47 protein-coding genes and 6 pseudogenes (1 of these 53 running past the window's edge) are annotated in these 57671 nt (G+C 68.5%); 30 read left to right on the top strand and 23 right to left on the bottom strand.

Translation table 11 applies throughout. The features are described from left to right. Both ABZ783_RS31680 and ABZ783_RS31675 read left to right on the top strand, forming a co-directional pair. On the top strand, window positions 1-968 hold the 3' portion of the coding sequence (locus tag ABZ783_RS31680) for a histidine kinase (protein WP_357444787.1). The gene continues 208 nt to the left of window position 1, outside the view; the window shows 968 of its 1176 coding nt (coding positions 209-1176); its start codon lies off the left edge, out of view; the stop codon is at window positions 966-968. Next, entirely contained in the window at window positions 959-1603 is a 645-nt protein-coding gene (locus tag ABZ783_RS31675) for a response regulator transcription factor (RefSeq protein WP_357444784.1), read from the top strand. The genes ABZ783_RS31680 and ABZ783_RS31675 overlap by 10 nt, the downstream gene beginning before the upstream one ends. A 174-nt stretch (window positions 1604-1777) precedes the next feature. On the opposite strand, the gene ABZ783_RS31670 is transcribed toward ABZ783_RS31675, so the two are convergent. Beyond that, window positions 1778-2719, bottom strand: coding sequence for an AraC family transcriptional regulator (locus tag ABZ783_RS31670; protein WP_357444781.1), 942 nt, complete (start codon window positions 2717-2719; stop codon window positions 1778-1780). 118 nt (window positions 2720-2837) lie between these two features. Between ABZ783_RS31670 and ABZ783_RS31665 the strand changes: the two genes are divergently transcribed. After that, on the top strand, window positions 2838-3593 hold the full coding sequence (locus ABZ783_RS31665; protein WP_357444778.1) for a class I SAM-dependent methyltransferase: 756 nt from the start codon (window positions 2838-2840) through the stop codon (window positions 3591-3593). A 338-nt stretch (window positions 3594-3931) separates the two neighbouring features. Here ABZ783_RS31665 and ABZ783_RS31660 read toward each other — a convergent pair whose 3' ends face one another. Beyond that, entirely contained in the window at window positions 3932-5047 is a 1116-nt protein-coding gene (locus tag ABZ783_RS31660) for a MerR family transcriptional regulator (RefSeq protein ID WP_357444775.1), read from the bottom strand. Window positions 5048-5134: 87 nt separating this feature from the next. Between ABZ783_RS31660 and ABZ783_RS31655 the strand changes: the two genes are divergently transcribed. The 5 genes and pseudogenes from ABZ783_RS31655 (at window position 5135) to ABZ783_RS31635 (ending at window position 11788) form a co-directional block, all read left to right on the top strand. Continuing rightward, window positions 5135-5722 carry a hypothetical protein gene (locus tag ABZ783_RS31655; RefSeq protein ID WP_357444772.1) on the top strand — a complete coding sequence of 196 codons (588 nt, stop codon included), beginning with the start codon at window positions 5135-5137 and terminating at the stop codon, window positions 5720-5722. 616 nt (window positions 5723-6338) lie between these two features. Further along, window positions 6339-6713 (top strand): YciI family protein, encoded by a 375-nt coding sequence (locus ABZ783_RS31650; protein WP_357444769.1) that lies wholly within the window; start codon window positions 6339-6341, stop codon window positions 6711-6713. Between the two features lie 927 nt (window positions 6714-7640). Next, window positions 7641-8495, top strand: coding sequence for a hypothetical protein (locus ABZ783_RS31645; protein ID WP_357444766.1), 855 nt, complete (start codon window positions 7641-7643; stop codon window positions 8493-8495). Window positions 8496-9534: 1039 nt separating this feature from the next. After that, window positions 9535-9960 (top strand): annotated as a pseudogene (locus ABZ783_RS31640) (Clp protease N-terminal domain-containing protein); the annotation flags it as partial. A 622-nt stretch (window positions 9961-10582) separates the two neighbouring features. Beyond that, window positions 10583-11788: a DUF418 domain-containing protein gene (locus ABZ783_RS31635; RefSeq protein ID WP_357444763.1), complete on the top strand. Its 1206-nt coding sequence runs from the start codon at window positions 10583-10585 to the stop codon at window positions 11786-11788. A gap of 307 nt (window positions 11789-12095) precedes the next feature. On the opposite strand, the gene ABZ783_RS31630 is transcribed toward ABZ783_RS31635, so the two are convergent. Continuing rightward, entirely contained in the window at window positions 12096-12707 is a 612-nt protein-coding gene (locus ABZ783_RS31630; protein WP_357444761.1) for a GNAT family protein, read from the bottom strand. Window positions 12708-12999: 292 nt separating this feature from the next. Here ABZ783_RS31630 and ABZ783_RS31625 point away from each other — a divergent pair, with 292 nt between their 5' ends. Then, window positions 13000-13545, top strand: coding sequence for a DUF4240 domain-containing protein (locus ABZ783_RS31625; protein WP_357444759.1), 546 nt, complete (start codon window positions 13000-13002; stop codon window positions 13543-13545). Between the two features lie 127 nt (window positions 13546-13672). Then, window positions 13673-15148: a tetratricopeptide repeat protein gene (locus ABZ783_RS31620; RefSeq protein ID WP_357444757.1), complete on the top strand. Its 1476-nt coding sequence runs from the start codon at window positions 13673-13675 to the stop codon at window positions 15146-15148. Between the two features lie 148 nt (window positions 15149-15296). On the opposite strand, the gene ABZ783_RS31615 is transcribed toward ABZ783_RS31620, so the two are convergent. From ABZ783_RS31615 to ABZ783_RS31605, 3 genes are all read right to left on the bottom strand, one after another. Further along, complete coding sequence (locus ABZ783_RS31615) at window positions 15297-17075, bottom strand: FtsX-like permease family protein (RefSeq protein ID WP_357444754.1); 1779 nt, start codon at window positions 17073-17075, stop codon at window positions 15297-15299. Between the two features lies 1 nt (window position 17076). Next, window positions 17077-17748, bottom strand: a complete 672-nt coding sequence (locus ABZ783_RS31610) for an ABC transporter ATP-binding protein (RefSeq protein ID WP_357444751.1) — start codon at window positions 17746-17748, stop codon at window positions 17077-17079. 115 nt (window positions 17749-17863) lie between these two features. Further along, a complete protein-coding gene (locus ABZ783_RS31605) occupies window positions 17864-18403 on the bottom strand; it encodes a PadR family transcriptional regulator (protein ID WP_357444748.1) in 540 nt (179 codons plus the stop codon). A 596-nt stretch (window positions 18404-18999) separates the two neighbouring features. Between ABZ783_RS31605 and ABZ783_RS31600 the strand changes: the two genes are divergently transcribed. The 4 genes and pseudogenes from ABZ783_RS31600 to ABZ783_RS31585 form a co-directional block, all read left to right on the top strand. Then, window positions 19000-19134: a hypothetical protein gene (locus ABZ783_RS31600; protein ID WP_357444745.1), complete on the top strand. Its 135-nt coding sequence runs from the start codon at window positions 19000-19002 to the stop codon at window positions 19132-19134. Between the two features lie 141 nt (window positions 19135-19275). Continuing rightward, window positions 19276-21228, top strand: a complete 1953-nt coding sequence (gene ggt, locus ABZ783_RS31595) for a gamma-glutamyltransferase (RefSeq protein WP_357444742.1) — start codon at window positions 19276-19278, stop codon at window positions 21226-21228. 529 nt (window positions 21229-21757) lie between these two features. Next, window positions 21758-22396, top strand: coding sequence for a hypothetical protein (locus ABZ783_RS31590; protein WP_357444739.1), 639 nt, complete (start codon window positions 21758-21760; stop codon window positions 22394-22396). A gap of 24 nt (window positions 22397-22420) precedes the next feature. Then, window positions 22421-22567 (top strand): annotated as a pseudogene (locus ABZ783_RS31585) (IS481 family transposase); the annotation flags it as partial. On the opposite strand, the gene ABZ783_RS31580 reads toward ABZ783_RS31585, so the two are convergent. Further along, on the bottom strand, window positions 22539-22889 hold the full coding sequence (locus ABZ783_RS31580) for a transposase (protein ID WP_357444819.1): 351 nt from the start codon (window positions 22887-22889) through the stop codon (window positions 22539-22541). The pseudogene ABZ783_RS31585 and the gene ABZ783_RS31580 sit on opposite strands and share 29 nt — an antisense overlap. On the opposite strand from ABZ783_RS31580, the gene ABZ783_RS31575 reads away from it, so the two are divergent. From ABZ783_RS31575 to ABZ783_RS31565, 3 genes are read left to right on the top strand one after another with little or no spacing between them, the layout of a single operon-like run. Continuing rightward, complete coding sequence (locus tag ABZ783_RS31575; protein WP_357444736.1) at window positions 22888-23508, top strand: dihydrofolate reductase family protein; 621 nt, start codon at window positions 22888-22890, stop codon at window positions 23506-23508. The genes ABZ783_RS31580 and ABZ783_RS31575 overlap by 2 nt on opposite strands. Window positions 23509-23561: 53 nt before the next feature. Continuing rightward, the gene (locus ABZ783_RS31570; RefSeq protein WP_357444733.1) at window positions 23562-23891 is read left to right on the top strand and encodes a YciI family protein; all 330 of its coding nucleotides are present in this window, start codon (window positions 23562-23564) and stop codon (window positions 23889-23891) included. Beyond that, entirely contained in the window at window positions 23888-25123 is a 1236-nt protein-coding gene (locus tag ABZ783_RS31565; protein WP_357444730.1) for an RNA polymerase sigma factor, read from the top strand. Before ABZ783_RS31570 ends, ABZ783_RS31565 begins: the two co-directional genes overlap by 4 nt. 261 nt (window positions 25124-25384) lie before the next feature. Here ABZ783_RS31565 and ABZ783_RS31560 read toward each other — a convergent pair. Then, window positions 25385-25623 (bottom strand): annotated as a pseudogene (locus tag ABZ783_RS31560) (IS5/IS1182 family transposase); the annotation flags it as partial. A 169-nt stretch (window positions 25624-25792) separates the two neighbouring features. Between ABZ783_RS31560 and ABZ783_RS31555 the strand changes: the two are divergent. Together ABZ783_RS31555 and ABZ783_RS31550 are read left to right on the top strand one after the other, a co-directional pair. Then, window positions 25793-26188, top strand: a complete 396-nt coding sequence (locus ABZ783_RS31555) for a VOC family protein (RefSeq protein ID WP_357444727.1) — start codon at window positions 25793-25795, stop codon at window positions 26186-26188. 105 nt (window positions 26189-26293) lie between these two features. After that, the gene (locus ABZ783_RS31550; protein WP_357444724.1) at window positions 26294-27178 is read left to right on the top strand and encodes an NAD(P)-binding domain-containing protein; all 885 of its coding nucleotides are present in this window, start codon (window positions 26294-26296) and stop codon (window positions 27176-27178) included. A gap of 125 nt (window positions 27179-27303) precedes the next feature. On the opposite strand, the gene ABZ783_RS31545 is transcribed toward ABZ783_RS31550, so the two are convergent. Further along, the gene (locus ABZ783_RS31545; RefSeq protein WP_357444721.1) at window positions 27304-28194 is read right to left on the bottom strand and encodes a hypothetical protein; all 891 of its coding nucleotides are present in this window, start codon (window positions 28192-28194) and stop codon (window positions 27304-27306) included. Window positions 28195-28439: 245 nt separating this feature from the next. Here ABZ783_RS31545 and ABZ783_RS31540 point away from each other — a divergent pair, with 245 nt between their 5' ends. The 3 genes from ABZ783_RS31540 (at window position 28440) to coaD (ending at window position 30644) form a co-directional block, all read left to right on the top strand. Beyond that, entirely contained in the window at window positions 28440-29279 is an 840-nt protein-coding gene (locus ABZ783_RS31540; protein ID WP_357444718.1) for an aldo/keto reductase, read from the top strand. Between the two features lie 36 nt (window positions 29280-29315). After that, window positions 29316-29993, top strand: a complete 678-nt coding sequence (locus ABZ783_RS31535) for a hypothetical protein (RefSeq protein WP_357444715.1) — start codon at window positions 29316-29318, stop codon at window positions 29991-29993. 195 nt (window positions 29994-30188) lie between these two features. Next, on the top strand, window positions 30189-30644 hold the full coding sequence (coaD, locus tag ABZ783_RS31530) for a pantetheine-phosphate adenylyltransferase (RefSeq protein WP_357444712.1): 456 nt from the start codon (window positions 30189-30191) through the stop codon (window positions 30642-30644). Window positions 30645-30816: 172 nt separating this feature from the next. Here coaD and ABZ783_RS31525 read toward each other — a convergent pair whose 3' ends face one another. From ABZ783_RS31525 to ABZ783_RS31505, 5 genes and pseudogenes are all read right to left on the bottom strand, one after another. Further along, a complete protein-coding gene (locus ABZ783_RS31525) occupies window positions 30817-31002 on the bottom strand; it encodes a hypothetical protein (protein ID WP_357444710.1) in 186 nt (61 codons plus the stop codon). Between the two features lie 295 nt (window positions 31003-31297). Next, window positions 31298-32517: pseudogene (locus ABZ783_RS31520) on the bottom strand (winged helix DNA-binding domain-containing protein). Further along, complete coding sequence (locus ABZ783_RS31515; protein WP_357444707.1) at window positions 32514-32798, bottom strand: hypothetical protein; 285 nt, start codon at window positions 32796-32798, stop codon at window positions 32514-32516. Before ABZ783_RS31515 ends, ABZ783_RS31520 begins: the two are co-directional and overlap by 4 nt. 12 nt (window positions 32799-32810) lie before the next feature. Then, window positions 32811-32945: pseudogene (locus tag ABZ783_RS31510) on the bottom strand (NADP-dependent oxidoreductase); the annotation flags it as partial. A 14-nt stretch (window positions 32946-32959) separates the two neighbouring features. Beyond that, a complete protein-coding gene (locus ABZ783_RS31505; protein WP_357444704.1) occupies window positions 32960-33520 on the bottom strand; it encodes a hypothetical protein in 561 nt (186 codons plus the stop codon). A gap of 37 nt (window positions 33521-33557) precedes the next feature. Between ABZ783_RS31505 and ABZ783_RS31500 the strand changes: the two genes are divergently transcribed. Beyond that, on the top strand, window positions 33558-35018 hold the full coding sequence (locus ABZ783_RS31500) for a S8 family serine peptidase (RefSeq protein ID WP_357444701.1): 1461 nt from the start codon (window positions 33558-33560) through the stop codon (window positions 35016-35018). A gap of 555 nt (window positions 35019-35573) precedes the next feature. Here the strand turns inward: ABZ783_RS31500 and ABZ783_RS31495 are convergent. After that, on the bottom strand, window positions 35574-36308 hold the full coding sequence (locus ABZ783_RS31495) for an NAD(P)H-binding protein (protein ID WP_357444698.1): 735 nt from the start codon (window positions 36306-36308) through the stop codon (window positions 35574-35576). A 104-nt stretch (window positions 36309-36412) separates the two neighbouring features. Between ABZ783_RS31495 and ABZ783_RS31490 the strand changes: the two genes are divergently transcribed. Continuing rightward, the gene (locus ABZ783_RS31490) at window positions 36413-37084 is read left to right on the top strand and encodes a TetR/AcrR family transcriptional regulator (RefSeq protein WP_357444816.1); all 672 of its coding nucleotides are present in this window, start codon (window positions 36413-36415) and stop codon (window positions 37082-37084) included. Window positions 37085-37427: 343 nt separating this feature from the next. Here the strand turns inward: ABZ783_RS31490 and ABZ783_RS31485 are convergent, their stop codons facing one another. The 4 genes and pseudogenes from ABZ783_RS31485 to ABZ783_RS31470 form a co-directional block, all read right to left on the bottom strand. Beyond that, on the bottom strand, window positions 37428-38162 hold the full coding sequence (locus tag ABZ783_RS31485; protein ID WP_357444695.1) for a phosphotransferase: 735 nt from the start codon (window positions 38160-38162) through the stop codon (window positions 37428-37430). A 243-nt stretch (window positions 38163-38405) separates the two neighbouring features. Beyond that, complete coding sequence (locus tag ABZ783_RS31480) at window positions 38406-39260, bottom strand: sulfotransferase (protein ID WP_357444692.1); 855 nt, start codon at window positions 39258-39260, stop codon at window positions 38406-38408. Between the two features lie 737 nt (window positions 39261-39997). Beyond that, window positions 39998-40354: an alpha-L-rhamnosidase C-terminal domain-containing protein gene (locus ABZ783_RS31475; RefSeq protein ID WP_357444813.1), complete on the bottom strand. Its 357-nt coding sequence runs from the start codon at window positions 40352-40354 to the stop codon at window positions 39998-40000. Window positions 40355-40378: 24 nt separating this feature from the next. Next, window positions 40379-40648, bottom strand: a pseudogene (locus ABZ783_RS31470) (hypothetical protein); the annotation flags it as partial. A gap of 720 nt (window positions 40649-41368) precedes the next feature. Between ABZ783_RS31470 and ABZ783_RS31465 the strand changes: the two are divergent. Next, window positions 41369-43093, top strand: coding sequence for a TROVE domain-containing protein (locus tag ABZ783_RS31465; RefSeq protein WP_357444689.1), 1725 nt, complete (start codon window positions 41369-41371; stop codon window positions 43091-43093). 230 nt (window positions 43094-43323) lie between these two features. On the opposite strand, the gene ABZ783_RS31460 is transcribed toward ABZ783_RS31465, so the two are convergent. From ABZ783_RS31460 to ABZ783_RS31445, 4 genes are all read right to left on the bottom strand, one after another. Then, complete coding sequence (locus tag ABZ783_RS31460) at window positions 43324-43536, bottom strand: hypothetical protein (protein WP_357444685.1); 213 nt, start codon at window positions 43534-43536, stop codon at window positions 43324-43326. A 556-nt stretch (window positions 43537-44092) separates the two neighbouring features. Further along, window positions 44093-44779: a VanZ family protein gene (locus tag ABZ783_RS31455; protein ID WP_357444682.1), complete on the bottom strand. Its 687-nt coding sequence runs from the start codon at window positions 44777-44779 to the stop codon at window positions 44093-44095. A gap of 853 nt (window positions 44780-45632) precedes the next feature. Continuing rightward, the gene (locus tag ABZ783_RS31450; RefSeq protein ID WP_357444679.1) at window positions 45633-48560 is read right to left on the bottom strand and encodes a tetratricopeptide repeat protein; all 2928 of its coding nucleotides are present in this window, start codon (window positions 48558-48560) and stop codon (window positions 45633-45635) included. A gap of 201 nt (window positions 48561-48761) precedes the next feature. After that, window positions 48762-50645 (bottom strand): ABC transporter ATP-binding protein, encoded by a 1884-nt coding sequence (locus tag ABZ783_RS31445; protein ID WP_357444810.1) that lies wholly within the window; start codon window positions 50643-50645, stop codon window positions 48762-48764. 399 nt (window positions 50646-51044) lie between these two features. Between ABZ783_RS31445 and ABZ783_RS31440 the strand changes: the two genes are divergently transcribed. From ABZ783_RS31440 to ABZ783_RS31420, 5 genes are all read left to right on the top strand, one after another. Next, complete coding sequence (locus ABZ783_RS31440; RefSeq protein WP_073837521.1) at window positions 51045-51236, top strand: hypothetical protein; 192 nt, start codon at window positions 51045-51047, stop codon at window positions 51234-51236. A gap of 41 nt (window positions 51237-51277) precedes the next feature. Then, window positions 51278-53881, top strand: a complete 2604-nt coding sequence (gene lanL, locus ABZ783_RS31435) for a class IV lanthionine synthetase LanL (RefSeq protein ID WP_357444675.1) — start codon at window positions 51278-51280, stop codon at window positions 53879-53881. A gap of 159 nt (window positions 53882-54040) precedes the next feature. Next, entirely contained in the window at window positions 54041-54799 is a 759-nt protein-coding gene (locus ABZ783_RS31430) for an alpha/beta fold hydrolase (RefSeq protein WP_357444673.1), read from the top strand. A gap of 14 nt (window positions 54800-54813) precedes the next feature. Next, entirely contained in the window at window positions 54814-55677 is an 864-nt protein-coding gene (locus tag ABZ783_RS31425; RefSeq protein ID WP_357444670.1) for an AfsR/SARP family transcriptional regulator, read from the top strand. Between the two features lie 133 nt (window positions 55678-55810). Then, window positions 55811-57538 (top strand): fatty acyl-AMP ligase, encoded by a 1728-nt coding sequence (locus ABZ783_RS31420; protein ID WP_357444667.1) that lies wholly within the window; start codon window positions 55811-55813, stop codon window positions 57536-57538. Window positions 57539-57671: the final 133 nt, after the last annotated feature.

The raw sequence follows: 57671 nt of genomic DNA, 5'->3' as shown, positions 1-57671 counted from the left end.
GCTTCGGCGAGTGGGAGCGGCAACGCCTGGCCGTCACCGCCTCGGCACCAACCCCGCCACGGGTTCGGGCGAGCGGACCGCGTGTGCTCGGCTATCTCGCCGCCCGGCTCCTACCGGCGGTGCTCGGCGTGATCACCGCCGGCCTGCTCGTGGTCGGCGCGGTGCTTGCTGCCATCGTGGTGCGCTCCTTCGTGGCGGGCACCATGACCATGGCCGGCTTCCTGCTGCAGGGCCTCATCGGGGCAGCCCTGCTGGTCGTGAATCTGCAGGCGATAGCCAGCGTGGCCACGCTGGACCGGTGGCTGGCCCGCAGCCTGCTCGAATCCAACACGCGCCAGGCGTTGGAGCGGCGGATCAGCGAACTGGCCGTCAGCCGGGCCGGCGTCATCGCCGCGGTCGACGTGGAGCGCCAGCGCATCGAGCGCGACCTCCACGACGGGCTGCAGCAACACCTCGTCGCACTCGGCATGCTGCTCGGGCGGGCGCGACGCAGCCGCGACCCCGACAAGGCGCGCGAACTTCTCGTGCAGGCGCACGAGGACGTCCAGCGCGCCGTCGACGACCTGCGGGACGTTGCCTGGCGGGTTTACCCCTCCGCGCTCGACCACACCAGCCTGGACGAGGTGCTGAGCATGGTGGCGCAACGATCGGCGACGCCCGTCAAAATCAGCTACAACGTACCGGTCCGGCCCGCCCGACCGATCGAGACCGTGCTGTACTTCGTCGCCTGCGAAGCGATCACCAACGCCACCAAACACGCCCGAGCTACCCTGATCACCATCGAGATCGAGGCGCGGGGTACAAGAATCGAGATGCACGTGCGCGACGACGGCGTCGGCGGTGCCGACCCACACGGCAGCGGCCTACAGGGGCTCGCTCGCCGGGTCACCGCCCTCGACGGACAGTTCGACCTGCAGAGCCCAGCGGGCGGCCCCACGACAATCCGGGCGGAGCTGCCGTGCGTGTAGTGCTCGCCGAAGACTCCACCCTGCTGCGCGAAGGGCTGGCCCGCCTCCTCGCCGACGAGGGACACCAGGTGGTGGCCGCGGTCGCGGACGCCGACCAGCTCGTCACCGCCGTCGAACAGCACCACCCCGACGTCGTCATCACCGACGTCCGCATGCCGCCCACCAACACCGACGACGGACTGCGGGCCGCGCTGGAGATCCGCGGCCGCTGGCCCCACATCGCCATACTCGTTCTCTCCCAGTACGTCGAAAAACGCTACGCCGCCAAACTCCTCGCCGACCGGTCCGAAGGCGTCGGCTACGTCCTGAAGGACCGCGTCGCCCAGGTCGAAGACTTCCTCGACGCACTCGACCGCGTCGCCGCCGGTGCAACGGCGCTCGACCCCGAGGTCGTCCGGCAACTCGTGTCCGCCACCAGTCACACCGATCCGCTCAACCGCCTCACCCCTCGCGAGCGCGACGTGCTGCACCACATGGCCCAGGGACACACCAACGCCGCGATCGCCGAACGCCTACATGTGTCGCAGAGCGCGGTCGAGAAACACATCAACACCATCTTCGACAAGCTCGACCTGTCCCACGTGACCGGTTACAGCCGCCGGGTCTTGGCGATCCTGCACTACCTCGGCTCCTAGCCGCTCAGGATCGCCGGCCGATACCGAAAGGCCAGAAGTAGAGAGAGGTCGTGGCTTACCTGTAGCAGCGTAATGGCTTCCGAGCCGGCGTCGGCTTCTCGGCAGTTTCGAACGGCAGCCCAGCGGCATCGAGTCACGCTGCGTGACGTGCGGATCGCGGCATCCGCGGATAGGTCATTGCCATGACCATGCTCGCTGGGTGCGGCGCCATCGCTGGGGGGTGATGCCGTAGCGGTCGCGGAAGCGGCGGACGAGATAGGTGGCGTCGCGCAGGCCGGTTCGGGCGGCCACGGCGTCGAGCGACAGGTCAGTCTCGCGCAGCATTCGCCGGACCTCGGTCATGCGCCGTTCGGTGATCCATTCGAGCAGGGGGCGGCCGGTGCGCCGGCGGAGCACGGTCGTGAGGTGCCCCGGGGTGTAGCCGAGCGTGCGGGCGACATCGGCGGCGGAGACCGGTTCGCGGAACGTTGCCTCGATCTCGGCGAAGACCCGCTCGACGAGTGGGTCCGGCGTGGCTGGAGCGCTGGGTGCCAGTCGCGCGGCCGCGACCAGAAGCCGGGTGAGCAGTGCGGCGACGGCCTCGCGGGCGCCGAGACGGCCTGGGTCGGCGAGTTCCTCGGCCAGGTCCGCCAGCCACGCCGACCAGGTCGCCTGGTCGGGCTCTGCGATCCGACCGTGCCCCGCGCTGAAGGCGAACAGGGCGAGGAGGGGATGGTGTGCCCAGGCCAGTGGGGAGACCGAGGTCAGGGCGGGGACGGCGTCCGGTGTGAACGCGACCGACCACGCGCGGCCGCGGGCGAACTCGGCCGCGGCCGCGACGCCGATGACCTGCCCGGGCGATACAGCGTGGACCTCGCCAGCGCGCATCGGCCGTTCGGCGCCGTCGACGGTGAACGAGCCCATGCCCTTCTCGACATAGACCAGGACGAAGAAGTCGTGGGCGTGCCGGTGCTCCGGCGGGAGGCTGGGGTGGGCGGCTTCGGTGTCGAAGCGGGTCACTGAGACAGGAGGCAGGCCGGGGCGCTGCCGGTAGCGGTAGACCGGCGTCCCGTCGGGTCGTACCGTGCGCAGCCTCGACGGGACTCCCGGCGAGTCACTGACCGAAGAATGTCCCATGGTTCCCACGTTAAATCCTGCTTGGTAACCGCAGAATATCCAAGACTTGGAGGTGACGACACCGGGTCCGTCAGGGGCCAGCGAGGCAGACCCGCGACCGCGTGCACAGGAGGCATCCATGGCAGCTTCGACCCACGTCCGCATCCTCGACCAGCGAACTCCGCAGGAGCGGGACCGCCCGTTCCTGCCGGGCGCGGGAAAGACCTGGCTTCTCCCCTTCTACGACGCCTTCACCCGGGTGGCCGGCGTCCGCGCACTGCACGAACGTGCTGTCGAGCTCGCCGGCATCGAGCCCGGCCAGACGGTGGTCGACGTCGGCTGTGGCACGGGCAACCTGTCGTTCGCCGTGCTCGCGGCCCAGCCGAGCGCGCGGGTGACCGGCCTCGACCCCGACGCAGACGCCCTGCGCAGGGCAGCGCGCAAGGCGTGCCGCCGCAGCGTCGCTCTTACCCTCGTTCAGGGATATGCCGACCGGATCCCCGCCGAGGACGCCTCGCTCGACCATGTGGTCTCGTCGTTGGCCCTGCACCACGTCGATGACGACGGTCGGATCGGGTTCGCGCGCGACGCGCTGCGTGCTCTCCGGCCGGGAGGAAGGGTCACCGTCGTCGACTTCGGCGGCCCAGCATCCAACGTCGAGGACGCCGGGCACCCCACACACCGCCATGGCCACAGCCCTGTCCACGCCCTCTGGCACCTGACCCGGCTCATGCGTTCCCGGGTGGCGCACAGCCCGGTCGTGGCCCGTAACCACGGCGATGGCATCGTCACGCTCCTGGCCGACGCCGGGTTCGGCGACGCCCGGGAGGTCGCGCACGCCGACCACAGGTTCGGCCGGGTCACCTTCGTGCAGGCGACTCACCCCTTGAACTGAACCTGACGGGGTTGTCGACAGACCCCACCACGCCACGCAACGGCAACAGGCCCAACGCCGCAGGCCGGTGGCGCCACCAGCATCCGCTCATCTGCTACGTCCGGGCGCCGATCGCGCAGACGACTGTGACGCTGCGTAGGTCCGCTCTGCCACTATGAGCGTGCACCGGCTCTGCGCGTCGCTCCCTCATGCAGCCCATGAACTGGACCGACAGGTCCAACCTCGACCCGTACAGCAGGGACTGCAGGTCAAGCGCGCCACGGAGGCCAAGCGCCGCCGCGGCAGTATCTAAGGATCCCGCCGGTCAGCTTCCTGGCGGCGTTCTCGCACACGGTGGTTCACGCTACGAGCAGGCGGAGGCCGAGCTCTGCCGTGTCGAGGGCGACGATGTCGCGGTTGCGCTCGGCCCACCGGCCTGAGGAAAGATCTTCGCGGAGTGTGCTGACTGCGCGTTGCTCAGCCTGCGGTCCGACTCTGGTCCATACCGAAACCGCGCGGCGTACATGTTCGTCCAGGTACGCCTCAGGCCGGCGCCAGTATGCCTCGAAGAAGCCGTCAGCGCAGTCCCACGGGACGAGCACCGGCTCCGCGCGTCCTCCGATCGCGCGGGTCAGGTCGGCCAAGGACGGCCAGCCGACGAGGAGGTCTGCGAACTCAGGTAAGTAGTCGCGGGTGAGCCAGAACCGCTGACGCCAGCCGGTGTCAGCGGCGTCGTAGGTGAACACCACCACGCGGCGGGCCACACGCCGCATCTCACGCAGCCCGGCGACCGGGTCCGGCCAGTGATGGACGGTGCTGACCGCCATCGCGGCGTCAAAGGACTGGTCCTCGAACGGCAGACTCTCCGCCGCGGCGGCCACACACGGCGCCGCGCCCACGGGACGCTGCGCCCGCATGACCGCCGACGGCTCTACCGCCGTGACCTCGCGGTCGGGTGGTTCGTAGGAGCCGGTGCCAGCCCCGACGTTCAGCACCGTTCGTGCGTCCCCCAGCGCATCCCAGATGCGCGCGGCGATCCGTGGCTCGGTGCGCCGCGTCGCTGGGTAAGCGGATCCGATGGCGTCGTACAACTGCGCGCCGAACACTTTCAGTTGCTCCTCTGGCGTCGTCCTGATTCCCATTGCTCGTGCCTCCAGTTCCCTGTCTATGGCCGTCACCATGGCAGCAGCGCGGTCGCGCTGGTCCATCAGCAGGCCACGCAGCCGGCACAGGTGCGCGACTGCGTCGGTGGTCGGATCGTCAACCAGATCCGCGATCTCCCGCAATCCGAAGCCGAGCCGCCGGTAGGCGAGCACCTCCCGGAGTCGCTCTACATCGCCTGCGGAGTAGGCCCGGTGCCCAGCCGCAGTCCGCGTGGACGGCTCCAGGAGGCCGATCTCGTCATAGTGATGCAGTGTGCGGACGCTGACGCCAGCCAACTCCGCCACACGCCCCACGGTCAGGTGCTCCTCCACGCCACCGACTATGTGGCATGACGCCGCGTGAGGAGCAAGCGATTGCTGCTGTCTTGATCGAGTTTCCGCTCATGAATTGCCGCCGGCATGATCGGCGACAATGGCGGCATGTCTGTGCACGGCGCCTGGTGGGACGCGCTGAGCCCGCAGGTACGGGACCGGATCGACGAGTTCCTGTGTGCGCGTCGGCTGATCGCGGCTGTCGTCCTCCTGCGTCGGGAAGGCGGACTGGAGCCGCCGCCCGATCTGTGCCAGGCGCAGGATCTGCTGATCGAGCGCCGCGCTGAACTGGACCGGCGGGGCCTCGTCGAGGCGGAGCCAGTGCCACCGACGACGGCGAAGCTGATCGAAAAGGCGGCCGCCATCACCGCACCGGTCGTCGCCGTCGAAGCACTGTGGGACGGTGACACGCATGGCTGGTCCGTCGACCTGGTCGCGATCGTGCGGCGGCCGGGCCGGCACCACGACCGCTTCGACGAGGTGCCGCTGACGGTGCTGCGGCACAGCGGTGACATCCGCCTGTTCAACGACCAGGTGCCGCCCTGGCCGGAGGCGCGGCAGGCGACCGAGCAGGGGCAGGCCGTCGCCCAGCATGTCGGTGTCCCGTTCCACTTCGCTAGCCCGGAAGCGCCGGGCATCGATCTTGCACGCTGGTGGGACACGCAGCCCACCTAGCCGGTGAAGCACCCGTGGCCATCGGCAGGGTTCCGCCACACCGGCGCGACGGTGCGCGCACATCGGCACGATCGCGCACCGATTCCGCAGATCGGGTCGCCAGAGCAACGCACGGAGCGTGACGATCGCGGGCGCGCCGCAGCGCAATCAATGCGTCGGATCAGGAAGACGCTGCCGGGTCAGGCAGGCCCGCGACGAGGAGCGTCACGACTTCCTCCGCTGCGTTGGCCTCCGCCAGCGCCGATCGAGTCGCGACCGCACTTGAAGAGAGCCCTGGTTCGTTCAGTGGCGGAATCCTCGCGATGCTTTCGGCATCGCGGAGTTCCCTGGCTAGAAGATCATGGCGGCGGGATCGCGGCACCACCGATGGTTCGACCACATCGCGCGCCTGTCACGGAGCGCGGCGCCCGGTCGGCGGCCAGATGCGTGTGTGGGACTATTCGTAGCCGGTGCCGGCGGCAATGATCCCCGCGAACAAGGGCGACATGACGCCCGCAGGCGCTGAGCGGCGGGGTCCCGTGAGAAATTCTTTTGGCATAGCGTCGGATCCGGGGCGAGTCGTTCGTAGAACAGGTGAGGCGGCCGGAGAGGGCCGCCGGGACAAGGGAGTCGTGGGATGACCCGGTACTTGATCTCGTTCAATGACGGCGCGATGGACCACATCCCCGACGAGGAGTGGGCTGACGTGGGCAAGGCCTCGCACGCGGTGGTCCAGGAGGCCGTGAACGCCGACGTGTGGGTGTTCGGCGCCGGACTCGAACGCCAGAGGGCGAGCGTCGTGGCCACGGACGGGACGGTCACCGACGGCCCTTACCCAGAGACCAAGGAAGTCATTGGCGGGTTCTCGGTCGTCGACGTGGCCTCACGCGAGGAGGCGCTGGCCTGGGCTGCCAAGATTGCCGCCGGTTGCCGCTGTGCGCAAGAGGTCCGGGAACTCATGCCCGACCCCGAACAAGACGCGATGCTCCGCCAGTCTGAAAGGCGAGGGTGACATCCCGACAACTCGACAAGACCAGCGGGCAGATGGTGATCCGCGCGGCCCTGGACACGCTCGAAGCCGCAGCCGTCGTCACCCCCAGCACCTCCAAGACCAGTCGGAGGGACCGGTCGAAGACCAGCCCCACCCGGCACAAGCCACCACGCCCGCGCCCACGCGACGTAGGGCACCCTCCCCGCCCGGCCCCACAACCAAGCGGGCAAGCGTCCGGAGAGACATGCACCAACGAACCGGAGGCTGCCCCGCGCAGCCCACCGACAGCGTGACCACGACCAGCACACCCACCGCCACCGGCCACCAGCCACGAGGAGCCGCACTGGGCGCAGGATTCCACCTGAACGCCCACGCGAGCCCACCACGATGGGAAACGATCCCGGAAACCGCATCCGACACAGGATCGCAAAGCTGATCAGGGAAGCTGTGCGCCATGGAAGGAATGGCGTGGCTCTTGCTGTGCCCGTGCTCGTTCTTTGTGTTGCTGGTCTTCGCCGCGACCGTGATCCTGTGGTTTCAGACCAAGCCGGGCAGCCGGTAGCTGAGTCGGCCGACGGGAATCGCTGGCGCTCGAACCTGGGCGCCTCCAGCCCGACTCGGAGCCAGTTCTTCGGCAGGTTCAGATGTCGCCGGCACAGTCGCTCCGCAACCGTACGCTCGGATCGCGGCTACTTAGGGTGCACCAGATAGGAACGACCAGTCGTTCGCCAGCTGGTTGGCATGTCAGGGAATTACCGAGCTTCACGGGTCAGGGTCTGGTCAAGAAGGATTCTGCGGGTGGCATCAGGGCGGTAATAGCCATCCGATCACGGCGAGGAACCTCTCGACCAGACCTTGGGGATGCTGCATGCGTTGCTCTCCGGATCCTGATGTGCACCCGGACCACCTCCACGCCGCGTCGCGTCGATGATCGGAGACACTTTCACCGTGCGAAACGACCTCGACCAGATCGAAGCAGCGTTCGTCGGCACGCCACTGGCCGGCCTTCCGATCGGACACGGCCCGTCGGGTACCATCCTCGTCGCCGACATCGACCCCAATCGCCTGCACGAGGCCTGGCAGGCTGCCGACGCATTGGTGCCGGCCATTGGACGGCGGCCCGTCATGGTCACCGACGACTTCGACGACACGCGGAGGATCCGGCCCGAGCCCGAGCCAGGCCCGCCGGAGTCGGAGCTGCGCGCATTCGCCCAGGCCGCCGAGTCTTCCGAACCCTGGCTGACCTACCGCCACTACAGCGAGGACGACGAGGTCGACGAGGACGAGGTCGAGTACTACGCGCGTGGCATTGCCGGCGTCGACCTGGCGGCCTTGGTGTCAGATGTGGCGCTGCCGACTCCGCGCCCGGCGCTGGAGCGGGCGCTGTACGACCGGCTGCTCGCCGACGCTGACCTGCACGCCCGGGTGCTTAGCAGAGTGCGGTTCGTGACGCAGACCGATTACTGGTACACGCCCAACAGCGTCCTACTCATGTTGCTGCCCACCAGCGACGTCCGCAGCTCGGGGTACTGGGTGGACTTCTTCGGTGCGCCCACCCGGGAGTATCAGCGGAGGCTCGCCGAGGTGTTGGCGCAGTGGCGTCACCGGTGGGACGCCCGCCTGGTCGCGTCGTGGGGCACCATGCTGCAGTTCCAGGTGGGTCGTCGCCCGGCACCGGGTGACGAGGCATGGACCGCGGCCGGCCAGCTCAAGGCGCTCGCTTCGAACCTCGACCTGAGCCGGTGGGAGGTCGCCGTTGCCTTGCCCGCCGGTGACGCGTGGTTCGTGCACAACCGGCCCTGAGAAACTCGACCAGACCGTGACCCGCCGAGCTCGGCCGTCGCCTGCGGACTGAGCCGCTCCTTGAGGTTGTGGCCCTAGCTCGACCGAGCGGCCCCTCATCGGCACGGGCGGTCGGCTGACTTGTCAGTCTCGCAGGTGCGGCCCCTGACGCCCGCTCGGCGGCAAGAGCAGATGTTCAACAGATGGAGCGAGCGAGGCAAGCCGGTGGCCGCGTGAGCGACCGGCGCGAAGAGGACGTTCAGTACCCACGTCTGACGAAGCATTCGATCGACGAGCTTCCACGGCGTCGCGCACAGCCTACGGATGGGGGGTGGTCACGCCGCGCGGGGTGGGGGTTGTCGGGCCGTACCATCTGCCCGTGTTCTCCCTCCGACGGCGCGTGGTCGCCGGGTTCTTCGCCGGGGCCTTCGTTGTGGTCGACGCGGTGGTGTGCGCCCTGTTGGTTACGGAGTCGTTGACGCGTGCGTTCATCGTCGTCGGCCTAGCATGCCTGTCGCTGTGGGTTCACATCGTCTTGCACGAGTGCGGGCATCTCATCATCGCGTTGCTGTTGCGTTTGCCGGTTGTCGCGGTTCGTATCGCGCCCTTTACTGGTTGGCGCAGTGCCGTGTTGGTGCGGCCGGTGCCGTCGGCGACTGCGTTGCCGCTGCGGATGGTGTTGTTGCACCTGGGTGGTCCGATGACGAATCTGGTCACCGCGGGGGTGCTCGGTGCCGCAGCGACGAGGACGGGCACCACGTCGGATACGGCGCTGATGCGTGTCGCGCTAGTCGCTGCGGCACTTGTTGCGGCCCTGCTCGGGGTGGTCAACCTCATCCCCGGGTTAGACCCCCACAGCGACGCCAGCAACATTCGTCGCTGGCTGTTGGCCCCGACGGCCGCCCGCGCCGCGCTATGGGCCGGCTACCTCGCGAAGGAGGTGAGCAGGACGGCGCGGACGATTGCAGGCGGGAAGGGTGACGACGATCGTCTCGCAGATCCTCCTCGCGACCAAGACCACCCGCGACGTGCCCCCGCTGCCTTCCGTCAGCGCCGGATCATGGGACCCGCGCAGCCGGCGGCAGATCTTGTCGCCGACGCCGCTCAGGAAGAAGCCAGAATGCTCAACCACAACTACATCGGCACAGAGCACATTCTGCTCGGCCTCATGCACGAGGGCGAGGGTGTGGCCGCCAAGGCGCTACAGGGCCTCGGCATCTCTCTCGAGTGTGTCCGCCAGCAGGTTGATGAGATCAGTGGCCAGGGCCAGCAGGCGCCGAGCGGGCCCATCCCCCTCACCCCACGCGCCAAGAAGGTCCTCGAGCTGTCGCTGCGTGAGGCGCAGCAGCTCGGCCACAACCACATCGGCACCGAGCACATCCTGTTGGGCCTGATCCGCGAGGGCGAAGGCGTCGCGACTCAGTTGCTGGTCAAACTCGGTGCCGACCTCGATCGGGCACGGCAGCAGATCGTCCAGCTCCTGTCTGCCCCGTGATCCTGTGGGATTCGAAGTTGAAGGCGCCGTCGACAGCCGAAGTAGCCGCGATTGTGTCCCTACCTCAACGTGGCCATGAGAGTGCCCGGTGCCGGGCCCTCGACGCAGCGGAGCGGAGCACCCGGATGCCGGGCGACGTCGAGGGAGGAAGGAAGGACTCAGCGGGCGGGTACCGGCTCGGACGACGGCCGCCACCCTCGCCTGATCAGCCCGTAGACCCGTCAGAGACCTCGCCGTTCACGACGCAGTCTTCCCGCAACGTCGCTCGGGGAAAAAGCGTTGATGAGCCTCGACCCGACCGGCGCCGGCCGTCGGCGGCGGACGATGCGCTGGAACGGTCCTCTGAACGCGTTTCAGATCGCCTTCGAAGGCCGGCTCGCCCCGGCCAACCGCTGACCACCTCAACAACCAAGATCAGCCGTTAACTTGACACTCTCGAAACCGGCCTACAGCTACCTTGCGAGAGCCCTGGGGTAGGGCCTGCACCACTGCTGGGGTAGAGCCTGCGCCACCGGCAATCTTCACGCTCACCGGCTGTCATCTGGACAGACCGCTTCATAGGGTCGCAGGAAAGTCATCGAACATGATTCCTGTCCGTTCCGGAGGTAGTCACGTGAATTTCTCCATCGAAGACCCGCCCGTCGGAAAGCGAGCGTCGTCCGGGACGCTCCCCCGGATCGTCGACGTCGACGCGTTGCGCGCCGTGGCGCTGCTCCTCATCCTGATCGTCAACATCGCCTTCTTCGCCTCCGGCTATTCCTTCCAGCTCGTTCCGGATCCCGCGCACGACTCGTGGGGTGACCAGGCGGTCCGATGGCTAGTCGAGCTGCTCCTCACGATGAAGGCGTACCTGCTCTTCTCCTTTCTGTTCGGCTACAGCTTCACGCTCCAGCTCGATTCCGCCGCGCGGCGCGGCATCGACCTCGCCCCACGGTTCCTGCGACGGCTGGCCGGGCTCCTCGTGTTCGGCATCCTGCACGCGGTACTGCTGTTCCAGGGCGACATCCTGACCACGTACGCATTGCTCGGTCTGGTCCTGCTCGCCATGCGGGGAGTCAGCGTCAGGACCGCGGTGCGCGCCGCCGTACTGCTGACCGGCGGGATCGGCTTCGTCCTCGCGCTCGCCGCCACGGGCGGGACCCAGCTGGTCACTGATCCGGCGACCGCACTCGCGGCGGGGCAGCGGTCCACCGAGGCACTACAGGGCGGGATCGGCTCGGTGATCACCGAGCACGTACGCCAGCTGCCGACGATGTTCGGCACGCTCCTCGTGCAGGGGCCGCTCGCCCTCTCGGCCTTCCTCTTCGGTTACGCGGCCGGGCGGCGCCGGCTACTCACCGACGTCGTCGGGAACCGGCAGCTCCTGCGCCGGGTGCAGCAGCTGGGCTATCCGGTCGGCCTGGCCGGTGCGGTGATCTTCGCATCGGGCGGGGGTACCGCCAACCTGACCGGGCTGACGGCGGGCGTGCTCACCGCGCCGCTGCTCGCCGCTGCGTACGCCGCCACCCTGCTCCAGTTCTTCCAGACCGACCGGGGGCGGCGGGTCGTCGCCGTACTCGCGCCGGCCGGACGGATGTCCCTGTCGAACTACCTGGGTCAGTCGGTGCTCTGCGTGCTGGTCTTCACCGGTGTCGGACTGGGCCTCGCCGGTGCCGTCGCACCCCCGGTCGTCGTACTCATCGCGGTCGCGATCTACTGTGTGCAGCTCGCCGCCAGCGCGGCGTGGATGGCCCGGTTCCGGTACGGACCGTTGGAGTGGCTGTTGCGGGCCTGGACCGAGCAGCGGTGGCCACGGCTGCGGGCCTCGGACCCGGCATGACGGGTTCCGGTGGGGCGGATTGCCGCCGGGCCGCACCCAACCGGGCCAGTACCGCATCGGGAAGTCCGCAGCCCACTCGGCAATCTCGGTGGCCGTGCTCTGCCCGGCGGCCACGGCCGCGGCCGCGATCGCCAGCAGGCCCGGTAGCGGATGGATCCGTCCCTGTGGGTCTCGCGGCGCCCGCGCCAACGCCCGCAACAGGCCCGGCGCCTCCCGTTCCACCTGATCCGACACGCCACCCAAGCGTGCGGACAACTCATCGATCAACGGTGATGCTTCCACGAGCGCGGTCCTTCGCCCTGATCATTCAGCCTAGACACCTGGCCGCGCTCTTCCCCGTAACCCCCGGAACCGGCTCGGACGACGGCCGCCACTCTCGCCTGATCAGCCCGTAGACCCACGAGTCAGAGACCTCGCCGTTCACGACGCAGTCTTCGCGCAACGTCCCTTCACGCACGAACCCGAGCTTCTCCAGCACACGGGCAGATGCCACGTTGCGTGTATCGGTTTCAGCCTGAACGCGATTCAGGTCCAGCGTCTCGAATGCCCACCGCAGCAAAGCGCGCGCGGCCTCCGTCGCGTAGCCGTGGCCCCACGCTGCATCGTCGAAGCAGTAGCCCAGCGATGCGCTGCGGTAGTCCGGATTCCACCGGGTCAGACTGCACCAGCCGATGAACGCCCCGTCGGAGACACGATCCACGGCCAGCCGCGCCCCGGTGCCCCCCTCTGCCATCTGCCGGCAAGCCGTGATGAACCGCTCGGCGCGCACACGTTCGCTCCACGGTGGCGCGTCCCAGTAGCGCAGCACGTAGGCGCTGCTGTGCAGCGCGAAGAGGTCGTTCGCATCCGCGTCGTCGAAGGGACGCAGTCGAAGGCGAGGGGTGTGCAGCGTGGGAGTGGGCAGCGACACGGGCGTCATGGTTCCTCCTGTGATTGATGCCCGATCAACCAGACATCTGGTGCCGGCCACACGCAATGGGTTTTCTCGGCGGGGCGGGCGGAACGACGTGCTCGCTCTTCGGCAGTTCAGGGTGCCCGCTCGACCCAGTGGTCAGTTACGGACCGTGACCTCCTTTGATCGATCAGGACGCCGGAGCAGCTCCGGATGCCTGGTCTTGGAGCACGTCGGCTCAGTCCTACCGACAAGTCCCTCGCGAGTCTCGTCGCGGCGACATCCGACCGGCACAGGACCGACTTGGTACGGTCTGGCGGTGCAGTGGGCGGCCTTCTGGCGCATCGTCGAAGGTGCCCGGGCAGATGGGGGCAGTGACACCGAACGCGTCGCCCAGGTGCTCCTCCGTCGCCTTCGCGCCTTGGCGCCGAACGAGATTGAACAGTTTGAGGAGCTCTGGTTCCAGGCACAGGACGAGCTCTACCGCTGGCCAATCCATGACGCCGCGACACTGCTGCTGGGCCCCTTCGACGATGATGACTTCCTCGCCGTCCAGGACTGGATCGTGTCGCACGGGCGGCACACCATGCAGCGTGTCCTGGACGACCCTGACAGCCTTGTCGAGTTGGCGCCCGACCGGCACAACGCTCGGATCGACTGGTTCTGCGGCCTCCCGATCGAGGCGCACATCGCTGCAACCGGGGCGCCCTTCGCAATCGATGGGCCCTCCGGACCCGACGCGCCCGGCGGCACTCCGGCCGACCTCACCGACGAGAGCCGCACGAGGCAGCAGTTCCCCAGACTCACGGCCTACCTCGACAACAATCCGTGGATCGAGCGCCCGTGGGAACACGCAGCCAGCTGATCACCGCACTCCTCTGCGGCAGGTGCGGATGTCTGATTGTGATTGGTTGACCGGGTCGGGCGGGCTTCGCTCGAGGTGTTCTCAGCGGTGCGCGAAGGTCCGTAGGCGGGCCCTAAACTTGCGGGTCGTGACGACACCCCTCAGTCCGGTCGAGGTGGCCTTCGCGCTGTTGCGGGAGGGCCGGATGGGCGACGCGGAGAACCTCATGACGCGCGAGCTGCAGACCGCCACGGACAAACACGGTCACGGCAGCCCGGAATGGGCGTCGGCCCAGTGCGACCTCGGCAATGTGCTGCTCAACGCCGATCAACGCGACCGCGCGATCGAGTGCTACCGCCGCGCCGTTTCCGCGACGCCGCGGGATCACGAGTCCCGCAAGGACCAGTTGACCTACCGACTCAATCTGGGCCTGGCGCTGCGCATGGCCGGACGACTCGACGAGGCCGAGACGGAGTTACGCCAGGGTGTTCAGGAGCGGCTCGCCTTCTACGGTCGCGAGCATGCCGGGTACGCGTTCGGCCTCGAACCGCTGGCGGACCTGCTGCGGCAGCGCGGTGACGTGACGGGTGCCCGGCAGGTCTTCGAGGAGGCGGTGGCCAACCTGTGGCGCAACGGGCACGAGCGGGTGGCCTCCGCGTTGGCGCTGCGAGCAGCGATTGTGCACGCCGGTGGCACCCGCGAGCCGCTGTTCGTGGGCCTGCACCAACTGCCGGACGAGGTCGTCGAGCAGGTCGGGCGAGTCGTCACCCAGATGCTGGACCACGGCGATCCGGCATCCAAGCCCCTGCTCACCTCCCTGGTTACCGCATTGGAGGAGCGGCTCGGCATTGACCACCAGGCGACGCTGAACGCCTTGTCCGCGCTGGCGAACCTCGGCCGTGATCTCGGTGACCAGGCGGGGCGGGTTGATGCGATCGAGCGCGTGCTCGCTTCGTACGACCGCCAGGGCCGGCAGGAGGAGGCGCTGATGGCAGCGCTCGGCTTGGCGATGGCCCAGGACGAAGCCGGCGATGCCGAGGCGGCGCTGCGCACGTACGCGTCGGCGTACGCGAGGGCGGAGCGCATCGGTCGCCCGGAGCTGCGGAGTCAGGTGCTGCGCAACTGGGGTCTCGCGTTGAAGGAGGCCGGCCAGGTGGGCCCGGCGGAGCAACGGCTGACCGAGGCAGTGAACCAGGCGCGCCGGGGCGCAGACCATGACACGGTCGGGCGGGCCTGCATCGCCCTCGGTCTGTTCCTTCAGCATGAGGCACGGCTGTCGGAGGCCCGCACGGTCCTTGAGGAGGGCCTGACCGTCATGGATCCCGTACACCCGGACGCGATCATCGGCCGCAGCCACCTCGGTGCGGTCCTGGATGGCCGCACCTGCGGGTGCGGCGACATGGCGGGCACGATCGCCGACGCGTTCCGCGAGTTCGTCATCACCAGACTTCCCGCTGACCTGCTCGACCGCCTCGATGTGACGATCGTCGAGGGCGACTTCAAGATCGACGTCGGTCTGCGGCGAGAACCGACCGAGTCTGAGCTCGAGCGGCTCAACGACGTCTTCCAGACCGCTCACGCGGAATTCCGCCGCCGGATCAGCGAGCCCCGCTACGCCGGCTGACCGCCGACTTTGTCACTGGCCGTGACGCCCGATCGGCCAGATCCGTGCAACTTCTTGTGTGGTTGCTGCGTCAGCTGCGATTGCTGTCTTGCTCGGCGGTTTCGCTCGTCGTGGTGCCGTATGCGGGCTGCAGGCCGTTGGCGGCCGGTCAGGTCGGCGTGGATCGGAGGGCGTCCGCGACCGGGCGCCGGGTGGCGGCCAGGGCGGGGATGGCGGTGAGTGCGGCGACGGCGAGCAGGACCGTGAGTGCCACGGCGAGCATCCAGGAGGCGGGGGCGTACTGCTGGTCGCCTGGACTGGCGACCAGATACAGCCCGATGCCGGCCGGGAGCCCGAGGGCGACGCCGGGTATCGCGGGAAGAAGCTGCGCTACCGCCATGCCCGCGGTTACCTGTGCGGGTGTGGCGCCGAGCGTGCGGGCGACGGCCAGGGGGTGGCGGGCGTCGAGGACCGCGGTCCAGGTGCTCACGATGGCGTTGATGAGGGCGAGGACGCACAGCACCACGATGACGAGGAACATGGCCTCGAGGGTTCGCGTGCTCTGGGGGTTGGCCAGCTTGGATTCGCCGAGCTTGACCCGCGGGTCCTGCGCCAGGCCCATGAGCAAGGCGGCGAGCCCGGTCGTGGTGATCAGGGTGTTCACCATGACGAGGCGGGCGCGGCGGGGGCGGCGGGCGTTGATGCGTACCCCGATCAGCAGGGCGGTGGGCATTCGGCGGGACAGCCAGACGCGCCACCCGCGGCGGCGCGGTGGTGTGGCGGCGTCGGCCAGCGCGTGGACGGTGTCGGTGGTGGCGGCGCGTAGCACGGGTGCCAGCGTCGCCGCGGCGGCGATGGCGAGGGCGAGGACGGTGGCGGCGAGCACGGTGCGTAGCGCGGGCGGGTGGGTGCTGGTGGAGCCGAGGAGTCCGGCGCCGGGGTTGGTCAGTTCGGGTGCGGCGAGCCAGCCGGCGGTCAGGCCGGCGCCGGCGGCGGCGAGCCCGATGACGAGGTATTCGGCGAGGTGGACGGCGGCGATCATGGCTGGTCCGGCGCCGACGGCCTTGAGTAGTCCTACCCGGCGGCGTTCATCGACGACGCGGCCGGCGACGATGTTGGCGACGCTGGCCACCGCGAGGGCGGTGAGCAGCCAGCTGCCGACCAGCAGGGCCAGGCGTGCCTGTTTGACGAGCTTGCCGTCCGTGTCGGCGATCCCTGTCCAGCTGGTGTATTCGATCCCGCCTTCGCGCTTGTGGGTGAATGAGGTGCTGGCCCGCGGGTCCGCGTATCTCAGGTTCAGGGTGTATGACAGCGGCCGCGTGCCGGCCAGCGCGCCGATCTGGCTACTGTCGGCCCAGACCAGGCCGGCGCTTTCGGTCAGGGGGCTGCCCGCATCGATGCGCCAGTCGGCGCGCGGGTAGACGGCTCTGGCGGCGGTGACCGCGGTCCCGACCACCCGCAGGGGGTGGCCGTTGATGTCGACGGTGTCGCCGATGTGCACGCCGAGGGCGTTGGCGAAGGTGGGCTCGATGACCACGCCGCCGGGGCGTACCCAGGTGCCGGCGGTCACCGCGGGCCGGTCGAGCGCCGCTGGGGAGTTGTCCCGGCCCTGGACGACCGCGGGCACGGTCGTGCCGTGTGCGGTCAGCGTCAGATAGGCGATCGGGTACGGTCCGCTGTGTGCGGTGACACCGGGCGCGGTGGCCAGCGGTGCGAGGGCGGCCAGAGCCTCCGGGCCCGTCGCTCCCGGCATCGCCACCACGTCGGGGCCCGCGGTGGCGGCCCGGGTCCGCTCGTACGGCTGGGCGAGAGCATTGTCCAGGGCGAGGCCGAGGGTCAGCGTGCCGGTCGCGGCGCTGATGGCGAGCAGCAGCAGTACGGTCTCGGTGCGCCGCCGGCGCAGGTCCCGCAGCAGCAGCCGGCACACGAGTAGCAGACGCCCGGCCATGTCAGCGCCGCCCGCCGTAGACCGTGCCCGTGCCGGAGGTGGTGGTGCCGGTGAGGCGGTTGTCGTCGGCGAACGACCCGTCCCGCATGGAGATCACCCGGTCGGCGACTGCGGCGATGCGCGCGTCGTGGGTGACCACCACCAGAGTCTGGCCCGCGAGACGCAGCTCCTCGAACAGCCGCAGCACCTCCACGGTGGCGGCGCTGTCCAGGTTCCCGGTGGGCTCGTCGGCCAACACGACCAGCGGCTCGTTGCTCAACGCGCGGGCGATCGCGACCCGCTGCCGCTGCCCGCCGGACAATGCCGAGGGCAGGTGCCTGGCGCGGTCGGCGAGCCCGACCCGGTCCAACAGATGCAGGGCACGTTGCCGGGCCCGGCGGGGAGACTGCCCGGCCAGCAACGCGGCCAGCTCGACGTTCTCGACGGCGGTGAGCTCGTCCATGAGGTGGAACGACTGGAAGACGTAGCCGATGTGATGCCGCCGCAGCCGGGCCAAGCCGCGCTCGCTCATGGTGTCGATCCGGTGCTCGGCCAGCCAGATCTCGCCGTCTGTAGGGCGTTGCAGCCCGCCGAGCAGGTGCAACAGGGTCGACTTGCCGCAGCCGCTGGGACCCATGATCGCCAGAGTCTGCCCCGCGGGCACCTCCAGGTCGATCTCGTCGACCGCGCGCACCAGGGCGCTCCCCCAGCCGTACCGCCTGCTTACCCCTCGTGCCTTCAGCAGCGCCGATGTCATGCTGCACCACCGGGCATGGCCTCGCGGCCCTCGCTTCGCTCGGTGCGCTCGCTCACGGGTTCGCCGTCCCTGCGGTCCGGTCGCGTTCGGTCCACATGCGTTCGCACGCCTCCAGCCACTCCAGGTCGGCCCGCAGCCGCAGCACGACCCCTTCCAACAACAGCCCGACGACCGGATCCACCGACCGCTCCAACGCAGCCCGCTGGGCATCCCGCAGCCGACGCAGCACCTCACGCCGCTGCGCGTCGACCAGAGCCACCGGATCGGCCAGCCGGGCGGCAGCGGCGGCCACCAGCTTGAGGTGGAACTCGGTGAGGTCGGGCCTCGGCCAGCTCACCTCGGTCAGCCAGGCGGCGACCCGCTGCTGCCCGGCCGGGGTCAACGCGTAGACCCGGCGGTCGGGCCGGTCCGGCAATCCCTCGGCGTGCTGCGAGGTCACCAGCCCCGCCTTGGCCAGCCGGGCCAGCGTCACGTAGATCTGCCCGGCGTTCATCGCCTCGCCGAGCGGGCCGAGCGCGCCACGCAAACGGCTGCGCAGGTCGTACCCGTACGCCGGCTCCTTCGCCAGCATGGCCAGCACCACGTCCTGCACCCAACACACCCTCCGTAGATCGACAATAGATAACCGCTAGCCATAGCAATGTCAAGTCGAAGGGTGCAGCAGACAGAGTCTGCTGCCTACTGGGTGGCGTTCAGCGCGGATGAGGTAGAGCGAGGTCTGGGGTTGGCCGGCTCCATGCCCGCCCCGCGTCGTCCGCCCTGGCCAGGCCTACCGTCCATACGGGTCTGTCACGGCTCCTCAAGAGATGCTCAAGTCCGGTTCGCGTGACCGCTCAACGGCATTGAGCGCGCATACGCTCGCCTCCAGTCCAGCCGGCCCGCGTATCCGACCCAGCCGGCTCGTGCGTCTTGGACCCGGTGGAGGTTGCGGTCACGGATCAGTCCAGTCGGTGGGCGACGTCGAAGCCCGAAAGCCGTCTGGGCGCCGAGCGAGCATGAGTCGTTCTAGCCGGAAGGGACAACGCCAAGATGGCCCGTACAACTGGTGCGCCATCAGCGCCACGACGGTGCAGGGTGGAATCCATCCGGCGTCCACCACTTCAGCCAGGCGGATTGGGGGACGTGGTGGTGTCGAGATCTCCCGGCTCACCTGGTTCGACTGCCGCAGACGCCGTCCGAGTGACTCCCGTGCACCTGGCGCTGTCGGAAGGTGTTGCGGTGCTGGCGGGGCTCGTCGGTGAACTGCCAGTCGCCGCGGCGAACGCGCAATCGCTGAACGCGAAGCTCGATGCCGCGAGCGCGCAGTTATCCGAGACAACGTGATGCGGGACCGAATCAGCTTCGTGCGTTCATCAACCAGTTGACGGCGTTCGAGCGGGCCGGAAGCCTCTCCACCGAGCAGGCGCGGCCCGGTGTCGAATACGCAGAGCCGGTGATCCGCAGCGCTGAACAGCAGGCCGGCCAGTGACACCGAACCAAACGTTCATCAATGAAGGGAAGGACATGACTCACTCTCGAAGAGCCCTCGGCTGCGTCCTGCTGGCAGGTCTGCTGGTGGGCACAAGCCCCGGCTCGATGGCAATCGCCGATACGGGCAGCATGGATCGATCGCTAGGCATCCAATCCACCGTGTCCCTGCCGTCGCAGGCGCAGGGCAACCCGCCGCCGTGGTCGGGTAAGGCGTTCCGTCAGGGCGTCGTGGCGGTGGCCAACCCCTACGCCGCCGAAGCCGGCGCGCAGATCCTCGAAGACGGTGGCAACGCGGTGGACGCCGCGGTGGCGATCGCCTACGCGCTGAACGTGGTGGAGCCGCAATCGGCCGGCATCGGCGGCGGCGGCTTCATGATGATCCACCAGGCGGAGACCGGCGAGACGGTCGCCATCGACTCCCGCGAGCGCGCGCCGGCCGGTGCGACACCCGACATGTTCGTGGGCGTGCCGAACCCTTCGCTGCAGGGCGTGGCCGTCGGCGTGCCGGGAATGGTGCGCGGCACCGAAATGGCGCTGGAGCGCTACGGCAACCTGTCGCTCGCTCGCACCCTGCAGCCGGCCATCAAGCTCGCCGACGGCGGCTTCGCCGCCACCCCGCGCTATTCGGAAGCCAGCTGCAGCAGCCGCGCGCGAAACTCGCCGGAGACCGAAGCGTACTTCTGCCCAGGCGGCGCACCCCCGGCGGTCGGCTCGCTGGTGCAGAACAAGCCCCTTGCCGAAACCTTCCGCCTGATCGCCACCAACGGCGGCGACTGCTTCTACCTGTACATGCCGGAGAAGGGCTGCGACATCGCCAAGGGCATCGTCGAGGGCCAGAAGTTCAACCGGCCGCAAGCGCCCAACGGCAAGGGCGGCAGCATGACCTTCGCCGACCTGGAGAACTACCAGGCGACGCTGCGCACACCCGTGGAGAGCACGTATCGCGGCTACAAGATCCGGGCGATGTCGTCACCGTCGTCAGGCGGCTTGACCGTGACCCAGATGCTGAAGATGCTCGAGCGCCTTCCGATCGGGGATGAAAGCCAGGGCTTCGGCTTCGGCTCCACGAAGACCGTGAACGTGATGGCCGATGCGATGCGGCTCGCGTTCGCCGACCGGTCGGTATGGATGGGCGACAGCGACTTCGTGCCGGAGCCGAACCGGGGGCTGCTGCACCCGAACTACGTCGCGCTCCGCGGGGCCGCGATCGTGCCGGGCGCGCGGATCACGCCGAACCCGTCGCCGGGAGACCCGCGTCCGTTCGAGAACCCGGACGTAGAAGCCGGCACGTTGATCCCGACGGCCGAACCGGTCACCGGGCCCGGCGAGACGACCACGCACTTCTCAGTGATCGACAAGTGGGGCAACCTGGTGTCCTACACCAATACGATCGAGTCGGGGCACGGCATCGGCGTGTTCGCCGGCTACCGGGACACCGGTGCCTCGTTCCGCAACTTCGGATTCCTGCTCAACAACGAGCTGACCGACTTCAACCTGACACCGACAGTCAACCCCTACACTGGTGGGCCCGGGTTCAACGACGTGCAGCCGGGCAAGCGCCCACGCAGCAGCATGACGCCGACCCTGATCCTCACGCCCGACGGCAAGCCGCTGGTTGCCTTCGGCTCGCCCGGGGGCTCCACGATCATCAACTCGGTGTTCAACGTCGCGCTCAATCTCATCGACCACAAGATGACGATCCAGGAAGCAATCGATGCGCCTCGCGTGTCGGTGACCAGCGCGGCAAGTTCGGTCTCGCTCGAGAACGGATTCCCTCAGGACACCGTTGACGGTCTGCGCACACTCGGCTACACGGTCAGCACCGGCGCCGACATCGGTTCGGTGCAGGCAGTAGTAGTCGATCCGAAGACCGGCAAGCAGTACGGCGGCGCCGACTCCCGCCGCGAAGGCACAGTGATCGGCTTGCCAAGACCGCAGTCGTCCTGAACCAAGGCCCGGCGCGGAGCCCAAGTATGACGTGGTCTTCCAACAGATCACCTTCAGAAAGGGGCTCCGCGTCGGGCGGGGCGAAACCGCTCGAGGTCCTTGCAACAGGCCCCACGCCCCCCGGGACACGCACCAACGGACCGGAAGCTGCCCCGCGCAGCCCACCGACACCAGAGCGTGAACACGATCAGCACACCCACCACCGCCGGCCACCGCCGCGCCGACGAACCGTCGCCGCCGGCAGGCGCCACGAGGAGCCGCACTGGGCGCAGGATTCCACCTCCACGCCCACGCAACCCCACCACGGTGGAACACGATCCCGGAAACTCAATCCGACTCAGGATCGCTAAGCTGATCAGGGACGCTGGAGCCGGGAACAAAGAATTGTCGGAGCTGCCGTAGACGTAGCCGAGCAGGAAGCCCTGGTCCGAGCGCTCCAGTGGGATCGGATCATGAGGGCGTCGGCATCGCGTGCGGATGCCCTTTTGGGCTCGCCTGTGAGCGCTACATCGTCGGGCATGATGTCGTCGTGTCAGACGCGGGGACGGTCACAGCCACAGCGGAGCAACCGGTACGGCGATACGGCTGGATCGGCGTACTGGCGGCCTGGCTCGGGGTGGCGTTGGCCGAACTGGTAAACCTGCCGAACGCCTCACTGCTACTGTTCGTCATTCCCCCGTTCGAGCTCTTGGTATGGCTGACCGCCCTCGCGTTGACGGTGCGACTTACGTGCCGCGCGCCCGCTGGCGCTCCGGCGGCGCTCGCCACCGCGGTGCTGCTCGTCGTGATCTGCGCTTGGTTCACCAACTGGGGGCTGTTCCATCCCAGGTCGTACTGGGCGTCGCACCGGTGGGCGTTCAACGCGGTGGCCGACGGTGTCCGGGAGGGGCGGCTCGGAACCTCCGGCGAGTACTACGGCCAACTCCTGCCGCTGCACCTTCGGGACCTGGCCACCAACGGCCGGGCAGCGGTCGTCGGCCGTCAGGACGGCAAGCCGGTGGTGTTTCTGCCCCAGTGGCTCGGTATCCCCGACGACGCTGGCGGATACGTCTACCTCGACGCCCGGCCCCGACCGGACCTGGTCGTCGACCTCTTCGGCGAGCCCGCCCGGGTTACCGGCGGAAAGAACCTCGGCGACGGCTGGTGGTACGTCCTTCCGGGGGACTGACAACACAGCGCCGAGCGCACCGAACTCGGCATCACCCCGAAGAAGACCCGCCCCTATCGGCCCCAAACCAACGCCCCGCCCGCCTGGCTGCATCACTACAATCACCACCGGCCCCACACCGCAACATGCGGCAAACCGCCCATCACCAGGTTGACCAACGTCCCTGGGCAGATCGTGGTGGCGAGGCGGCGGAGCGGGTCAGCCGGTTGCGGAGTCGCCATTCGGGATCGGTGCCTCGGCCGCGACGTCCTCGTTGGGTGAGGGTGGTTCGGTCGCGGACCTCGGTAACGGCCCGGTTGGCCAGTTGCACGACGTGGAAGTGGTCGACCACCAGCACCGCGTGTGGCAGCGTCTGCCGGGATCGCTGACGACCGGCGTCCCGGAAAAGTTCTTTTAGAAACCCGGGAGGCGGTGTCGGATCGGGGCGGTGGTGTTCGTAGCAGGGGTGAGGCCGCCCACGAGGGGCGGCGCCAAGGTAAGGAACCGCGATCATGAAGCTGACGACCATGACCCAGGTCACCATCGATGGAGTGATGCAGGGAAACGGCGGCGCGTCGGATGAGGACCGCAGGAACGGATTCGAGCGCGGCGGATGGGCCCTGGGCAAGGGCGACAACGAGACCCACGCGTTCATCAACCAGACCTACCAGCGCGCCGACGCGTTCCTGCTCGGCCGGCGGACCTACGAGCTGTTCGCCAGCTCGTGGGGGTCCGGGACGGAACAGGATGTCCCTGGCTGGGAGCCCGTCATGCGGGCGCTGAACACCCGGCCCAAGTACGTGGCATCGAGCACACTCGCCGATCCGGCGTGGTCGGGCACCACCGTCCTGTCCGACGACCTGGCGACCGCCATCGCAGACCTGAAGGCCAAGCCGGGAGGTGAGCTGCAGGTGCACGGCAGTGGCACCCTGATCCGGTGGCTGCTGGAGAACAATCTGGTCGACGAGATGACTCTGATTGTCGTACCCGTGGTTCTCGGCCAAGGCGCGCGGTTGTTCCCGGACGCCGGCCCGGATCTTGCGCTCGACCTGGTCGAGTCACGCGTCGACTCAAAGGGCGTAACGATCCAGGTCTACCGGCCTGCCGGGCGCCCGTCGTACGCCACGGCTTGAAGTCCCTGACCGGTACACCACACTGCCTTCACACCACAGGAGATGATCTTCAGATGCAGTACCTGATTTCCGTGATCGACGACGGCACCGGCCCGGCCACCCCGAAGGAGGACGCTGCCATCGACGCGTTCAACGACCGGCTCCAGGCCGAGGGGCACTGGGTCTTCGCCGGCGGCCTCGCCTCGCCCAACACGGCCACCGTCATCGACAACCGCGACGGGCAGGCGCTGTTCACCGACGGGCCCTTCCTGGAGTCCAAGGAGTACCTCGCCGGCTTCTGGATCATCGAGGCACCCGACCTGGACATGGCGCTCAAGCTCGCCGCTGAGGGGTCGAATGCCTGCAACCGGAAGATCGAGGTGCGGCCGTTCCTGTCCGCGTGATCGACGTCCGCGAGGCGATCAGCCGGGCCCACCACGAGGAGTGGGCCCGGGTGGTCGCCGCCCTGACCAAGCGCTTCGGTGACCTCGACATCGCCGAGGAATCGGCCGCCGAGGCGTTCGCTACCGCCGTCGAGCGATGGCCGGCCGACGGCATACCCCCCAATCCCGGCGCCTGGCTGACCACCACCGCCAACCGCAAGGCCATCGACCGGATCCGGCGCGAGAACAAGCGCGACGACAAGCAGAAGGAGGCTCAATTGGTGTACAACGACGACCCGCCCGAGCCTCTCGGCGCCATCGACGACGACCGGCTCCGGCTGATCTTCACCTGCTGTCACCCGGCGCTGGCGATGGAAGCCCGCGTGGCGTTGACGCTGCGCATGGTCGGCGGTCTGACCGTGCCCGAGATCGCCCGCGCCTTCCTGGTGGCCGAGAGTGCCATGGGGCAGCGGATCACCCGCGCGAAGGCCAAGATCAAAGCGGCTCGCATCCCCTATCGTGTGCCGTCCGCCGAGGATCTCCCAGCCCGGGTCTCCGGCGTGCTCGCCGTCCTCTACCTCGTGTTCAACGAGGGCTACCTGGCCAGCGGCCCCGACACCGATCCCCTACGTCACGACCTGACCGCCGAGGCGATCCGGCTCACCCGCCTGATCCGTGTCCTCCTGCCGGACGACGGCGAGGTGGCCGGGCTGCTGGCGCTGATGCTCCTCATCGAGGCCCGCCGCCCCGCCCGGATCTCGGCCAGCGGCGAGCTGGTCGCCCTCGACGAGCAGGACCGCGGGGCCTGGGACAAGGCGCTGATCGCCGAGGGCCACCGGCTGGTCCGCGAGCGCCTCGCCGCTGCCGCCGCCGGGGTCGCTCCGGGCAGCTACCAGATCCTCGCCGCGATCAACGCCGTACACACCTCCGCCCGCGACATGCGCGACACCGACTGGTCGCAGGTCCTCGCCCTCTACGACCAGCTCGTCCGCCTCGACCCCTCCCCGATCATCACCCTCAACCGGGCCATCGCAGTCGCCGAGCTCGACGGCCCGCAGGTGGCACTGGCGGCCGTCGACCGGCTTGAGCACAAGCTGGCCGACTACCACGCCTACCACGCCACCCGCGCCGACCTGCTGCGCCGGCTGGGCCGCAGCCAGGAGTCACGCGCGGCCTACGACAAAGCCATCGACCTGGCCGGCAACACCGCCGAGACCGCCTACCTGACGCGCCGCCGCGACCAGTTGGGGTAGCCGGGATCCCGATCGAAAGCCCGCCCAGCGGCGGCCGAACCCGGGGTGCCCTGCCGACGCATTCCGCAACCTATCGCGCCAGCGACGGGCCTCTCGCTTCGTCCGAGCCTCGAACGCCAGGTCGCGACTACACATTTCGCGACGCCGAGCGCGCGGACGACCGCCCGGGTAACGGCCATCAGATCGGCCCAATACCCGCATCAGGTCGTTCAGCTTCTGACGGTCGGCACCGCACTGTCATCGGCAGTTCAGGTTGCCGGCATGGGTGTAGCCGGCGGCCACCGCTCGTTCCAGCGCGGTAGACAGATCCGGGGCGTGGTCGGCGAGCACGGTCAGCCCGTCGTGCAAGTAGCGGTACGCGGTGGGCACCCGTTGTCCCAGGCGAGTTGGGCCAGCCGGATCCCGTCGACGAACCACCGCAGCACCAGGACACCCTGCTTGAAGACGCCCGGAGCGCGGGTCCCCCTGCGGGTGCCGAGCCGTTCGCGGTGCTCGCGCAAGAGTTGGGCGAGAGTCTCGGCGGTCTCCCGGCCGACGGCGAGTGTTGCGGTGCAGGTGATATTGGTCGACGCGTGAAGCCCCTGGGCTCCGGAACGTGATCTTCGCAGACCTGTCGGACGGGCGGCCTGGCCAATACTCTGAGCCCCGTCCGCACTATCTGGGAGAGTCATGACAAGTAGGTTCACCGAGTTGACCGTTGACTGCCACGATCCGGAGAGACTCGCGGCCTTCTGGTGCGAGGTCCTGGACTTCAAGGTGATCGACCGGAGCGAGGGCAAGGTCGAGATCGGCTCGTGGGTGCCGACCGTCGAGGATGTTCGGGCCCGTCAGATGCCGCCCACCCTGCTGTTCGTCCAGGTACCTGAGGGCAAGACGGTGAAGAACCGGCTTCACCTCGACGTCAGCCCAATCGACGGCAGCACCGAGGACGAGGTGACCAGGTTACTCGGCCTCGGCGCCACCAGGACGGATGTGGGCCAGGGCTCAGACCGAAACTGGGTGGTCATGGCAGACCCCGAGGGCAACGAGTTCGACGTCCTACGCACCCTGGCACCGCAGACTTAGGCCACGAGCGGCACCCGCACCCCGTCACACACCGCAACCGTCACGTTGCCGAGAAGACCTCAGTGCGTCGTGATGGAGCCGTCGGCTTGACCTCAAGCAAGGTTGATGTTTGAGGATCGCGCCATGTGCGATGACAAGAAGTCAGCACCTAGGGTCGCGGTGATTGGCACGGGGGCCATCGGTAGTGCGCTTGTACATCGACTGCTGGGAGGCGGGTACGACGTTACGGTGTGGAACCGTACCGAAAGTCGTGCAACCGATCTGGTGGCCGCGGGAGCGCTACCAGCGCGGTCCGTCCGGGAGGCGGTGTCATCCAGCACCCTCGTCTTCCTGACCCTCAAGGACTACGCAGCGGTAGAGCAGTGCCTCACCCAGCTCGACATGGACCTGTCCGGGCAGACGATTGTCGGAATGTACACGGGTACCGCCAACGAAGCGCGGCTGGCCGCCCAACGGGTCGCCACCCTGGGCGCGCACTACATCGACGCGGGGATTCAGGCCTCGCCCGAGATGATCGGCACCGATGCCGCAACGATCTTGTATAGCGGCTCTCGGCACGCGTTCGAGCAACACAAGACCTCCCTCGGCCTGCTGAGCAGGCCCCGCTTTGTCGGAGAAACGCCGGAGGCAGCTGCGGTCTGGGACCTTGCTCTCTTCGGGGTGTGGTACGACGCCCAACTCGGTCTGCTACGTGCCCTTGATGCAGCGCATGAGGCCGGCATCGACGTGGTGGAGTTCTCCCACACGGCGGGTACCCAGCTCGGCCACGTGGTCACTGGAATGTCCGCCGCCGTCTGGGAAATGCAACAGGCCGCCTACCCCCCAGGCCCCGCAGACCTCACCGAGCACCTTACGGTCGTCCGCCACCTCATCGAACTGCGGTCCGGCCGACGTCTCGGCGATGGCGGACTACCAGAGGTAGCGGCGAGAATCGAAGCGCTCATCGCAGACGGCCGCGGAGACGAGGGCTTAACCGCAACGGTCGGATAGCGTTCGACCAGCCGACACCCGCTCATCGGCACCTCCGCGCGTCGCCACCCGTCGGCCGGCCACACACCACGTGCGCGATCTGCGGCGCGGGTTTCGAGGTGGCCGAGCGCGACCAGGACGAGCGCTCAGTGCGCGGCGAGTTGTTCCAGGGCTTGCCGTACCTCTGTGCCAACGCGGTCCAGGTTCCATCGGGCGATCTCGGGCAGCGGATGATCCTTCCGCAGCCGGCGGACCACCTCGAGTCCGACCAGGTAGCCGCAGCGCTTGGGCAGGTCGCCGGCCAGCGGCGAGTCCCGCATGAGGAAGTATGGCGCATGCCGCGCGGGGTCGATCCCGTCGAGGTCATTCCCGATCCGCTCCAAGATCTCCGACCACCGCCACCGGCACTCGTCAAGCCATGCCCGATAACCCGGACGGCCGAACCAGAGATACTCCTCGTCCGCGCGCCCGGGTGCCGTCTCCACCGAGACCTGAGTGGCCAGCCCCTCGGTGAGCAGACAGCTCGCCAGCCCGTGCGGCGGCCAATCGCGAATCCCGGCGAGCCGGTCGTGCACCACATGCGCCACCTCGTGAAGAACGAGCAGGCGGTCGTCGTCGGCCACGCCCAGCTGCTCTACCGCGAGGAACAAGGCGTACCGACCGTCGAGGGCGTCGGCCCAGCCATTGGCCCGCTGCAACCCCACCAGCACGATGCAGTCAACCGGGCCGCCCTCCCCCGTCCAACCAAGAAGTTCCGCGACCGCCGCGACCCCGATCGGCAGGAGCGCGCGCACCGCTGCGGAGCGGGCCATGAGGTCAGTGGTGTCCTCGTGCAGCCGGCCCAGAATGGCGGCGAGGTCGTCAGGACGTGACCACTCCCCCTCCCGGTCCAGCTCTCTGAAGATCCGCGGGTGACGGTCAAGGTAGCGAGACCGCCAAAGCCCCGGCCAACGCGTACGGTCCAACGTCCCGCAGTCATCGGCGTACGCCTGAAAATCCGGCACCAGATCTCGTATTCGCAGCAGCTCGGACGACATGCGCCGATACTGCCCGCTGCCCTTCCCAACCGCCGCCCCCGCCGAACGCGGCAAGGATAGGCGCGCGGGTAACGCCGCTACGCAGCGAGCGACCCGACGGTAGGTACGGCTGGGTGATGTGCGCGCCGAGGGACGCCGCGCCTTGTCGGCGGCAGATCAGTGCGGCCCCGTCGGATGCGCCCCTTGCTGCGGACAACCATGGCCGTGAGCGCGCTGATAGCGTTGCCTCTCCACGGGGGAGAAGCGTGACATCGACGAGTTTCCGCATCGACGGAGCCCTGCAGGTGCGGCGGCTGGGGTTCGGTGCCATGCATCTGCCGACCGAGGCAGGTGCTGCTCGCGAGTCGTCAATAGCGGTGGTCCGGCGTGCCGTCGAGCTGGGCGTCACGCTGATCGACACTGCCTACCTGTATGGCGGTGGAGCTAATGAGGAACTCCTCGCCGAGGCCCTGTACCCCTATCCGGATGGGCTGCTCATCACAACCAAGGTCGGCGTCGCACGATCAGGTCCTGCGAGCGAGTGGAAACTGGACGGGCGGCCAGATGTCCTACGCGCGCAAGTCGAGCAGGCGTTGCGCCGACTGCGCGTCGAACGGATCGAGCTGCTTCAGCTGCACCGCATCGACCCGGAGACGCCACTCGCTGAGCAGCTCGGCACCCTGAAGGACCTGAGGACTGAAGGCAAGATTGGTCGGATCGGATTGTCAGAGGTCACCGTCACCGAGCTCGACCAGGCACGTCAGATCATTGATGTGGCGAGCGTGCAGAACCGATACAACGTGCTCGACCGCGAGCATGAGGCCGTCCTCAAGGCCTGCGAGTGGGCCGGCATCGCGTTTATGCCGTGGCGGCCTGTCGCGGCAGGTGCATCAGGAACGACGGCGGCAATCGCCGCGGTGGCGTCCGAGCTCGGTGCCACCTCCACCCAGATCGCGCTCGCCTGGCTCCTCAGCCATTCGCCGGTGATGCTTCCGATTCCTGGTACCGCCCGAGTGAGGCATCTCGAGGAGAACCTCGCCGCCGAGGGGCTTCGCCTGACCCCCGCCCAACGCACCGTCTTGGACGGGCTACACCAGCCGGTATAGGGCTCGTCGCACTGGCCGTCTGCTACGGTCGCCGCCATGGCTGCCGTATGGCGGATCGCGAACTATCACCGGGCCGAGGCGCCGGTGACCGAGCCGGTCACCAAGTTCGGCGGTCAGCCCGTCTGGCTTGCCGGACCGCAGTGGCCGGTCAGCCAGGGCTGGGACACCCCGATGCGGTTTGTCTGCCAGATCGCATTGGAGCCCGAGCTCGCCGGAGCCGGCCCTGGGCGGCTGGCCTACGTGTTCCTCACCCATGGCGACCACGGCAGCGAGGTGGAGGACTTCGACCCGGACGTCATCTTCCCCGACGGCGGCGAGAACGCCGTCATCATCCAGCCCGGCGGCGTCTTCGACGGGCCGACCAGCCCACTGACCAACGGCCCAACCCTCTACCACGACGATGGATCGCCAGCGGAGTACACCGTCGAACTGATCCGCGGCGAGGACTCCGAGCACCTACCGTACGACGCCTATACGGCGCTGCCACCACACGAACGGGACCACTACTTCCAGGCACTGGACCAGGACAAGATCGGCGGGACGGCACTGCTGCTCAACGAGCACGACTGGCCCAAGAGCGGGCCGTGGCGGCCCCTGCTGCGCCTCGAGACGAACTGGAAGCCGTTCCACCTCAACCTCGGTGCCGCACCGGTGGCGTTCGCGTTCATCTCCACCGACGGCCGGCACGGGTGCTTCCTCGTCCAAGACTCGTAGCCAATCCTGCCCGCACGCCAGTCGCCAGCGGCGAGCACACGGCGCCCTGCCGGCGCACGTCTCGCGGCAGATCAGGATGTCTGCGGTGGTCGGCGGTGACGGCAAGGCCCAAAGTCGGGTCGGCACCTGCACTGCTGGCATGATCGTGGCCATGTGGTTGGAGACGCGGTGACGGCTACGTCAACTCCTGCAGTGGTGCCGGCACACGGCTCGCTGGCGATCTATCCCGGTACGTTCGATCCGTTCACCCCGGGGCACCGCGACCTCGTGGCCCGCGCCCGGGTGATGTTCGACCAGGTCATCGTGTTGCTGGCCGTGAACGCCGACAAGCAACCAACCGCCGAGGCCACTGTCAGGGCCGCACGCGTGCGCGACGCCATCCCGGCAGCCTGGGGCAACGTCGAGGTGGACACCTGGACCGGCCTGACCACCGCCTACTGCCTGCGCCGCGGCGCCACGGTCATCGTCCGCGGCCTACGTACAGCCGCGGACCTTCGCCACGAGTACCAGCTCGCCGCGATGAACGAGCAACTCGGCATTCAGACCGTCTGGTTGCCGACCCGTCCGCAGCTGGCCGCCACCTCGTCCACGGTCGCACGCGCATACCGCTCCGCACAGTCGGCCCGTCCGTCCCTGAACGCTGGAGAGTGACGCCCAGGGGTACCGGAACGGTGGCAACGCCTCGAGGTGGGATGCACTCTTCTCGACAGTTCAGGATGCCCGCTCGACTCAGTGGCCAGCTATCGACCGTGACCGCTCTTGATTGGTCAGCACACACGGACTGCGGCAGTTGCGGATGACCTGGCTGTGGGAGGTGTGGCAATCAGCCGTGGCTGTCTCCCCGTGATCGGCGGAAGTAGGAGACCGTGGTCACGACGAGCAGCACTGCGCCAACGAAGAAATAGGTGTTGATCCCAAGGCCGGCCCAGAGCTCAGCCGTGGAGATGTCTTCCGCCCCCACAAAGCCGCCTCGGCGGATGCCGGTTGCCATCAGCAGGTTTTCGACCATCCCGGGAACCCCTCGCACGACGAGTAGCGCGCTGCCAAACCACAGCGGCGTGAGGAGCACCCCCCGAGGGACACGTCGTCCCCATGGCCGGACGGTGGCTACAACAACAGCCGCCCCGACGGCCGACATGAGGATGAGAGCCATGTTGAAGATCACGTACGCCCTTCGGCCCCAAGGTCCGTCGCCGGTCGGATCGTCACCGGGGAGGAACATCGCTACCACGTGGGACACGACGAAGAGGATCAGCCACGCGAACGTGCCGTACGCCCAACGAGGGCTGCCGTGAACTCTCACATCACCAAGATCGTCGCCAAGGCGCCGTGACGCCTCCCATCCCGAGGGGATTCATCTCCCTCACTAGAGGGAGGCTCGAATTCTGGGGCACACCCAAAATGGCACGACCGCGACCAGCCCGAACCCCTCCCAGTCGCCAGGGATTACGCTGCGGCGCGGGCGATGACGCTCGTCGGTGCTTGAGGAAGGGCAGCATCTGGTTCGCTTCGTCGTTGACGGCTTGCTGTTCGGAGGCCGTGAGAGGCCGAAATGGGACGAGTCGTATGTCGTCTCCGGTGAACGACCAGGTTCCACGGGCGAAGCCGTCGATGAGGATGGTGGGGTGTACCAGGGCCCGGCCGGGCATGATCTGCTTGCGGTCTTCGTCGCTGATGATGCGGGTGCGGTCGGCGTGGCCCAGCAGGGCGTTGTCGTACGCGGGTAGCAGTCGCACGGGCGCTGGGATGTGCGGGTCAGGTAGGTGCGTGTCGGGCAGGTCGAGCAGGGTCTGGCCGTCGGGCCCGGTGTAGTGGCGTAGTTCGACGCCCATGTTCGCGACGACTTGGTTGAGCCGGTTAGCCCGCTCCATGCCTGGACGTCGGCCACCGTGGCGGGTCCGAAGGCGGCGAGGTAGCGGCGGATCAGTTCGTGGATCGCCGTGGGTTCGATGGTGTCGGCCGCAAGGGCGGTGACGGTGATGGAAGATCGGTTGCCCCAGCTGCCCCAGGATGCGGTGGTGGGATCGTGGATGAGCGGGGTGCGTAGTTCGAATTCGCCGGCGAGGATCCGGCCGTCGCGGCCCGGGTGGCGGGCGGCGACGCGTCGAGCGAGTTCTTTACGGGCGAGCGGTCCGTCGGCCAGCAGCGCACGTCCGTCGGCCACCAGCGTCTCGGTGGGCAGTCGGTTACGGTTGCGCCGGAAGTACGGCGAGTTGGCGGTGCGGTCGAGGACGGGTTGCAGGAGTGGCCGCAGCCGACGGAAATCGCCGGCTGCGGCGATGTGCTGGGTGCTGCGCAGGAGGCTGGAGCGTACGACCTGCCCGTCGGCCAGCAGGGTGGTCAGGTCGGTGTGGGTGAACCCGCGGATCCGGCTCCGCAGCCCGAGGTAGGGCCAGTTCGGTTCCTGTGCCTGCAGGGCGACCAGACGCCGGATCACGCTAAGCGGCGCCTGGTCGGTGCGTTCCAGGAGGAATTGGCGCTGCAGCAGTGCCCGGTTGAGGGCGCGATGCGACAGCGGCGTCATGCCAGCCGCACCGAGACGTTGCCGCGGTAGTCGCCTCGCAACAGCGACAGGAAGGCGTCGGGTACGGCGTCGATGCCGGCCTGGACGATCGTCTGCGGGAAGACGAAGCTGTCCCGGTCGAGCCAGGCCCTGAAGTGGGTGTGCCATGCGGCGATCTGGTCGGGCGTGTGGTAGCAGGAGAATGGCAGCAGCTCGATCCCCTTGGCTGCGGCGGCAGTCTGGTCGGGTTCGGGGAATCGCTGGGCTGCCGCACTCAGTTGGGTGGACAGCGATCCGCACAACGCGAACCGCGCTCCCGGCGAGGCGGCCTCGAGCGCGGCCTTGTAGAGCGTGCCCCCGACGGTGTCGAAGAAGACCGTGATTCCCTCGGGTGCCAGTTCCTTCAGTGCTGCGACCGGGTCCTGGTGGTAGTCGAATGCGGCGTCGATACCGAGCTCGTGGACTAATCCGCCTTGGCTTGGCTGCCCGCGCTGCCGATGACCTTCGAGGCGCCCAGATTGCGGGCGATCTGGGCGGCCAGTGAGCCGACGCCGCCGGCCGCGCCGGACACGAACACGACATCGCCACGGCCGACCTTGGCCACGTCTGCCATGCCGTAGTACGCGGTCGGTCCCTGGCCGAGGTGGTAACTCGGATCCGGATAGGCGTCGTGGTCCAGCTTGACATACGAGGCGGCCGGCCCGGCGGAATGCGTACTCCAGCCGCTCATCGACTGGACCAGGTCGCCCTCCCGCAGATCCGGGCTGGCCGACCGTAGGACAGTGCCGATGGCCATGACTCCGATGCGCTGGCCCGGCTGCCAGGCCGGGATCGGCAGGTGGCAGTCGGAGCGCATGAGCTCGAGGTATGTGGCGGCCAGCCCGAGGTAGTCGGTGCGGACGAGGACCTCGCCGTCGATCTCGGTGTCGACAACGGTGAAGTGCGAGCCGGTGGCTCCGTACGCATTCGCGCCCTTAGGACGTACCCGTGTTGCATAAGTTTGGTGATCGCCGATGTAGGCCATAGATAGGCGTCACATAGGCTCCCAGAGGAGGCCCCTCATGCCTCGAACCACCCCCGTCCTGCTCGCCGGCGTCCTTGCCGCCGCGCTCGTCGCGCCGGTCGCGCCGGCGCAGGCGAGCAACCCGCTCGCCCCGATATCCAGTTCCCTGGCGCGGACGCTGACGACAGCCTCCGGCACGATTCCGGTGTTTGTGCACGGTACGAGCATCGGCGCGGCCCGGCAGGCGGCCGCCGACACCGGCCTCACACTCATCACCACCTGGAACAAGATCGGCGTCGCGGTTGCGCGCGGCACCGCCGAGCAGATCGCGGCCGTTCGCGGTCATGCCGGTGTCACGTACGTCGAAGGTGACCAGCCGCTGCGGCCATACCTGTCGACCTCGAACGTCGCCACCCGAGGCGAGCAGGCGCGCGCTGAGCTGCGCGACGGACAGGGACGGCCGGTCGGCGGCCGTGGCGTGTCGGCGGCGATCATCGACACGGGCGTGGACGGCACGCACCCGTTCTTCCGCAACGCGGACGGTTCCAGCGCAGTGAAGCTCAATCTGAAGAACATCTGCGGCCCGCTCACCGATCTGGGTCTGCCGCTCCCGCTGCCCAACGACTCGTGCTTCCTCGACCTGACCGCGGCCAACGACACCGACACGCTGTCGGCCGGCGGGCACGGCACGCACGTCGCGGGGATCGTCGCCGGGCGGAACACGACGCTCACCGACGGCACCCGGCTGCACGGCGCTGCCCCTGACGCCACGCTGATCAGCCTGTCGGTCGGCGCGGGGCTGAGCATCTTCGGTGCGGACAGCGCGCTGAACTGGGTGCTCGAGCATCACCTGAATCCGTGCGCGGGCTGCCCGCCGATCAAGGTGAGCAACAACTCGTACGGCCCCGGTGGCGGTGGGGCGTTCGATCCGAACTCGGCGACCACCAAGTTGCAACGGGCGTTGGCCGCCGAGGGTGTCGTCACCGTCTGGGCGGCCGGCAACGACGGCCCGGACAACAGTGCCACCAACCCTCCGGGGCAGGACCCCACTCCGGGAATCATCATGGTCGCCTCCTACGACGACCACGGCACCGGCACCCGCGACGGTAGCGTGTCGACGTTCTCCAGCCGCGGGGCGGCGGGGCACCCGGAGACCTACCCGGACGTCTCGGCACCCGGATCGAACATCACCTCGGCCTGCCGGCCGTACCTGGTGATCTGCTCGACCGGTCTGGACCCGCGCAACGGCCCCGGGCTCCTGGATCTCGGCACGTTCAACACGATCAGCGGTACCTCGATGGCAACCCCGCATGTCGTGGGCATCGTCACCCAGCTGTTCCAGGTCGCACCGGACGCGACCCCGGCCCAGGTCGAGGACGCGCTCAAGGCCACGGCGTACAAGTTCACGGACGGCGCGGCGTACCAGGCCGTCGGGCCTTACACCACCGCAGTCGACAAGGGAACCGGTCTCGTCGACGTGTACGCCGCGGCGGTACGGCTGGGCGCGACACCTGCCTGACGGCCGATCAGCTCAATGGCGCAGTAGCAGTTCAGCCGGCACCGTCACCGACAACAAACAGCGCCACGGAGGGCACGATCACCGGCTGGCAACATGCCGCGATGCCCGTGTTTGCTCTGGCACAGCTCACGATCCACGACCAGGACCGCTACGAAACGTACGCCGCGGCGTTCTCGAAGTAGTCCCGGGGACGACTCCTCGCCGCCGACGAGGCGCCGGAGCGCCCTGACAACAGGAAAAGGTCATCCCGATGGCGTTCGAGGACAGGCAACACTTCGAGCGCTGGGCCTGCTCCCCTGGAATAGCGGGGAGCCTTCCGGGGACCGGGCGTCCGCGACGGACAGCCCGGTCCTCCGGGTCAGGGCGGCGGGCTGACCTCTCACCGAACGACGCGTCAGCACCTGCCCACCATCGGCGGGGTGCACGCTTCATCGCCACCGTGGTCCTGGTATCAGGCGCGCCGAGGGGCGCTGCCTTGGTTCAGCCGCGTGGACCGCCTTCACCTCGCTTCGGCGAGGCCCATCCGTGACTGCAGGGCGGACGCGAGCCGGACGCTCACGCCGGGCCGTCGGCGTGGGCGAGGGCCGATGGGGTCAGCCGGCCGACGATGGCCGGGGCCTCGTGGACGAGGCCGTCGTTCTCCACCGCCTCGACCATGAAACGGGCGTAGTCCACGCGACGGGTCAGGTTGCTCGCGAGGACAGGGTCACCCACGTGCCGGCTCCACACCGGCAGGCCCTGGCTCTCGCCCTCCTCCAGGTCGCTGCCACGCACGACCGTCCAACTGGTGTCACTGGCGAAGATTCTGCGGCACGCCTCCACCTGGTCGTCCACGTCCACGACACGGGCAAGCTTCGCCAGCCGCCCGAACACGGCCGCGTACATCTTGAACTTCCGGGTGTACACGTCCTTCCCGTCGCGGGTGATGTGCCAGCCGCAGGAGAAGATCAAACGGGCGCCTGGAGGGCCGTGGTCGAGCACAGCCTGGGCCGTACCGGAGGCATACTGGTTCACCCCCCACGGCACCAGCACCGTGAGTACGGCGTCACATCCGTTCACCGCCCGTGCGATGACCGTATGGTCGTCGGTCGCTCCGGGGATCACCCTGATCCGTCCCTCGAACTCAGCGAGCTTGTTTACGCTCTGCTCCCGGCACACGCCCACGATCTCGTACCCGCGGTCCAACGCGTGCTGCAACATGTAGCGCCCGAGCTTCCCGGACGCGCCGACAATGCACACCCTCTTGCCGGTGCCCGGCTTCCTGACCCCGTCCAAACCGACCGATTCCACGACCCTCTCCTCAGCTCGCCACCGCCGCTATCCTTACGCCGTAAGGTACAACCTTGCGGTGTAAGGTTGTCAAGCCGTTCAATCCGCTTAGACAGGAGGACCTCGTGGCCACGGAGCCAGCCGACACGCCTCGCCGCCCCCCACTCAGCAAGGAGATGGTGCTTCGCGAAGCGGTCGCGCTGGCGGACGAGGCCGGCACCGGTGCGCCGAGCATGCGCAGGCTCGCCGAGCGGCTCGGCGTCGAGGCCATGTCGCTCTACCACCACTTCCGCAACAAGGACATGATCCTCGACGGCATGATCGACCTCGTCTTCGGCGAGATCGAGCTCCCGTCGGACGTCGACTGGCGAACCGCGATGCGACGGCGGGCAGTCTCGATGCGCGGCACACTGATCCGCCACCCGTGGGCGATAAGCCTGATGGACTCGCGGACAAACCCGGGCCACGCGACGCTGCGCCACCACAACGCGGTCATCGGCTGTCTACGGTCAGGAGGCTTCTCGATCGCTGGTGCGGCACACGCGTTCTCCGTGCTGGACAGCTACATCTACGGGTGCACGCTCCAGGAGCTCAGCCTGCCCTTCAAATCATCTGTCGACCTCGAGGACGTGGCGGGCTCGATCCTGAAACAGCTGCCCCGCGACGAGTACCCGCACCTCACCGAGATGATCCTCGACCGCGCCCTGAAACCTGGTTACGCGTACACCGAGGAGTTCGACATCGGACTCGACCTGATCCTCGACGGACTGCAGCGACAGCGCGAAAGCTGGCTGTAACCTGCCAGCAAACGAACCGGGGCGAGGCCGACCACGGCTCCCATGGACCCGGATGACGAGGACCACGACAACGACGGCCCGAAAGCCTGACAGATCGCCGACGGTGCGACGGTCGGCGGACGTCAGCGGCCGGGGGCCCGCTCCCCCGGCCGGACCAGACCCGTCTCGTACGCGAGCTGAACATCGTCAGACCCTGCCGCGCGGCCACACACACTCGGCGTTCAGGATGCCCGATCGACTCAGAGGCCAGCTACGGACCGTGACCGCTCTTGATCGGTCAGCACCATGGACTGCGGCAGATGTGCGCACTCGGCGCCAATAACCCCACTCCTCGAACGGGTTCTCAGACCGCTCGAACTTCGGCGAGCCGCCTGACCGCGTACTCGTCGTCCCAGCAGACGGCGGCTTCCCATGCGGCCGACGCTTGCCCGGCGATGTCGAGCGCGCCGTCGTCGAGCCCGGCGGCGTTGCCGGGCAACACGAGGTCGAGGTCGGGGACGTCAACGTGCGACTCGTCCCAGTCGATCAGCGCGACCTGACTCGCGGTCATGCGGACATTGCCAGGGTTGTTGGGGTTGCCGTGAACGACGCATGTCTGACGTCCGGTGAGCCGCGCCCACGCCGCTCGACATCGAGTAACGCTCTCAGGGGGCATCGCGCCGAGGTCGATCTTCGTCCCGGTCTCGGCGTGCAGAAGGTCGGTCGACGATCGCCAGCCTGGGCGCTGCGGCCAGCCCAGCGTCAGCCGATGCAGTTCGCGGAGCGTGCCGGCCACGCGACGCCAGTCGGCCTGCGTCTCGGGCGGTCCGCCATCCAGGTAGGTCATCACCACCAGACCGTCCGCGAACAGCCGGCCGTCCGTAGTCGGGATCGGGACCGGCACGGTCAGACCTTCACGGTCGAGGTGCAGGAGAAGCTCCGTCTCCCACGCAAGATCAGCGTCGCTCCTCGTGCCGAGACGACCGACCGCGAGGTGCCCGTTGACGCGCACGCTCCACACGTCGTTGGCGACTCCGCCAGCGAGCGGTTCAATGCGAGCGACGTCGTCACCCCATCGCCCGAGTGCCTCCCACCCCACTGGCCATATCTTACGGCGTTCCGAACATCACTGTTCTCGGCACGAGAGTGCGAGGTAAGGCGGCAGTCATCACGCTACGTAGCGCGCGCTCGCGGCAGAAGCGTGCACCCGCCCATAAGCGCGGGTCAAAAGACGGCCGGAAAGTTAGGAACGAGTGGTCTGCGATGCGGTTCGGCTGAAGCAGCGTTTACCGGGCGTTCGAGGGGCGCGACGCGGCGTCGTCAAGGTGGAGAGCCAGATCCGTCACTCATATCCCATGGCCGGGATGACCTTGCCGAGTGCCTCTTCGATGAGCTCGCGGGTTTCGTCGTCGAATTGGTCGTTACGGTTCGTCAGCTTGTGCGACTGAAACGTTGAAGGGGTGGCGAAGTCGTCGACGTCGAGCCGTTCGAACAGGGCGCGGCGCTGCCCGGGCCAGTCGGCTGCGAGATCTTCTGCTTTCACCTCAATGTATCGCCTGCCCGTCAGGTCGACCGTGTTCTTCCAGGTGAGCCATCGGTGGTAGACCGGCTTGAGGTAGGCGAGCGCGCCGTCGACGGTGGGCGGTGCCCATGGTTGGGCCAGGTGGGATGCGAGCACGGAGACCGGGTGACGCTTGATGTGCACGATGGTCGCTTCGGGGACCAGTTCCCAGAGGAACTCCATGCACAGCAGGTTGAACGGTGTCTTCTCGCACCAGGTCGGCTTGCCCGCGTCGGCGGCTGCCCCGCCGAACATGGTGTCGATCAGGCCCCGCAAGATTCCGAGCAGTTCGCCCCGGTCGCTGAAATACCTGGGAAGTACCCGCCGGCGGCTCAGCGGCTCGAACGGCCCGGCAGGCCGGTCGCCGTTCCCGAAGCCCTCCGCGGGCGCAGGTTCGTCGTATGTGTACGCGATCAACTGCGGCCACAGCTGTTGCACCGCGTCCCGGTAGCGCCGCTCGCCGACCAGCTCGGGAACGGTTTTGCCGCGATCGTCGCGCCGGCCGGGCACTCGTACGGTGAGGAAGTCGCTCAGCCGGTGCAGGGCGTCCTCACCGACGGTGGGGTCGTATCGATCGGTGAGCGCGTCGGCCAGGTCCCGCAGGCCACCCGGGTCGATGAGAAACCGGGTCTCCATGGAAATCCGATGGATCAGCGGATGTTCGCCGATGATGTCGGCGATCCGTGACGTTCCCGAACGACCCGTACCCGCAACGAAGATCGGTGAGGGGAAAGGCATGGCGAGCAGTCAAACTCTCAGCCCAGCGCCTGTGCAAGCCATTTATCCCCTTCACCCGCTGCTACGGGCCGGACCCCGCACCCGCCGCGCGGAGTGCGTGCCGGACGGCCGCCTCCAACAAGCGAGCAACGAATTATCGAAGCTTCCCAACGCGCCGCATCCCTCACACACTGACGCACTGATCTTGGTAGTTCAGGGTGCGGGCTCGACCCAGTGGCCAGCCACGGACCGTGACCGCCATTGATCGATCAGCACGCCGGAGCAGCTCCGGATGCCCGATCTTGGATCACGCCGGCTCAGTCCTGAGCGAGGCAGTGAACCAGGCGCGCCACGGCGCCGACCATGACATGGTCGGGCGGGCCTTGCATCGCCCTCGGTCTGTTCCTTCAGCACGAGGCTCGGAGGCCCGCACGGTCCTTGGGGAGGGCCTGACCGTTGGTCGGCCTCCTTTCGGTGGCCCACCCCCTGTGTGCTCGTTTCAGGCTGCTCCGTCAGGTTTGTGGATTTGCCGGTAGACGGGGTATGGCGTGCCATCCGCGTGGCGAGCCGTAGGAACATCGCGGTGTTGGGTGTTGCTACGTAACCGAGGAGTGATGAGGTCCTGGGCACGGGCCCAGGACCTCGTCACTCGTCTTTCAGGCGGCGTTGAAGGTGAACTGGCCGGCCGGGACGGAGAAGACGGTGTACCCGTCTTCGGCCCGCTGGTAGGTCGCCCTCCGTGGCGTACTGACCTTCTGGCCGTCGCCAGTGGGTACCCAAACCTCGGCGGTGGTGTTGGTCGGTACGGTGACCGTAAGGGAGAACTCGCTCGCGGACTTCTTCCAGGAGCTGTGTGCCATGCCCTTGGGGGTCTTGTAGCTGCCCTCGGCGAACGTCAGGTCGCCGACCACCTTGGGCTGGAAGACCAGCTTGTCGTACGCGATCGAGCCGCCGGCGGCGCGGATGCCCGCGATGCCGGACTGGAACCACTCCTCGATCTGGGCGAGGATCATGTGGTTCTTGGAGTCGCCGCGGGTCCAGCGCTCGCCCACTGTCGTCATGCCGCCCGGGTTCGCCGTCGTGGACTGCATGAAGTACCCGTAGCTGGGCTGGGTGTCCTCCTGGAGGACGTCCCAGAGCACGTCGTCGCGGTTACCGTCCAAGAGGGCCCGGACGGTCGGAGCGAGCCCGATGGTGCCGCCGCTGAAGTGCGGCCCGCCGCCGTTGGGCTGGAACGCGTAGGTGTTCTGCACCAGGTAGTCCAGCACACCTTGACGCTTGTCCTCGGGCACCAGTCCGGCGTCGAGGGCGAGCGCCTGCGCCGCCTGGGTGGCACCGGTGGTGCCGGCGTTGCCGTTGGCCGTGTAGTAGCCGAGCGACTCGTTGAAGAACGGTTGAACGCCTCCTTGATGTCCGAGGCCAGCTTCGTGTACTTCTGCGGGCCGACCGCCCCTGCCGGCGGGGAGTGGGTGATCGGCAAGGCGTGGCCGATCAGCTTGCCTCGAACCGTGTCCGTAGGGATTTGGGCTTGCTGATGTGCGTGAGGTCCCTTACCGTGCGTTCGGCACCTCCCGGTGCGCAGGCAACGGCTACTTCCGCTTATAACGGGGAGACGCGGGTTCGAATCCCGCCGCCGCCTTTGGCGGTGTCGACCAGTGGCCAAGGTCACCTTGGCCCGCAAGGGCCAGTCGCCGTCGCCGCTTTGGTCTCGGGAGGCGCGTTCACGCGGCATACCCGGTGCGATGGACACGGCTACTTCTCGGCAAGGGGCCTTCGAAGCCCTGCGGTTCGAACCCGCTGACGCCGTGTCCGACCCTGATCTCGGGTGTGCGGCGTGATAGTCGTCTTCGCCATGATCACGGGATGGCAAACTCTGTTGCCCGGCCACGGTTGCCGCAGCTAGCGTCGTGCACGCACTTCCCGGTGCGAAGGTGACGGTTACATCTTGGAGGGGTCCACGACCCCGGTGAAGAGCCCGTCCGTCACCGGCTTCTGATCTCGGGAGGCGCGACCACACCGCATACCCGGTGCGCAGGCAACGGTTACTTCAGGGATCCGCAGGTTGGGGGTTCGAGTCCCCCGAGGTCTTCGGGCTGATAGCTCAATCGGACAGAGCAGCGGACATAGTCCGTCGCCGACTTCTGATCTCGGGTATACGGTGTGGTGGCGTCTCCCCGTCTTCGACCGGCGTGGGGGGACGTGATGGCCAAGTTCAACTTCAAGCTGCGCCAGAACCGGCACGAGGCCGATTCGAGGCCGACGCGATCGTGACCGCCGAGGGTGCGCCGGGTTTCACCCGCGATCCGCGTGCCGAGCTTTTCCTGCTGGCCGTGTCGAACATGGTCGGCGAGGACACTTTTTACGAGGGTGCCGCTGATCGGGATGCTCGGTTCCGCGAGTTGATCGCCGCCGTCGCGGTCGCCGACCCCGACTGGTTTGCCCGGTTCGTGCCGTGGCTGCGTACTGGCGCGATGCTGCGTTCGGCGACGGTCGTGGCGGCCTTGGAGGGTGCCCGTGCGCAGGTCGCGGCGGGCGTTCCGGGTTCGCGGGCGATCGTGGACGCTGCGTTGCAGCGTGCTGACGAGCCGGGTGAGGCGCTGGCGTACTGGCTGGGGCGGTATGGCCGGGCACTGCCGAAGCCGGTCAAGCGGGGCATCGCGGATGCCGTCGTGCGGCTGTATCACGAGCGCAGTCTGCTCAAGTACGACTCCGAGAGCAGTGCGGTGCGGTTCGGTGATGTCATCGACCTGACCCACCCGACGGCGAAGGACGAGCGGCAGGGTGACCTGTTCCGGCACGCACTGGACCGGCGCCACAAGCGCGACAACCCACTACCGGCGTCGCTGACGGTGCTGGCGGCCCGGGCGCAGCTGATGGCGTTGCCGGTCGAGCAGCGCCGGGCGGTCACCGACCCGGCGGTTCTCGGCACGGCCGGTATGACGTGGGAGGCCCTCGCCGGCTGGCGGCAGACCACCATGGACGCTGCGGCGTGGGAGGCGATCATCCCGACCATGGGCTACCTGGCGTTGCTGCGCAACCTGCGCAACTTCGACCAAGCCGGTGTCAGCGACGCTGTCGCCGAGACGGTGGCGGCGAAGTTGTCCGCCCCGGGCGAGGTCGCGCGCTCGCGCGTACTGCCGATGCGTTTCCTGTCGGCGTACAACGCGGCACCGAGCTTGCGGTGGGCGTACCCGTTGGAGAAGGCGTTGCAGCATGCGCTGGTGAACGTGCCCGCTCTGGACGCGCGGACTCTGATTTTGATCGACACGTCAGGGTCGATGAACAGCGCGTTCAGTAAGGACGGCACGCTGCGCTGCTGGGACGCGGCCACTGTGTTCGGCCTCGCGCTGGCCGCGCGGGCGCAGGACGCGACGGTGGTGTCGTTCTCCAATGCCACCAAGGTGTTCCCGGCCGTGGCAGGTGAGTCGGTGCTGGCGGCGGTGCGCCGGTTCAAGGACGGCGGCTACTTCTATGGCGGCGGGACCGAGACCGAGAAGGCCGTTCGGGCGCACTACGACCAGCACGATCGGGTGGTCATCCTCACCGACGAGCAGGCGCACTGGCACGGCTCGGCGGACGTGGCGGCGGCGGTGCCCGCACGGGTTCCGGTGTACACGTGGAACCTGGCCGGATACCGGGTCGGGCACACGCCGACGGTTGGGAACCGGCACACGTTCGGCGGTCTGTCCGACGCCGCGTTCGCGATGATCCCGCTCATCGAGGCCGGATCCCGCGACCAGTGGCCGTTCTGATGTCCGTTGCGGCGTCGGCCTCCTGAGGCCGACGCCGCAACGCAGGATCCGCTTCAGGCACGACGGCCATCGTCTGTGCGCCTTCACTCACACCGCCTATTGAGTGCCGGTAGGCACCTCGGGCCCGCCCGGAACCGCCTCGCGTACCTGCTCCCACTCCTGCACGCTGCGCTGACGCGGATCGCCCGGCCACGTCGCCAGTACTGCGGCGGTCAGGTCGGCACGCCACTTCACCGAGCGCAGGGCACGCCGGCCTGCTCCTGGGCCATGCGCACGATCCGGTCATTGACCCTCACACCCACCAGCGTGGCGGCCGTCCAGCCCAAGCGCCGCAGCGCCATCCACGCGTTCGACGGAAGCTTCCGGCCGCCGGCGTCCACACCGGAGGCGAGCACCTCCACATCGCCCGCGTTCCAACGCTGCGCCAACAACGCGGAGACCATCCCCGCTACAGATCGGCACACCAGCCGACACGTTGCGCAAGCACCGCCTGCGACAGGACCTCATCGGTCCCCTCGTCCACCCCTGATCGGAGTACGGCGCGGGCGCAAGCGGTACGGGAAGTCTCGCCCTCAGCCAGCGGCAGCTTTCCGGTCACCGGCTCATCGCCGCGACATCGATCCAGGAGAACTCGTGATCACGACCGGCCCATGTCACCGGAATCTCCCCCGAACCAGCCCAAAGACGAAGCACCATGATCCACACGGCCAATTTAGGATCACCGACGATTCCCAATCAAGTTGGTCAGCCTGTGGCCCAACCTCGGGCCAAACTCACGCAGGGACCCGCGGCCCGACCTTGGCCGGCCGCCCGCCACCCGCTGCGCCGATGTCCGGCCGCCGTGGCGACGGCCGCGCCAGCCAAAGTGGCTGGTCAAAACCCATGTCTGCAAAATGTGGAGCGGACAACACAACATTACGCCTGCTCAAATGACACAAACGCCGAGAATCTGGCGACAAGGGTCCTAGCTACCCTATTTGTCAGCACCGGGCACGCGACTCATTCGGCCGACGCCGGTGCGGGGCGCGGCTGGTCCGATGCCACCTCCGCCGTAGTGCGCCACCAGTGGCGTGACGCCAGCGCCGCCAGCACCGCGCCGGCGGCGTTGACCAGTACGTCATCCACGGAGGAAACCCGGTCCAACCGCAGGACGTACTGCGCGGTCTCGACCAGGGCCGAGCAGCCTGCCCCGAGCGCCAGGATCCGCGGCACGGACGCCAGCGCCGCGAACCGTATCGGGGCGAAGAACCCCAGCGCCGCGAAGATCAGCAGGTTGCCGCCGATCCCGATCGGCCCCATCGTGACCAGGTCCCGCAGCGGGACCAGGCTCACCCGGCCCGGGACGATGCCGGCGCCCGGGCCCGGCATCATGGTCAGCCACACCAGCGGCACCGTCCCGTAGACCATGCCCACCTCGGCCAGCGACATCCGCCACGCCGACGGGACGCCGGCAGCACGCCGACTGAGCGCCAGAGCCCACGCCAACAGAGCGGCCAACGGCAGGCCGACCAGCGTCATGAGCAGAACCCCGTTGAACGTATCGAAGCAGCCGTGCCACCGCCCGGCCATGCACCTCGGAGCGGACATCATGAGCGGCCGCCGCACGACGAACGCCGCGCCCGCCAGGCCGAGGATCGCCAGGCTGACGAGCACGATCCTGCCCGTACGGCGCGGCGGCGCTGACACGGATGCACTCTGATTCATGCACCCATTAGAAACGGAGGGCCGTTGCAGTGGCGTATGCACTTTTGGATACGTCCGCGATACACGCAATCCCCGGCGTCGTCGCCCGGCACCTCGGCCCGACCAAGGCCTGCAGCCGGCTGTCGACGTCAACGGGCAACCGGTCCACGAACCGGGCGGCCAGCGCTTGCTCGGCCTGGCGCAGTGCGGACCGCACGATCGGTCGATCTGCCCGGCCACCGGCGGCTCGGTTCGCTCCGTCCGGCAGCGCACCGGCAGCTCCGCTGCGCGAAGCCCTGCACAACTACGCCCATGCCCTTCTCCGATGGGCTCGCGTCGACGAATTTAGCCATTTTCCACCAAATGCGATGCGCCAGACGCGGATCACGTGTCAGTGCCGCACAGGGCCCGTGCCCCGAGAAGGAGCGATCCGGGCAGCGCTGCAACGCCGATCCCAGGGTCTTGACGGAGGCCGGAGGTCTGCCCAATGCACCACCGTACCCGCCCCTGCGTAGTCGTCGCCGATCACTCGACCGACGCCGACGTCATCAATCGCGCCGCCGAGCTGGCCGCCCACAGCTTCGCCGTCGCTGCCCCCGACTTCAGCCCCGCAGTGTGGCGGAGGTATGAGCGGATCGAGCGGCGGTCGCGGCCAACGGCGGGTGGCTTATTCCGCCGGGCTCCGTGCCTTACCCGATCATGCCGGCGTCACCACGACGGCATACAAAGCCATGCGTCGATGCGGTATGGCCCCGTGATTGGTGCCAGCGGGCCCCAGGAGGACAGCCGGCACCATCCAGGCCGGGAGCAGCGAACCCTGACCACTTCGATTTTCGGCTTGTCTGCGAGGTCGTGGTCACCCGGCGGCGAGGATGGTGGCCTTCTCGATTCCGGCTCGGCCCCGGGCCTGCTCATCTGCCTCGTCGATCCGGTCAGCGATGGCCAGGGCTGCCCGGTGGTGGCGCAGGGCCGTCTCGTGGTCGCCAGCGAGAAAGTACGCCTCGCCGAGGGTGTTCAGCACGTTCGACTGGATGTCGGGGCTGAGTCCGCGGGCGAGATCGAGCGCGGCCAGACCAGCCCGGATGGCTGCCTTGTGCCGGCCCAGTCGGGCGTAGCTGAAGGCAAGGTTGGCCAGGGCGTTTGCCTGGCCCGGGCGACTCCCCGTGCGATGTTGCAAGGCGAGCGCCCGTTGGGCGTACCGGACCGCCTCGGGGTGCCGGCCCAGCCGGGCATGGAGCAGGCCGACGTTGTTCTCCAGGCTCGCCACGCCGGGGCCGCCGAGCTTCCGCTGCAGCGCCAGGGCCCGTTTGGCCTGGTCGAGCGCCTCCCGGTCCCGGCCGAGCAGGTGCAGGTCGATGCTGAGGTTGCTCAGTACGGCGGCTTCCCACTGTCTGTCGCCGGTGGATCGGAAGAGCGTGATGGCCCGGTGGTATTCAGCAATCGCCTCGTGGTGTCGGCCGAGCCGGCGGTACACCAGGGCGAGGTTGTTGCGGGTGATCCCTTCGCCGTCGGGCTGTCCGAGCGTGTGATGCAGGGGCAGTGCCTGTCGGAGTTGCGTCAGCGCGGGATCTGTCCGGCCTGCGGTGTTGTATGCCTGGCCCAGTTCGGTCAGGGTGTGCGCTTCGGCGCCGGGGTCGTCGAGCTGGCGGGCTGCGGTCTCGGCACGCAGCAGGATCTCGATCGAGTCATCGGTGTGGCCGCGCCGAATCTGGTAGGGCTGCAGCAGATGGGCGAGCAGCAATACTTGCCGCTGACAGGGGCCGCTGCTAGCGGTCCGGGCGGCGGCGATCAGGTTCGCGTACTCCGCGTCGAGCCAGGTGAGTGCGTGCTGCTCGTCGGCGAACTCGACCGGAGGAGCCTCCGGTGCCGGAGGCTGCCCGACCGGTGGGAGCGGGAACCTGCGGATCAGCCGGGTCGCGGCGTCGGTCGTCGCCACGTACCAGTCGAGCAGCCGTCTTTTGGCGGCCGCGATGCTGTCTTCGGTGTCCTCGGTGAGGCACCGCCGCGCGGCGTATTCGCGCAGCAGGTCGTGCATCTGATACCGGTCCGCTTCCGCCTGCTGCACGAGGTGTTCGTCGAGCAACGATTCGAGCGCGAGCTGCGCGGCCGCCGGTTCGCAGCCGACCAGTGCCGCCATCGACGCCGCGGTCACGTCGTTGCCGGGGTGGACGCCGAGCAGCCGGAACAGCCTTCGGCGGTCCGGAGCCAGCGCCCGATACGACAGGGCCAAGACGCCCTGAACCGCTCGCCCGCCGACGGACAGTTCGTCCAGCCTGCGGTTCTCGTCGGTCAGCCGGGACAGCAGATGGCTGATGGGCCAGGCCGGTCGCGCTCGCAGCCGCCGCGCGGCGACTGCGACGGCCAACGGCAGATGACCGCAGCGCGCCAGCAGCGCGTCGGCCGCGGACGGCTCGGCGGTCACCCGGTCGCGGCCGACGATCATCGTGAGCAGGTCCAACGATTCCTCCCGGTGCAGCACGTCCAACCGGACGGTGTGAGCACCGTCCACGGCGAGGCTGCGTCGGCTCGTCACGATCACCAGGCAGCCCGGGTTGGCCGGCAGTAACGGGTTAACCTGTGACTCTTCGGCTGCGTTGTCCACGACGAGAAGCACTCGCTGCTCGGACAATCGGTCCCGGAACACCGCCGCGCGGGCCTCGATCTTCTCGGGAATTCCGGACGGTGGGACGCCCAGCAGCCGGAGCAGGGACTCCAGCACCTCACCGGGGTCGGCCGGCGCCGAATCCTCGGTGAATCCGTGCAGGTCGACATAGAACTGCCCGTCCGGGTAAATCGCGGAGAGCCGGTGGGCGGCATGTACCGCCAGGCGGGTTTTGCCCACACCGGCCATGCCCTCGACCGTGACGATGGGCACGGCTGTGTCCGGTGGGCTGGTCGCCGCGCCCATCAGCGCCGCCAGTTCGCGTCGCCTGCCGACGAATTCCGCGATGTCGGGTGGCAGGTGCCGGTACGCGCTCTCCAGCGCCTGGCCGGCGTTGTGCGGGGTGGGCGGCTGCGGATCCCCGGTCAGAATCCGCCGGTGCAGCTCTTGCGACTGCGTTGACGGTTCGATGCCCAGCTCCGCGACGGTCCGGCGCTGCAACTCGCGATAGACCGCCAGTGCGTCGGAGCGCCGTCCCAGCCGGCTGTGCACCGTCATCAGGTGCCGGGAGAAGCGCTCGTCCAGGGGGCGCTCAGCGATCAGCCGGACCAGTTCGGGGGTCAGGCCGTCGAGTTGCCCGTCGGTGATTCGCGCATCGGCGTACTCTGCAGCGGCATCGACCCGGGCCTCGTCCATGGCGGCCGCGCTGTGCTCGATCACCCGGCCTGTCAGGCCGCTGAAGGCCGGTCCACGCCAGAGCGCGAGCGCGGTGCGCAGCAGTCGTACCGCGGTCGCGTTGTCACCGGCGGTCCGTGCCTTGCCTGCCGCCCTTGCCCCGGCCTGGAACTGCTCAAGGTCGTACCGGTCGGCAGCCACCTCGAGCAGGTAGGCGGAGGATCGGGTAACGATGGGGGCGGCGGCGCGGCTGCCGCCGGGCGCCAACCGACGCCGCAGGTCGGAGACAAGCCCCTGCAGCTGCACCCGGTACGACCGCGGCGGCGCGTCCCGCCACAGCTCGTCGACGAGGACGTCCATGGAGACGGGCTGGTTGGCGTGGGACAGGAGAAGGGCGAGTACCAGGGTGCGCTGCGGCCCGCCCAGGTCCACCGGTTGGCCGCGCCACTCGACGGTCAGCGGGCCGAGTGCGCGAAAGTAGAGATCCTCATCAGCTTCCAAGGTCAACTGCCACCTCGGTATCGCGGTCACTTCGTATGGGTTTGTCACCCGGGCGCTTTCAGCCCTCGCGTCGCACCGCAGCCTAGTCACGGTGAGTACTCGCAAAACCTACCAGCGGTTCCGCAACCCGACTTGGCATCAAAACCGGCATACTTCCATATGTCGGTGCTCCGAATTGCAGGATGGATGTCAACTTTTTCTGCTGGCTCAGCATGCCGCAGAGTCAGCGAGGCCGACGGCCGATCCTGCCCCGGCAACGTTGCCCTGGTAGCCCGCCGCTTGAAGGGTGAACAACTCGGCATACCGGCCACCGGCGACCATGAGTTCGTCGTGGTTGCCGCTCTCGGCCAGGGCGCCGTCGTGTAGGACGAAGATCCGGTCGGCGTGGCGGACGTTGGCCAGCCGGTGGGTGATGAGGATGGTGGTGGCCCGCCCCTGCCGGTCCCGGATCGCCTGGAACAGCGCGTCCTCAGCCCGCGGATCGAGGGCGGAGGACGGCTCGTCCATGATCAGCAGGTCGGCGTCGCGGAGGAAGCCGCGGGCGGCGGTGATGCGCTGCCACTGCCCGCCGGAGAGGTCCTGGCCGTGGGCGAAGGTGCGGTCGAGCAACGTCTCGTACCCGTACGGAAGATTCTCGATCATCTCGTGCGCGACGGCCCGGGCGGCGGCGGCCTGTATCCGGTCCAGGCTCGCTTCGCTGTGGACGTCCCCGATGGCGATGTTGGTCGCCGCAGTGAACGGCCACTTGTGGTACTCCTGAGTGACCACGGCGATCCGGGCCCGCAACCCGTCGGTGCTCCAGTCGGCCAGCGGCCGGCCATTCCAACGGATGACACCCGAGGTGGGCGCCCGCAGGTTGGCGATCAACGCGGCGAGGCTGCTCTTGCCGGAGCCGTTCTCCCCCACGAAGGCCACGGTCTGACCCCTCTCGATGGTCAGCGTCACGCCGTCCACGGCAGCGGTATCCCGGTCGGGGTAGCGCAGGCTGACCTGATGGACGGTCAGCTCACGCAGCGGCTCCAGCGCTTCCCCGCCCGACTGATCGGGCAGGTAGGCGGCGGCTCGGGTCATGAACCCCGTGTAGTCGCCGAAGTGCAGGCCCTCGGTGTAGACCTTGTCGACCTGAGTGGTGGCGACGGCCAACGAGCGTTGCGCGGCCTGCAGGGCGATCACGCAGGTCGCCGCAGCGGCCAGTGGGATCTGCCCGTCCACAAGCAGCAGCCCGAGCAGCACGTACACCGCCCCGGTCGCCAGTCCGCCGATCATGGACCCGAGCGTGGTGGTGGTGGTGACCCGACGAGCGAGCGCGAGTTGGATGCCGGTCTCCACCGCCATGACCCGGTCGTACTGATCGAGCAGGAACCGGCGCAGCCCGTACGAGCGGAGCTCCGGGGCCGACACTCGCTCGGCCATGAGCCGGTGCAGCAGCCAGATACGGCGTCGGCGTACCGAGCCCGCCGTGTAGGTCCGATACTGCAGGTGTCCCGCCCGCAGCGAGGCCCACGCCCTCGGCAGCGTGGCGACCAGCAGCGCCACCAACAGCAGCGGGTGGATGACCACCACGGCGACCGCGACGGCGACCAGACCGGCCAGGCCGGCGAGGAAGTTCATCGACGCCTGCACCAGCGAGATCGCCGAGTCGGTCCCCCGCGAGGCCCGTTCCATGTCGTCGGCGAAGGCGTCCGCGTCGAACGCCTCCAGCCGCACGGCCGTACTCGTCTCGAACAGGCCGCGCTCGACCTCCCGGCTCACCCGCGGGGTGAGTCCGTTCTGTGCGTACCCGCTGGCGATACCCATGCCGGCGCGCAGCGCCGTCGCCCCCGCCAGCGCGGCGAGGGCGGGCAGTGCCGATTCGACCTTGTCCGCGGTCGGCCCCCCGGCGAACAGCTCGACCAGCACCTGCTGGGTGGCCAGCAGCCCGAAGGCGGCCAGCACCCCGGCACCGACCGTCGTGGCGGCCACCACGCCAGTGCGGATGCGGTCAGCGCGCCAACTGACCCGCAACGCCACCCAGACCAGTCGGGGCAACTCGGCGAAGACGGCGAACAGTCCGGCCTCGGCCCGCGCCCGCAGGCCCGTCTCCCACCACATCTCCCGCAGCTCGGGCAGTACCGGCTCCGCCGAGGGCAGCGGGGCGGCAGAACGGGGGGCGGTGCGCTGGTCACCCGGGATGGCGGTTTCGGTCATGGGCATGCCTCCTCACGCTCCGCCGACCGGGTCGCGACGGCCCCCAGTGAGCGACGGCACCACTGCGAGCGTCGAGCGTAGAACATCGATCCGTTCCTGGCGGACGTCGTGAGCGCCGACGCGGGGCGGTTGCGGGGTCGCTCGATCGCCGCACCAGTCAGCGGAGCTCCGCAGCACCGATCACCGCCCGCAGCCGCGCCCTGATTCTTAGTGATTAGTTAGCGGCCGACGCTAGCGTCCGCGCCAGTCCAGGGCGGACCGGCGACCACGCCGTCGCGCTCAGCTACCTCGACGGAGGCGAACATGACCCAGAGACTGCAGGCGGCCCTGCTCGAACTCGCGCCACGCAACGGCGGACCGGCGGCCGTGGAACCGCGGGTCCACTTCGAAGACGTGCAGCAGTCGCTGCACTCCGCCAACCGCTGCCCGTACACCTGCGGTCCGTGCACCGACCGGATCAGCGACCGCTGCATCGCCACCGGCCGCACCGTCTGACCCATCCCTGACGATCTCCGCTGCCGAGGAGGTAGGTGTCCGTGTCCGACTGGGAATCTGGACCGTTCGTCAAACGGCTCGTCGATGAACGGTACGGCGGCCGGTACACGGTGCGCCTCAGGCCGCAGTGGACCTACGTGGACCGCGACGACGTACAGCTTCCGGACCATGGCTGGAAGCTGCACGTCTCGTCACGGGCGGAAGACTTCGCGGCCACGGCGGCCCGGACGGTCCCGTTCCTGCTCGAGGTGGGGTGCAGCTTCAAGCTCGCCAGCACAAGCGGCGTGCTCACCGCGATGAACTACGGCATCGAGACGCCCGCCGGGGTGGGCAAGGCGATCACCGTCTACCCCCAGCAGGACCACGTACGCGACCTCGGCCTCGCGCTCGTCGACCTGCTGCGCGGGCATCCCGGACCGCGGGTGCTCAGCGACCGCCGGATCGACGGCGACGCGCCGGTCTACTACCGCTACGGCCCGTTCGTTGCTCGCTGGTTCCGGGGCCAGCGCGGTCTCATGTCGATCCAGATCCCCGGCCCGCACGGGGAGACCTTCGACGCGGTCGCCGACCTGGACTACCGCCAGCCGGACTGGGTGACCGATCCGTTCCGGCCCGAGAGCGACGACGAAACACCAGAGCTGCTCGGTGGGCGGTACCGGCCCGAGGACGGGGTGCAGCGCACCGCGCAGGGCAGCGTCTTCCGCGCCCGCGACACCACCACCGACCGGGTGGTCATCGTCAAGCAGGCCAGGGCGCACGTCGGCGACTCGGGCAACGGCCTCGACGCCCGCTCCCGCCTCCGCAACGAGCGACGGGTGCTCACCGCCTGCGAGGGCGTGCCCGGCGTGCCCGCCTTCATCGACCACTTCGCCCACGGCGACGACGAGTTCCTGGTCACCACCGACGTCGGCGACCAGGATCTGGCGTACCGGGTCGGTAACCAGGGCGCCATGCTCCGCGCCGGCACACCCGTGTCGCCGGGGTTCACCCAGCTGGTGGCCCAACTCGCCCGTACGCTGCTGGCGCTGCACACCCGCGGCGTGGTCATGCGCGACATCACCCCGCGCAACGTCGTCCTCGGCGCCGACCGGGCACACCTCGTCGACTTCGGCATCTCCGCCCTCGACGGCCTGCACGTGCCCGGCGGCACGCACGGCTACGCCTCCTGGGACCAGATGCGCAACGGCCCGGCCACCCCGTCGAACGACCACTACTCGCTGGGGATGACCCTCGCCTTCGCAGCCACCAGCCTGTCCCCCGTGGTGGACGAGACGGAGGCCGACGTGCCCGCACAGCGGGCACTGCAGTCGCTGACCAGCATCCTCGGTCCCAGACACGCGCCCTTCACCGACCTGGTGGCCGAGCTGCTGCAGGGCACGCCGGAACAGGCCACGGCGGCGCTGCGGACGCTGGCCAACGAAGACTGGGCGGCCCGCACCCGCGCAACGCCCCGCCGCCAGAGCATGCCGACCGCCGATCCCATCGTCCTCGAACAGCAGGTGCTCGATCAGCTGCTGTGGGAGGTCGAGCACCGACAGCTGCGGCAGCCGGCGTCCGCATTCGCCAACGTGGACGGCAGCATCTACACCGGCAGCGCCGGAGTCGGCCTGGAACTGCTGCACCACCGCCACCAGCCCGGTGTACCGGAGCTGCTGCACCAGCTGGCCGAGCACACCGTCCGAGCCAACACACGGATCGACGTGCCGCCCGGCCTGTTCCTCGGCTCCACCGGCAGCCACCTGTTCCTGGCACAGCTCAGGCAGGCCGGTTTCGACGTGGCGCTCCCCGCGATCCCCGCCGTTCCGTACAACGTCGACGACGAGCACGACGACATCATGACGGGCACCGCCGGCGTCGGACTCGGCCATCTGTACCTCGCCGATGTCCTCGGCGACCCGGCGCACCTCGACGCCGCCCGCGCCTGCGTGGACAACCTGCTGGCCAAGACCGAGATGACCCTGTCGGTGGCCCTCGACGCCGGGCTGCCCGAAGAGATCGACACCGACCCGTCAGCCAGCTACTCCCACGGCCGCGCCGGCGTCATCGACCTGCTCATCGCCTACACCGCCCGCACCGCCGACCCAGACGTACGGGCGGCCGCCCACGAACGGTCCCAAGAGCTACGAAACCGCGCCGAGGTGCTGATCGGGCGGGCCCGCGACCCCCGGGCGATCCCACTGTCTGTGTCCTGGTGCCAGGGACTCGCCGGCATCGGTCGCACCCTGCTGCACGCCGCCGAACTCTTCGACGCCTCCGAGTTCACCACGACCGCCGTGTCAGCGGCTGACGCCTGCACCGCCTGGATCCCCCGCCTTGGCGGCCTGAGCCAGTGCTGCGGCTTGACCGGGGTCGGCGGATTCCTCATTGACTGTGCCCGCCACACCGGCGACGACCAACACCAGCGGGCCGCCCACGCGGTCGTCCCGCAACTCCTCGCCCGCAGCCACGGCCCGGACGGCTCGCCCTTGTTCGTCAACTCGAACCGGCAGGACGCGCCCTGGTCGTGGGCGACCGGGAACGCGGGCATCCTCGCCTTCCTCCGTCGACTCAACCGGCCGGACACGCCGGAGGTCGTGCCCTACAGCCACCTTCCGCTACGCACGGCGGGCCACCCGGCGAACCGCCCGGCTCTCGTCCGCAGTTGATCCCGACGACCAGTCACCGCACCGATGACCCGACCGGGCGCCCGCAGGCGCCGGTACCCGCTCGCCCTCCCGTGTACGTGATGAACCGCCAGATATCTGTACCGCCTCAGTGTGTACGCGCTGTGTTTTCCACGCCCGGCAGAAGGAAGGTGTCATTGGATGCGTGAACGGTCAAGCAACGGTAGGTCAAGCGCACAGAAATGGGTGCGCTCCCAGCCGCGCAGCGGCGAGCCGCCGGCCATGATTATCGTCTGTTTTCCACCGGCCGGGGGTGGCGGTGGATCCTTCGCGAAACTTCGCGAAGTCGCCGCGGCGAATGCCGAATGCGTGACCGTGGAATTACCCGGACGCATGTCCCGGCTCGCCGAACCACCGGTGCAAAGCATGAGCGCGCTGGCCGACCATGTGGCGCAGTCGGTCCTCGAGGCGGTCGAACCACGAGGCATTCCCTATTCCTTTCTCGGCCTCTGCCTCGGCGCGGTCATGGCCTACGAAACGGCCGTGCGCGTCGAGGCGGCCGGCGGGAACGGCCTGCGCAGCATCGTTGCCGCCGGCAGCAACGCCCCGCAGAAGGGCCCACCCTCGGTGGACGACCCCATTGACTTCCTGCGCCGGATGGGCAGCCCGGAGGACGTCTTCGCGAATCCTGCCCTGCTCGAGATGACCCTGGAGATCCTGCGCTCGGATCTGCATCTGTTCCACTCCTACACCTGCTCCGGCCTGCGGCTGAAGACCCCGGTCAGCATCCTGTACGGCCGGGACGACACGCTGGTGGACAGGACCGCGATCGCACCGTGGAAAGACCTCGCCACCAGCATCTCCGTTGACGAACTCCCGGGGGGTCACTTCTTCCTCGACCAAAACTACGATCGCCTGCTCAGCAGGCTGCACGGCGATTTGCTCGACACACCCCTGTAGAGCAAGGATTTTGAATGTCTTCTCGCTACACCCCGGCCGGTTTCACTTATCCCTCACCCACGGAAGCGAAGATACCCAAACTGAGGATTCTCGGCTCGCTCAGCCTGACCGCCAAGAACGGGAAGTCGTGCAGCCCCCGCGCCCTGAAGCTTCGCATTCTGCTGGCGAACCTGCTGTGCGGCCACAATCGCGCCATCCCGATCGAGCACCTCATTCGTGAGCTGTGGAACGAATCGCCGCCGAAGACCGCGAAGACGGCACTCCAGGTGTACGTCTCGAACATCCGGAAAGTCCTCGACACCACGGATCTGGCACCGGGCTATGCGCGAATCGTCACCCAGCCACCCGGTTACATGCTCGAGGTGGACGAGAACGTGCTGGATCTCGCACTCTTCGAGCAATACTGGCAAGAGGCCCGGAACGCACAGGACACCGGCCGGACGAAGATGGCCTCGCAACTCCTGTCCGATGCGCTCGCGCTCTGGCGCGGGCCGGCCCTGTCGGACGTCTGCACCACCCCGGACCTGCAAGCGGAGGCACGCCGGCTGAATGAGATGCGCCAGGCCGCGCGGGAACGGAAGATCCTGCTGGACCTGGAACTGGGCCGGAACACCGAGGTGATCAGCGAACTGTACGCGCTGACCTCGCGCCATCCGTTTCACGAAAATCTGTGTGCCTACCTGATGATCGCCCTGCAGCGGCAGGGCCGGCCGGCCGACGCCCTCGACGTGTACGGCGAACTCGCCCGAGCCCTGCGCAATGAACTCGGCCTCGATCCCGGCACCCAGTTGCAGCGACTTCACCAGCTGATTCTGCTGCGTGAACCGATTCCGATCGACTCGACCTTCGAACTGCTCCAGCTTGATAAAACGGCCTGAACCGGAGACCACGCCAGCGCCATTACCGGCCCCGCTTAAGCACGCTTTAAGATGACCTTTAAAGCCGCCTGCTAGATTAGCGCTTATTCCATATCGCATGCGCAGAGGGGCGAATATGGTAGGCGGCCCTGGAATGACGTTGGCGCACGTCTTGAACGACAAGGCCGAGCGCCATCCGGAGCGCGAGGCCATCGCATTCATTCCGGATATCAACGAGGAAAAAATAGCGGACCGGCTCACCTTCGGGCAGCTGGCCGAGAGATCGCGCCGGCTGGCGGCACGGCTGGCCGCCGCGGGGTTCGAGCCGGGCGCGCGGGCGCTACTGCTCTTCCCCAGCGGCCTGGACTTCGCCGTCGCGTTCTTCGCATGCTCGTACGCGCGCCTCATCGCGGTGCCCGCACCGTTGCCGGAACGGTCGCCTACGAGCATTCAACGGCTGGCGGGGATGGTCGCCGACGCGGAGCCGGCGCTCATCCTCACCGTCGAGGAGTCGCGGGAAACCGTCCGCGAGTGGGCAACGGGCAACGGCTACCGCGCGCTGCCCTGCATCACCGTGGCGGACACCGCGGACCCGTCGCCGGGCGACGTGCCGCTGGAGCTGCCGACCCCGGACGACCTCGCCCTGCTGCAATACACCTCCGGCTCCACCAGCGACCCGAAGGGTGTCATGGTCAGCCAGGGCAACCTGCTGAGCAACCTCGATCTCATCGACTCGTTCGTGGGCCGGAAGCCGGCGATAAGGGTGTGCGGCTGGCTGCCGCACATCCACGACATGGGCCTGATCGGGCAGCTGCTGTACCCGGTGTACGCCGGCGGGTGGCTCCTCCAGCTGCCCCCGCTGGAGTTCCTGAAGCGACCGTCCAGGTGGCTGGCGCTCATCGCCCGCCACCGGATCCAGTGCGTCGCGGCCCCCAACTTCGCATACGACCTGTGCGCCCGGGTGACCAGCGAAGATCAGGCGGCGGAGCTGGACCTCAGCCACTGGGAGACCGCGCTCAACGGCGCCGAGCCGATCAACGACCGGACGCTGGAGCGATTCGCCAAGCGGTTCGCGCCCGCCGGCTTTCGCATGGAGTCGTTCCTGCCCTGCTATGGCCTGGCCGAGGCCACCCTGATCGTGACCGGCAGGCCGGCCGGTCAGCCGGTCGGGAAGGCGACAGTCGATCCCGACCAGCTGGCGCACGGCCGATTGGCCCCGATGACCGGACCAGGCGGCAAGATCCTCATCAGCAGCGGGACGATTCTGCACGACAACGTGCTGATCGTGGACCCGGAGAGCCGGATGCCGCTGGCGGACGGCCGGGTCGGTGAGATCTGGGTGACCGGCGCCAGCGTGAGCCGGGGTTACTGGCGCAAGGACGAGGTCACTGAGGAGATCTTCGGCGCGACGACCACCGACGGGCGAGGGCCCTATCTGCGTACGGGTGATCTCGGCGTGCGCGACGGCGCGGAGCTCTACGTCACCGGGCGGATCAAGGACCTGATCATCTACAACGGCCGCAACCTGCACCCCCACGACCTTGAATGTGCGCTGCAGGAGCTGGCGGGAGATCTGCCCGTCGGCTCCTCCGCGGTCTTCGCGATCGAGGACCACCAGGTGGTGGCCGTGCAGGAGATTCGCGGACGCCAGCACGACAACCTCGCCCAGGCGGCGGCGCGGCTCGGGCTCGGACTGGCGCAGCAGTTCGGGATCGGCCGAGCCAGCGTGGTGTTCGTCCGGCCGGGCGCCGTACGCAAGACGACGAGTGGAAAGACGCGGAGATCCGCGATGCGCCAGCTCTTTCTAGAGTCGGGGCTGGACCCGATCTACGTGAGCCTGGCTCCAGGTATGAGCGAGCGTCTGGGGAAAACGCCGTCATGACTTATCCAGCTTCGTACGCGCAGCGCCGGTTGTGGTTCCTGGCTCAGCTCGAGGGGCCCAGTGCCACCTACAACCTGCCGAACGCGCTGCGGTTCGACGGGCCGGTCGACCACCACGCCCTGCACGCCGCCCT

The organism is Micromonospora sp. NPDC047738, assembly GCF_040642675.1.
Classification (GTDB): domain Bacteria; phylum Actinomycetota; class Actinomycetes; order Mycobacteriales; family Micromonosporaceae; genus Micromonospora.
The sequence above is the reverse complement of the archived record's forward strand: the minus strand, read 5'-3'. Positions and strand labels throughout refer to the sequence as shown.

What these genes read in the sequence shown, in the direction of transcription:
- ABZ783_RS31535 (WP_357444715.1), top strand. Translation starts at nt 29,316, where the DNA reads ATGGCTGCCGTATGGCGGATCGCGAACTATCACCGGGCCGAGGCGCCG.
- ABZ783_RS31545 (WP_357444721.1), bottom strand. Translation starts at nt 28,194, where the DNA reads ATGTCGTCCGAGCTGCTGCGAATACGAGATCTGGTGCCGGATTTTCAG.
- ABZ783_RS31650 (WP_357444769.1), top strand. Translation starts at nt 6,339, where the DNA reads ATGACCCGGTACTTGATCTCGTTCAATGACGGCGCGATGGACCACATC.
- ABZ783_RS31655 (WP_357444772.1), top strand. Translation starts at nt 5,135, where the DNA reads ATGATCGGCGACAATGGCGGCATGTCTGTGCACGGCGCCTGGTGGGAC.
- ABZ783_RS31550 (WP_357444724.1), top strand. Translation starts at nt 26,294, where the DNA reads ATGTTTGAGGATCGCGCCATGTGCGATGACAAGAAGTCAGCACCTAGG.
- ABZ783_RS31475 (WP_357444813.1), bottom strand. Translation starts at nt 40,354, where the DNA reads ATGATCCTCGCCCAGATCGAGGAGTGGTTCCAGTCCGGCATCGCGGGC.
- ABZ783_RS31615 (WP_357444754.1), bottom strand. Translation starts at nt 17,075, where the DNA reads ATGGCCGGGCGTCTGCTACTCGTGTGCCGGCTGCTGCTGCGGGACCTG.
- ABZ783_RS31575 (WP_357444736.1), top strand. Translation starts at nt 22,888, where the DNA reads ATGAAGCTGACGACCATGACCCAGGTCACCATCGATGGAGTGATGCAG.
- ABZ783_RS31425 (WP_357444670.1), top strand. Translation starts at nt 54,814, where the DNA reads ATGTCTTCTCGCTACACCCCGGCCGGTTTCACTTATCCCTCACCCACG.
- ABZ783_RS31480 (WP_357444692.1), bottom strand. Translation starts at nt 39,260, where the DNA reads ATGGAGACCCGGTTTCTCATCGACCCGGGTGGCCTGCGGGACCTGGCC.
- ABZ783_RS31505 (WP_357444704.1), bottom strand. Translation starts at nt 33,520, where the DNA reads ATGGCCTACATCGGCGATCACCAAACTTATGCAACACGGGTACGTCCT.
- ABZ783_RS31580 (WP_357444819.1), bottom strand. Translation starts at nt 22,889, where the DNA reads ATGATCGCGGTTCCTTACCTTGGCGCCGCCCCTCGTGGGCGGCCTCAC.
- ABZ783_RS31500 (WP_357444701.1), top strand. Translation starts at nt 33,558, where the DNA reads ATGCCTCGAACCACCCCCGTCCTGCTCGCCGGCGTCCTTGCCGCCGCG.
- ABZ783_RS31630 (WP_357444761.1), bottom strand. Translation starts at nt 12,707, where the DNA reads ATGACGCCCGTGTCGCTGCCCACTCCCACGCTGCACACCCCTCGCCTT.
- ABZ783_RS31670 (WP_357444781.1), bottom strand. Translation starts at nt 2,719, where the DNA reads ATGGGACATTCTTCGGTCAGTGACTCGCCGGGAGTCCCGTCGAGGCTG.
- ABZ783_RS31440 (WP_073837521.1), top strand. Translation starts at nt 51,045, where the DNA reads ATGACCCAGAGACTGCAGGCGGCCCTGCTCGAACTCGCGCCACGCAAC.
- ABZ783_RS31555 (WP_357444727.1), top strand. Translation starts at nt 25,793, where the DNA reads ATGACAAGTAGGTTCACCGAGTTGACCGTTGACTGCCACGATCCGGAG.
- ABZ783_RS31460 (WP_357444685.1), bottom strand. Translation starts at nt 43,536, where the DNA reads ATGGTCTCCGCGTTGTTGGCGCAGCGTTGGAACGCGGGCGATGTGGAG.
- ABZ783_RS31525 (WP_357444710.1), bottom strand. Translation starts at nt 31,002, where the DNA reads ATGGTCGAAAACCTGCTGATGGCAACCGGCATCCGCCGAGGCGGCTTT.
- ABZ783_RS31420 (WP_357444667.1), top strand. Translation starts at nt 55,811, where the DNA reads ATGACGTTGGCGCACGTCTTGAACGACAAGGCCGAGCGCCATCCGGAG.
- ABZ783_RS31445 (WP_357444810.1), bottom strand. Translation starts at nt 50,645, where the DNA reads ATGTGGTGGGAGACGGGCCTGCGGGCGCGGGCCGAGGCCGGACTGTTC.
- ABZ783_RS31665 (WP_357444778.1), top strand. Translation starts at nt 2,838, where the DNA reads ATGGCAGCTTCGACCCACGTCCGCATCCTCGACCAGCGAACTCCGCAG.
- ABZ783_RS31430 (WP_357444673.1), top strand. Translation starts at nt 54,041, where the DNA reads ATGCGTGAACGGTCAAGCAACGGTAGGTCAAGCGCACAGAAATGGGTG.
- ABZ783_RS31570 (WP_357444733.1), top strand. Translation starts at nt 23,562, where the DNA reads ATGCAGTACCTGATTTCCGTGATCGACGACGGCACCGGCCCGGCCACC.